The sequence below is a fragment of the Desulfomicrobium norvegicum genome (assembly GCF_900114595.1).
Lineage (GTDB): Bacteria > Desulfobacterota > Desulfovibrionia > Desulfovibrionales > Desulfomicrobiaceae > Desulfomicrobium > Desulfomicrobium macestii.
Genome location: NZ_FOTO01000008.1, coordinates 56120 through 112682, shown reverse-complemented (window position 1 = coordinate 112682; position 56563 = coordinate 56120). Strand labels below are relative to the sequence as shown.

The following is a 56563-nucleotide window of genomic DNA, read 5'->3' as shown; positions in this document are numbered from 1 at the left end:
CGTCCCGTGATGCAGTATCTGCTTCTTGCCAAGAAGCAGTTGGCAGCTCAGGACGAAGCAGTGTCTACATGCAGATTGCAGGACTGATGCTTCCCGCGTCGTTTCAATCAGTCATGAACAAGGAAGGATAAAAACACATGGCAAGCCAGGATATTTCAAAGAAAATGTATTCCGTTGCTTCGGCTCCGCTGTGGCATTCCGGAGCAACACTACAAAAAAACATGCTTCATACGCTGCTGGCAATTTTGCCGGTGGTGGCGATGGCTGTGTATCGTTACGGTTATGATGCGGTAGTGGTCATGGCGTGGGCCGGGTTCACCGCCGTGGTCACGGAAGCCGTCGTGCAGAAGCTCATGAAGCAGGCGCCGACCTCTGACGATTTCAGCGCACTGGTGGATGGTCTGCTCTTTGCCTTCTTGCTTCCGGCCACTGCCCCTGCGTGGATGGTCATTCTCGGGACCGCGTTCATGGTCATCCTCGGGCGCATGGTCTTCGGCGGATATGGCGGCAGTCCGGTCTGCGCTCCGGCTCTGGGTTGGGCCGTGCTGGCCATCTCCTGGCCGGATCTCGTTGACCTGAACGGGATGCTTCTCAAATGGGACCTCATCGAACCATTGAGCGAACTCAAGTACTTCGGCCTTGATGCCATCTCCTCGGTCACTCCCATGAGCCTTCTGTTGGGAGAGAATCTCGGGGCCCTGGGCGCGTCCCAGGCTCTGATGATCGTCATCGGAGGAGCCTACCTCATGTCCAGAGGGCTGGTGCGCTGGTTCATTCCGGTATCCTTTCTGGCCGGTGTTCTAGTGGCTGGGTTTGTCTACAATTTCATCGATCCCCAGCTTTACGCATCCCCGGTCTTTCACCTGCTTTCCGGTAGCACCCTGCTGGCGGCATTTTTCCTGATGCCTTATCCGTCTTCCTCCCCAACGTGGCGCTTGCCGATGTTGCTGTTCGGCTTTTTCGGCGGTGTGATGGTGATCATCATCCGCACGTATGGCATCTATCCCGATGGCGTGCCCTTTGCGATTCTGCTGGCAAATCTCTGCACGCCGCTTTTTGATCTTATTCAACCCAAGCCCTTCGGCGGGAGGTAGCACGGTATGATGGAAATTGTACGAATGGTGGTTGTGCTTTCCGCCATCACCGGTCTTGCGGGTTTCGTCCTCTCCGGGCTCAAGGTCTGGACTACTCCCATCATCGAGGAACAGGTCCTGACCAATGTCCAGGGCCCGGCTTTGAAGCAGATTTTTTTGCAGGGCGACAATGATCCCATTGCCGATCGCAAGAAATTGCCCATGCCCGGCAATGAAGACGAGACCATTATCGTCTTCCCCTCCCTGAAGGGTGGCAAATTGCAGGCCGTGGCCATGGAAGCGTCCGGAAAAGGTTATGGCGGCGACGTGAACGTGATCGTCGGGTTTGACGTTGCAGCGGATAATCTCGTCGGAATCAGCGTCACCACCCACAAGGAAACGCCCGGGCTTGGTTCGCGCATTCAGGAACCTGCCTTTACCAAACAGTTCAAGGCCAAGGATCCGGCGAAAGCCGCCCTTAAAAAGGATGGCGGCGACATCGACGCCATTTCAGGCGCGACATTCTCATCCATTGCCGCGGCTGATGCTGTGAAGCAGGCCGCCGGATGGTATGCGGCCCTCAAGGATACGATCAAAACCACGTGGTAGTCGGCTAGCGATCATCCCAAGGAGAATTTTTATGGCCAGTTTAATGAAAGAATTCACCAAAGGACTGTGGAATGAACTTCCTCCGTTCCGCTTGGTGCTGGGTTTGTGTCCTGTCTTGGCCGTCACCAATACCGCCAACAATGGTCTTGGCATGGGTGCCGCGGTCATCTTCGTTCTCGCTCTTTCCAACTTCATCATTTCCCTGGTGCGCAACATCATTCCCAAAAAGGTGCGCATCGTCTGTTTCATCGCGATTTCCGCCTCCCTGGTCGTTACCGTGGAACTTCTCATGCAGGCATTTGCATATCCGCTTTACCAGCAGCTGGGCATCTTTGTTCCCCTTATCGTCGTCAACTGCATCATCCTTGGCCGGGCTGAAGCGTTCGCCGCCAAGAATCCCCCCCATCTGGCCCTGGCCGACGGGTTGGGGATGGGCATCGGTTTCACCTTGTCCCTGACTTTCCTGGGGGGCATTCGCGAGACCTTCGGTGCCGGTTCCCTGTTCGGAGTTAATCTGTTCGGACCGGACTTTCAGCCTTTCACCTTCATGGTCCAGGCGCCCGGAGCGTTTGTCTGCCTCGGGCTCATTCTCGCAGGCATGAATTTTCTGACTGCCTGGCAGGCCAAACGCAAGGGTGTTGTCCTGGATCCCAATTTCGATGCTGGTTGTTCCGGGTGCGCTGCCTGCAAGGGCCTGGAAAAAATCGTCAACCAAAAAAAGCTGGAACGGCTTGAAGCAGCCAAGGGCTAACAACGGGAGTGACGGCTTATGGATACTTTTCTGCTTTTTATCTCGGCCATCTTTGTCAACAACATAGTTTTGGCCCAATACCTCGGCAACTGTCCCTATCTGGGCTGTTCCAAGGAAAAAAGCGTGTCGATCGGGATGGGCGGTGCCGTAATTTTCGTGACCATCATGGCCACGATGTTCACCTTTCTCATCCAGAAATTTGTCCTGATTCCTTTTCACCTTGCCTACCTGCAGACCATCGTCTTCATTCTGGTCATTGCGGCGTTGGTGCAGTTCGTGGAAATGTTTTTGAAGAAAATGGTTCCACCGTTGTACAAGGCACTGGGTATTTTTCTGCCCCTCATCACCACCAACTGCGCGGTGTTGGGTGTGGCCATTCTGGTACAGCGTAAAGAATACGATTTCGTGACCTCGCTGCTTTATGCCGTCGCGGCTGGAACCGGTTTCATGCTGGCTCTTGTCCTGCTCGCGGGAATTCGCGAGCGTTTCGAGATCACGCGGATTCCTCGGGCCATGCGCGGTGTTCCCATAGGCCTGGTCATGGCTGGACTCATGTCACTGGCATTCATGGCGTTCAAGGGTATGATAGCCTAAGGTGGAGATTTCTTTATGATTACTGTATCCGTATTGACACTTTTCAGCTTGGGGTTCGCGTCGGCTGGTATTTTGGCCATTGCGTCCAAAGTCTTGTATGTCGAAGAGGACCCGCGCATCGAGGTTGTCACTGAGGCTCTGCCCGGCGCCAACTGTGGCGGTTGTGGATTCGCAGGTTGCGAAGCATACGCTGCCGCGGTTATCAATGACCCCGGCATGCCACCCAACAAGTGTTGCGCCGGCGGCCCCGATGTCGCCACCAGAGTGGCGGAGCTTACCGGCAAGGCTGCCGGTGACTCCGAACCAGAGGTCGCTTTCCGGCGCTGTATCAAGGTCGAAGGCAATGTCGCCAAAAAGTTCGAGTACTTCGGCATCGAAAGTTGTGCCGCTGCGAAGCTGGTGCAGGATGGCCCTGACGCCTGCAAGTATTCCTGCCTCGGATTCGGGGATTGTGTTCGCGCATGTCCCTTTGACGCCATGTGGATCGAGAATGATCTGGTTCATATCGCTCCGGATAAATGCACCAGCTGCGGCACGTGCGTGCGGACCTGTCCAAACTCGATTCTCGAACTCATTCCCAGACGCTCACGTGTGATGGTTTTCTGTTCGTCCCAGGACAAGGGCAAGGCCGTCAAGGATGTCTGTGAAGTCGGATGCATCAGCTGTGGCGCCTGCATCAAGAAATGCCCGGCCCAGTGCATCTCCCTGGTCGATGAGCGCATCTTCATCGATCACAAGGCGTGTCTGGCCTATGGTCCCTCTTGCGAGGAAGTGTGTGTGGAGAAATGTCCTCGCAATATCCTGCGTTGCCTGAATCCCGAGTTGATGTCGGCAGCGCCCGACATGGATCCCGCGCGTTATCCTGAAGAATCACATGTCGCGGACCTGAACGCCTAACCCACGCCACAGAATCGGAGCATAACAATGAAGCATGGGACCCACACTCAAGACCGCCGTGACTTTCTGAAAAAACTGGCTGTGCTCGCTGGAGGGGCAGCCCTGGCTCCCGCATTGCGCGTGGTTCCGGCCATGGCTGCCGTCGGCCTGGTCACGACCACCGAAAAGCGCATGCTCATGGGCACCATTGTCGGCATGACCGTCATGACGCCGAGCACGAATCAGGGGCAGGAAGCCATCGGCCGCGCCTTTGATGAAATGAACCGTTTGATCGGCATTTTGAGCCGATTTGATTCAAATACCGCCCTGTCCGTCCTGAATGTTCACGGACGTCTTTCCGGATCTCCGCAGGAACTGCTCGATGTCATGGCCCACGGGCGCACGTTGCACCGTCAATCCGGCGGACGTTTCGACATGACTGTCGCACCTGTGGTCAATCTCATGGAGCGTTCCAAGGGGCGGCCGGACGCGCGGGAACTCAAAGAAGCCTTGGCTCTGGTTGATACCGGCCGCTTGCGGCAGACCGGATCCGATCTGAAGTTCGCCGCTTCCGGTATGGGTGCGACTCTTGATGGTATCGCCAAAGGATACATAGCCGACTGCGCGGCGGACACGCTCAAGTCGCTCGGTGTCGTCCATTACATGATCGACGCCGGCGGAGACATCCGAGTCCAGGGTTCACCCAAGGGTGACGGCCGTCCGTGGCGCATCGCCATCGAAGATCCGGACAAGCAGGGTGACTATCCTGCCGTGATCGAAATGCGTTCCGGTGCGGTAGCCACTTCCGGCGGCTATGAAGTCTATTTTGATTCTTCCCGCAAATCGACCCATCTGATCAATCCCGAGACGGGCACTTCCCCGCAGTATATCAAGAGCGTCAGTGTTCAGGCGCCCACGGTCATGCAGGCTGACGGTCTGGCCACGGCGCTGAGTCTCATGTCTCCGCGTGAAGCCTTGCGCCTGACGTCTTCCCTGCCTGGTCATTCCTGTCTGCTGGTGACCTCCACCGGTGCACGTCTTGCATCTCCAGAGTGGAGTTAACAGCCAAAGATTATTGATTTTATCGATCACAAGAGCCGGCGAAAGCCGGCTTTTTTTTAGCAAATCGATGCCCCGATTCCATCCTGTCCGGCGTTTCTACGGGTTTCCTCCCTTTATCCCGACGTGTTTTGTCTTTATGGTGTTTTTGTGCGAGCAGCTATCATCATGACCCGCGATGATGACAGCTTTTCGCTCCAACACTTTACCAGGGGAAAATGTGATGAATATTCGAACTTGGATCGTGCGCGGTCTTTTGGGCCTGATTCTGCTTTGCGGAATTCTTGCAGGGGTGCTGCTCATGACGGTCGACCCCAATGATTTCAAGCCGCAGATCATAAAAGCCGTGCGCGACAACACCGGGCGCGAGCTGACCATTTCCGGGGATCTGGGGCTTAAATTCTTTCCCTATCTGTCCGTTTCCATCGGTGACCTTGAGCTTGGGAACGGCGAAGGTTTCAGCGGACCCTTCATGACCCTGAACGGCGCGCATCTGAAGGCTCGTCTTCTGCCTCTTCTATCGTCACGGCTCGAAGTTGTGGCCATTGATATCGAAGGGCTTTCCCTGTTTCTGTCCCGCGATGCGAATGGGCGCGGAAATTGGATGGATCTTGCCACGCCCGATTCGGTTGAAGACAGTGCTCCAGACACTCCCGTTCTGGCCCGGGACAAGCGTGTTCCTTACCTGGCGGGCCTCATTGTGGACGGACTTGAAATCACGGATGCCCGTATTGTCTGGGATGACAAGCTTGGAGGGGAGAGTTTTGAGGTCGACGGAATTCGTCTTGACGTTTCTGATTTTGCTTTTGGCGAACCGTTTGTGGTGGACACGCATGCAATGGCCAAACGCAACGAAATCACTGGCGAGCTTGATTTTACCGCCAAGGCGATTCTGGATCTCGACCGGCTCAGTCTCGAGAATCTGGTCCTCAAAGCCGTCCTGTCAGGCGAAAGTCTGCCAAACAGTCCTGAAGTAATATCTTTTTCGGGAGATTATTTATCTACGGACGGCCGGATGGAGAACGCACGCATGGAGGGGCTGGGGCTTGATATCGTTTTTTCGGCGCAGCCTTCAAGCGACGCCGGCACCAACGGTTTTCTTGAAGTCGCACGATTCAATCCGAAGGAGGCCTTTGCGCGGCTAGCTATTCCTCTGCCGAATTTCACGGACCCTGCCGCTTTGGAAGAGGCCGCCTTTTCCTGCAAGTGGGCAGCCGGTGGGGGCCGTTTCGAGGCGACGGATCTGAGTCTCGTGCTCGACAGACAGGCGCTGAACGGCCGTGTATCCGTTCAAGGTCGCACGGATCCGCAAATCGAACTGGATATGCATATCGATACCTTGAATCTGGACCGCTACCGCATCCGGTCCGATGACGGCGCGAAGGAGGCTCTGCCTGGGGCTTCGGAAGAGCGCATCGACCTTCCTGTCTCGATGATGCGCAAGCTGAATCTGAATGCTACTTTGGCGGTGGATACCCTGAACGTAATCAATCTGCGTGTTTCCGATTCGCGCATCCGTCTGACGGCCAAGGATGGCCTGTTCGACATGCCCCGGATCGAATCAAGCCTGTATGGCGGAAGTTTGAAAGGCTCGGCCTCCCTTGATGTGCGCCGACAGATACCCGCGTATTCCTGGTCGCATTCCATAGGCGCCTTGCAGATTGGGTCATTGCTGCGCGATCTGCATGGCAGGGAGAGTCTTTCGGGCACCATGCAGAGCAGCGCCGCCCTTGATACTTCCGGGCAAAGCACGATGGATCTGCGGCGCAATCTGAAAGGGAAAGTGGATTTCAAGGTGTCCGACGGCGCCCTAAGCGACGTGAACGTCTCGCAGTTGCTGCGCGATGGAATCCGCAAGGTCAAAGGCCTTTCCCCAGGACCGCAGGAACCCCCGCGCACGGTTTTTTCCGTTCTTTCAGCCAGCGGGACCATAACCAGAGGGGTGGAGACGACGCCCGATCTTTTTCTTCTTGCGCCGCGATTTCGCGTCACGGGTAACGGACAGACGGATCTGGTGCGCGAGGTTTTGGATTTCAGGCTGCTCATCGAGCTTGCCGGAAGCGAGGGCAACTTCGACGAAGGTTCTTTGGGCTTGAGCAGTGTGCCGGTGCGGATCAGCGGGCCGGTGCGTCAGCCTACCATCAGTCCCGATATGGAAGCGGTCTTGCGAGGTTTGGGCTTGCGCGGCGGGCAGGCCGTGCAGGAAGTCATAAAAGGTGTGGGTTCGGGACTGAACAAGGGCGTGGAGGGCTTGAAGAACCTCTTCGAATGACAGGATTGTGCGTTGGTGATAAAAATCGAAAGGCCGCATTGCGCGGCCTTTCGTCGTTCATGTCCTTGGGGCAAGGGCGCGCCCTTGTCGGGGCGCGGGCTCTTCCTTATTTCTCGGCACATTCCACGTCCCACTGAACGCCCTGGGCCGTGTCCTGAATGGTCACTCCCAGCGCGAGAAGTTCGTCGCGGATAGCGTCGGAGCGGGCAAAATCCTTGGCCGAGCGGGCTTCCATGCGTTCCTGCAGTTTGGCCTGCACCAGTTCGGTGTCGATTTTCCTGCGCTGCACTCGGCTTTGCTTGAGCTGGGCCAGGAAATCGCTGCTGGGCATGAGGAAAAGGCCGAGCACTTCGCCCCAGCGTTCGAACAGCTTGAGGGCATGGCGGATCATGTCGCGGCCTTCTTCGGACTTTTTGAGGGCCTTGTCTTCCAGGATGCGGTTGACGATCTTCATCAGCACGAAGACGTGGCCAAGGGCCGCGGCCGTGTTCATGTCGTCGGCCATGGACTCGTCCCATTTGGCTTCCAGTGCGGTGGCTTCGACCACGATTTCGGCCGGAAGAGGCGTGGCGGTCCATTTGGTTCCGGCCACGTGCGCCTCGGCGGCGGCCTTGGTCAGGTAGATCCGCTTCAGGGCGCGTTCCGATTCTTCGAGTGCGTCGGCGGTGTAATCCAGGGGGCTGCGGTAATGCTTGGTGATGAGGAAGAAGCGCAGCACCTCGGGCAGGTAGTTGGCCAGGATGTCGCGGATGGTCACAAAATTATTGAGTGATTTCGACATCTTCTCGGAATTGATCTGTACGAATCCGTTGTGCACCCAGTAGCGCACGAACTGCTTGTCCGTGGCTGCCTCGGTCTGGGCGCGCTCGTTTTCGTGGTGCGGGAAGGCCAGATCCTGTCCGCCGCCGTGGATGTCGAAGGGCAGGGGCAGGTAGCGTTCGCTCATGGCCGAACATTCGATGTGCCAGCCCGGACGGCCCGGTCCCCAGGGACTGGGCCAGGACGGTTCGCCAGGCTTTGCGCCCTTCCACAGGGCGAAATCGAGAGGATCCTCTTTTTTCTCGCCCGGTTCGATGCGCGCCCCGGACATCAGCTCCTCGACGTTGCGTCCGGAGAGCTTGCCGTAATCGTCGTAGGAGCGAACACGGAAATAGACGTCGCCGCTGGGCGTCGAGTAGGCGTGGCCTTTGGCGATGAGATTTTCGCAGAGTTCGATCATCTCCTTGATGTGCTCGGTGGCCTTGGGTTCGATGTCGGCCCGCATGATGCCGAGGCGGTCCATGTCGGTGTAGAAGGCGTCGATGTATGTGCGGGCGATGGTCTCGAAATCCGTGCCCTCGCGGTTGGCGCGATTGATGATCTTGTCGTCCACGTCGGTGAAGTTGCGCACAAAGGTGACCTGCATGCCGATGTAGCGCAGATAGCGGACTAGGACGTCGAAGACCACGGCGGAGCGTGCGTGTCCGATGTGGCAGTAGTCGTAGGCCGTGATGCCGCAGACGTACATGGACACATGACCGGGTTTGAGCGGGACGAATTCCTCTTTTTTCCTGGTAAGGCTATTGTAGATCTGCATGCTCATTCCTTGTGGTTGCAATGGGAAAATATGTTCAGCACCGTTTGTACACGCTCCCTGATCAGGCCGGCCGGCAAAAGCGTAAGCAGCGTGGCAAGCTCAGGGCCGTTTTCGCTGCCGGTCAGGGCCAGCCGTATGGGGTGGTAGAGTTTTCGGCCCTTGGCTCCGGCTTCTTCACCCGTTTTGCGCAACACGGCGCCGGCGGCGTCCTTTTCCAGACGCGAGTCCGGACTGTGCGCGGACATGGCCTGGTCAAGGGCGGCAAGCACCGGCAGGCTCTCGGCCAGTTCGGTCAGCGCCCCCGAGGTGAAGCGGGCCTCTTTTTCCGTGAAGAGAGGCAGCAGGGCGCGCAGTTCATGCATGTTCGCCGCATTTTCGCGCAGGCTGGCCAGCAGATGCAGGCGGACTTGCGGATCGAATTCGTGCCAGGCGTTCTCGGCAGGCAAGGTTTCGTCTAGCTGCCGGATTTGATCCGCAGGATCCGCCGCCCGAAAAACGCGCGCGCTCAGGGCCGTCAGCTCGTCGAGGCTCATGACCGCGTTGCCCCGGCCCAGCGCGAAGGGGTTGAAGGCCCGGGCCATCTCGTCAAGAGAGGCGAAAAGATTCTTGGTGGGCAGGGCGCCGGACAAGGACGCCAGATACTGGACCACGGCCAGAGGTTCAAGACCCATTTCCATGCATTCGGGAATGCTCAGGGCGCCGCTGCGCTTCGAAAGCTTCTTGCCGTCCGTGTCCATGAGCAGGCCGTGGTGGGCGAAAGCCGGAGCCGTGAGCCCAAGGGCTTCGTAGAGCAGGATTTGACGGGCCGTGTTGGTCAGGTGGTCCTCGCCGCGCAGCACCAGATTGACGCCCATGTCCGCGTCGTCGACGACCACGGCCAGATTGTAGCTGGGCCAGCCGTTCGAGCGCAGCAGCACGAAGTCGCCGAAAGCGCCTGCCGGAAGGGTAATCTGCCCCTTGACGAGATCCTTGAAGCTGACCTCCGGCTTTTCAGGCAGGCGGAAACGGATGGCATGGGCGTCGCCCCGGTTCAGCCTCTCGGCGCGCTCGTCGCGTGCCATGCGGGCGCAGCGGCCGCTGTAGCGGGGAGGAAGATTCCTGGCCGCGGCTTCCTTGCGGTCCTGTTCCAGTTCGGCATCGGTGCAGAAGCAGGGGTAGGCGCGGTCTTGGGCCACCAGGCCGTCAACGGCGTGACGGTAGAGATGAAGGCGCAGGCTCTGGTGACGCACCGGTTCGTCGGGCACAAGCCCAAGCCAGGACATGGACCACAGGATGGCGGCTTCGGCGGCGAAGGTGGAGCGTTCCTGATCCGTGTCTTCAAGACGAAGCAGAAATTTTCCGCCGCTTTGTCTGGCCAGAAGATGATTGAGGATGGCCGTGCGCACGTTGCCCAGGTGCAGCCCTCCCGTGGGACTGGGGGCGAAGCGGGTGATGAAGGGGCCGCCGGTCTTGAAATTGCTCATGCCTGCTTCCTTGTGGCGGTGACCACGGCCACGGCCTTGATCCCTTCCTTGCGGCCGGTGAAACCCAGGTGCTCTTCCGTGGTCGCCTTGACGTTGACCTGCTGGTCGCAAAGCTCAAGCAGGCGCGCCACGTTGCCGCGGATGGCTTCCTTGTGCGGAGCCAGGCGGGGGATCTGGGCGATGACGGTCAGATCGACATGGGTGATGCAAAGCCCCAGGGCGCGAGCCTTGTCCATGACCTCCGAGAGCAGGATGCCGGAGGAGATGTTCTCGAAGCGATCGTCGCTGTCCGGGAAATGTTCGCCGATATCCCCAAGGCCGAGGCATCCGAGGATGGCGTCGCACAGGGCGTGCAGGAGCACGTCGCCATCGGAGTGGGCTTTGACGAAGGGGGCCCCGGCGATGGGCATGCCGCCCAGCACCATGGGCCGGTTGCCGCCATAGGCGTGCACGTCGTAGCCGAATCCGGTGCAGGGCACGGGCAGGGGGGCGGGAGTAGCAAGCACGCGCAGGTCCTCCGGGGTTGTGATCTTCAGATTGGCGGTTTCACCGGGCACGATCCGGACGCCGTATCCGGCGCGTTCGATCATGCTGGCGTCGTCCGTGACGGTCCAGTCATTGTTCAACGCCTGTTCATGAACCCGGCGCAGCAGGGCGGCCGGGAAGAGCTGCGGCGTCTGGACCGCGCGCATTGTTTCGCGCGGGAGCGTGGCCAGGACAAGGTCGTTTTCGACCTGCTTGATCGTGTCCGTGACGGGGATGGCGGGGATGACTCCACAGACGTCGTCCGTCAATCCGGCCAGCAGAGCCTGCACCAGGGCGGGCGAGAAAAAGGGGCGCGCGCTGTCGTGCACCAGTACACGGGTGCAATCCCGGGGCAGCGCTGCCAGGCCCAGGCGCACGGAGTCCTGGCGTCTGTCGCCTCCGCCGGTGGTCAGGATGCGGACACCGGGGTCCGAGATGTTTTTGAGGCTTTCCAGTTCGGCGGAGCGCTGCTCCAGTTCCCGGGGAGGAAAAACGAGGACCACGCCCGCAAGTTCAGGGACTGCGGACATGGTCAGAACGCTGCGCCAATAGAGGGGATGTCCCTCATGGTGCAGAAACTGTTTGCGTGTGCCGCCCGTGGAGGCGGCCAGACGCGAACCCTGGCCCGCGGCCAGGATTATGGTCCATAGTGAGTGTGTCATTATCAAAAATACGGAGCCGGACGATAAGCCGGATTCTGTGCCCGTTGCCGGGCGGCTGTCATTCCTCTAGGGCGGCGGTTACCCGCCGTCTCCAGCAACCTACCCGAAGGGTCGCGACCGGGCCGGTCACCTTCCTATTTGGTCTTGCACCGGATGGGGTTTACCTAGCTTGCCGCGTCACCGCGACAACTGGTGGGCTCTTACCCCACCTTTTCACCCTTACCCGGGCATGAAGCCCGGGCGGTTTGTTTCTGTGGCACTGTCCCGGGGTCGCCCCCGCTGGACGTTATCCAGCATCCTGCCCTGTGGTGTCCGGACTTTCCTCTCCCGGCCTTGCGGCCGGCAGCGACAGCCTGTCCGGCTCCGCAAAAATAAATCAATCATTGCCCGAGAAATGACGCTCCCAGAAAATGATACGCAGGCAGTTGGGACAGCTCAGGATCTGCTCGCCCTTCTGCAGGTCGATGAAAGCCTGGGGCGGGATGACGACATGGCAGCCCTGACACACGCCTTCGCTGACCGGAACGATGACGGGATTCGGGATGCGGTCGCGGATGAAATTGTAGCGGGTCAGGATGGGCGCGGGAACAGCCTCGGAGGCCTTCCGCTTTTCCTTCTCCAGGATTTCGATGCGGGCGCGCTTCTCGGCCAGTTCCTGATCCAGGGTGGACTGCTGGGCGGTGATGGTCTCTTCAAGGCTGTCGATGTCACCCTGCAGGGCTTCCTTGCGACCTTCGAGGTCGGAAAGGTCCGCAAGAAGATTGGCCCGCTCTTCCTCGCGGGAACGGTTCATCTTCTCCATGGTGTCCATCTCACGCATCATGGCGTGATATTCCTTGGTGTTCTCGACCATCATGAGCTTGTTCTTGCTCTTCTTGACCTTCTGGGTGTCGTTTTCGATCTCACCCTCAAGGCGGCTCTTCTGCTCCATCAGCACGTCGACCTTTTCCTGGATCACGTCCTGCTGCTGCTTGAGGTAGGCCTGTTTTTCCTGCAGGCTCCGCAGCTGCTTGGGCGCGTCTTCGAGGATGCGCTCCAGGGTGATCATCTCCGAATCCACTTTCTGCAGCACGACCAGCTGCTCGATCTGTTCCATATAAATACTCAAGGTAGCATCCTCCTCAAAAGCGTATCAATTTTCCGGGGTTCTTCCCGGGAAGATTCAGGCAAAGGGATCGCGGCCCTGCAGAAAGATGACCCGGACTCCCTCGGGGGACAGTTCGCGGTCCAGGCTCCGGCTCCAGGTGCGCATCATGGTTTCTTCAAGGCAAAAATGACCGACGTCGATGGTCAGGCCGATATCCTGCACGGCCTGGGCCTGATGGTATTTGACGTCGCCGGTCAGGTAGACGTCCGCGCCTTTAGCGAAGGCGGCCGGTCCAAGGTCGGCTCCAGATCCGGGACAATAGGCCACCCGGGTGACGGTTTCCGGCGCCTGTCCCACCATGCGCGACAGAGGCAGCCCGAGGGCGGTAAGCCGCGCTGAAAATTCATCCCAGCCCAGGGCCTTGGGCAGCGTTCCGATGCATCCGAAACCGTATTCACGGATCGGCGCGGCAAGGGCCAGCTCCTGCCAGGGCGTCCCGGCATCGAGGCTGGCCTTGAACGCGGCGCTTTCTTCCGGCCAGAGGAGGTATTCCTCCATTTGTCCATCGCGGCGGGTGACGGAGTCTGCAAAATCCCGGACTCTTTCCTGCATGGCCGAATCGGCCAGGCGCAGCAGGCTCGGCGTTTCGCGGCGGGTCACCTCGAGGATGCGCATGTCCTGCATCTTGAGGGCCTGCCCCAGCCAATTGACCGGACCATGCGGATTGGCGTCCAGAGAGGTGTGCGCGCTGTAGAGCCACATGGAATTCTTGAGGCTCAGGCTCAGCACCTCGTGGAAGTCATCGAGGCGGCTCGGGAGCCTGGGCGCGAGGCTCAGCGGGTGGTGACAGAGCAGAAAATCCGCCTCATGCTCCACCGCTCGGCGCACCGTCTCGACACTGGGGTCCAGGGCCACGCACACGGTCCTGATTTCGGAGGCGGCAGAGGCGATCTGCACGCCGCATTTGTCCCATGACGCCGCCAGCTGGAGCGGGGCCGTGGTTTCGATGCGCGAGATCAGGGTCGAGGGATGCATGGAACTCCGTAGGAAATCCGGGTCGTTGTGCCGTCCAGCCGACAGGCCCGATAGGCACGTCCGGTGGACAGGGAAAGTTGCAAACTTAGTAACCAGTCCCCGTGATGTCAATGCGGTGCACAACGAAAAAGGCTCAGGCCTTGCGTGGCCGGAGCCTTGAGTCGTCGGGAATTCTGTTTTCGGGGCGCACCCTTGAAAAACAGCCGGGCCTTGCGCATGTTCCGGCTTTCGTTAACGGCATGCCGCGTGGTCCGCCCAGGCAGGCGCGCCCGGGAGCGGAACCTTGAGCATAGGGCGGCGTGGAAGTCAACGGTTCTTGGGGAGAATGTCGCCGTTGCGGCAGGTGGACATGCACGTCCCGATCGAGCGGGTGTCCCCGGGGCCACCGAATGAGAAGGAGGAAATTGGACAATCGCCCCGTTTAAAGCCAATATTCGCCTGCGAGATGATCAAGGTATCGCTGTATCAGTAACCACTGGAGGGATAAAATGAAATTCATGTTGACGGGAATCCTGTTTGCCGTGTCGCTTTTTGCCGTGGGCTGCTCCGGCGAGCCGTCCGAGGCCGACATCCGGGCCGCCTTCGAGAAGGACTTGGCCAAGACCGCTCAAAGCCTCGACGAGGCCGGAAAACTGTTCGGCGGAGCGGGCAAGGCGTTTACCGATTCGCTGGGGAAGACGGAGCTTCATGCCGTGAAGAAGATCGGCTGCACGCAGGCCAAGGAGGCGCCCGGTTTTGTATGCGACGTCGAAGTCGACATGACCGTTCCGATTGCCGGGCGCTCCAAGGAGATGACGACGGTGCGTTTCGTGAAGGGGCCCGACGGCTGGGTGGTTATGCAGTAGGCGCGAGCGCCTTTTTGCGATCATTGGACGCGCATCCTTTTTTCATGTGTCTTCCTGGATGCGCGTCCGGTTTTTCAGTTCACATCCGTTTTTTGATCCTCGATGGTCTCCTTGCGGGCCGGAGTACCCGGAATCCACCAGCGCATGGATTTCTTCCTTTCGGATTCGGGCAGTTCCCTGGTGCGGTACATGGAGTAGAGCATGGAGCCGCCGATGAGACATGCGGTGGCCAGGAGCGCCATTTCGGTGGTGATGATCTTGGTCCCGTAATAGGTGTTCACGGTCATCTTGGCGCCCACCAGAACGAGCACGAAGGACAGCCCGTACTTGAGGTAGTGGAAGCGGTGAATCACTCCGGCCAGGGCGAAATACAGAGCCCGCAGCCCGAGAATGGCGAACACGTTGGATGAATAGACGATGAACGTGTCCTTGCTGATGGCCAGGATGGCCGGGATGGAATCGATGGCGAAGATGACGTCCGAGACCTCGACGATGATCAGGACCATGAACAGGGGCGTCATGTACAGAAGACCGTCGCGCCGGACCCAGAACCTGTCGCCCTCGAAGTCTTCGGTAACCCGGAAATGGCTGCGCATGAATCGCGCGATGCGGTTGCGCGAGAGGTCCGGTTCCTGGTTGATGGTGACCAGCATCTTGATTCCCGAGGCGATGAGCAGAACGCCGAAGACGTAGAGCAGCCAATGGAACGAGGCGATGGCGCTGGCTCCGGCGATGATGAGCGTGGCGCGCATGGCCAGCGCCCCCAGGATGCCCCAGAAGAGAATCCGGCGCTGGTTGGATTTGGTCACCGAGAAATGCAGAAAAATGAGCAGGAAGACAAAGATGTTGTCCACGCTCAGGCTCTTCTCGATGAAATATCCGGTCAGAAATTCAAGTCCGGCCTGAGGGCCTCTGAAGAAATAGACTCCCGCCCCGAAAAGAAGCGCCAGGACGACATAGCCCAGACTCACCCACAGGGCGGTACCGACGCTCATCTCCCTGTTCTTGCGCTGCACCACGCCAAGGTCGAAAAGCAGCAGCGCAATGATGAAAACATGAAATCCGATCCACAAAAGCAATGTGTCCATATATTTCTCCAGGTCCGTTACGCGGACAGGGGCATCCGATAGCCCCATGGGTTTTGACTGATGGATGAGCTGAAACGAATCCAGGAAAACGACGCAACATCTCGCCACAAGGAAAAGCCTCGGGCCTGACGGCAAAAAGAGGGTGGGCCGTGACTGGACATTGTCCGGCGTCCCGGGTTTGGAGAGAAGATCCCTGCGGTCATGAAACCTCCGAAGATTGGCCGGAGGTCCAAAAAAAAGACCTCCAGCACGGGTTGTCGTGCTGAAGGTCTTGCTCATCGGTGGGATCCGACGACAAGGCCAAGCGCTTTCGCGCCAGTGATGTTGACCTTGTCTTGAGGAGCTACTCCCCTTCAAAAAAATAAAGATATAGACAGCCCCCTGGAATCGTCAAGCCGGAATTTTCGGGCGAAACACAGCGGAAAATCGGGGCAGCGCAAGCTCGTTCACGCCGGCCAAAGGATGGGCAGCAGCCAGACCGACACGGCCATGACCACGAGAGTCAAGGGCGCGCCGACCTTGACGTAATCCATGAATTTGTAGCCTCCGGGCCCCATTACCAAGAGATGCGCCGGATGTGAAAGAGGGCTCGCGAAACTCGCCGAAGCGGCCATGGCTACGGTCATCATCAAGAGTTGCGGCGAAATGCCGAGCGCCGTGGCTGCGCCCAGGGCCACGGGCGCCATGAGCACCACGAGAGCCGCCGTGGGGATGACCTGCGTGCCGAGCACCGTCACTCCGAACAGCGCGGCCACCACCCAGCGCGGACCAAGGTCGCCCACCATGCCGATGAGCGCCTCCGCCCCCATCCGCGCCGCCCCGGTGTTTTCGATGGCCAAGCCAAGAGGGAGCATGCCAGCGATGAGAAAGATCACTTTCCATTCGATGGAGTGATAGGCCTCCTCCATGGTCAGGCATCCGACAACGACCATGGCCGCCATTCCGGCCAGGGCCGCGATGGCGATGGGCACGAAACCCAGGATGGCGCTCAGGAGCACGGTCGCCATGATCAGGGCGGCCAGGGGAGCCTTGTGCAGGCGCGGGGCCTGGGCCGCTTCCTGGTCCAGCACCAGGAAGTCGTGGTCGCGGGCCACGGCCTCCAGGTTCTGTCGCGGTCCGTACACCAGCAGCGCATCGCCGAACTGCAGGGGCATGTCCTGCAGGCCCGAGCGGCAGGCCCGGCCCTTGCGCAGCACGGCCAGGACGCTCAGCCCGTAATGGTCGCGGAAGAGCAGATCGTTCAGGGTTTTTCCGGCCAGGGTAGTGCGGGGCGAGAGCAGCACCTCGGTCATGCCGATCTGCTGGGATTCCAGTTCGGCTGCCAGTCGCGACGATTGCTCCGAAATTTCAAGCTCTTGCAGGCCCTCGAACACGTCGATGTCCCGCGCCAGACCCTGGACCACGAGCAGGTCGCCGGGCTGGACCGTTTCTTCCGGGGCGGGCAGGCAGGTCACATTCCCTTCCCGAACCAGGCCCACCACAGTCAGGCCGAAGGCATTGCCCAGGCGGCTTTCCACCAGGTTGCGTCCGGCCAGCACCGATCCTTCCGGCACCCTCACGGAACAGAGGCTGAGCAGTTCGCAAACCGACGCATCGGCCGGTCCTTCCGTCAGCGGTGCCACGAGTTCGACGAGGCTGGTGTCCGCCAGGGCTTCAAGGGTCTTGTGTTCGCCCTGGAGCACGAGGCCGTCCCCCTCCTCGAAACGATGGCGGCGGACTTCGCGCAGGCATTCGCCTGTGGGGGAACCCAGCGCCAGCACATGCATGCGGTGATCCCGGCGCAGCCCGCTCTCGGCCAGGGTACGGCCGATGAGCGGCGACCCCTTGCCGATGCGGACCGAGGCCGTGCCCAGGCGCCGGATGATTTCGTCGGTCTCGGGTCCGGGCTGCTCGACCCGCAGATGTCTGCTGCCGCGAAAATGGCTGACCTGATCCGACTGGCCGTGGACGATGACGATATCATTGGCGCGCAATGTCTCCTGCGCCCGGGGGGAGAGAATCAGTTCACCGGCTCGTTGCAGGCCGACCACGGTCAGGTACAGGGCTGAGCCCAGGCGGCTTTCGGTCAGGCTGCGGCCCACCAGTGGCGATGTCGAGGGAAGTTCGATGGTGAAGATGTGCGATCCGATCTCGTAGGCGGACTCGATGCCTTTTTTTTGATCTCCCGACGCAGCGCCTTTGGGCAGCAGGCGCTTGCCGAGCAGGACCACGAAGGCGATGCCGGCCACGACCAGAGCGCCGGTGATCGGCGTGAAATCGAAAATCTTGAAGGGCGTCAGTCCGGCGGCGCGCAGGGCGTTGGTGGCCAGGATGTTGGGAGGCGTTGAGATGCCCGTGAAGGGTCCGCCGAGCAGGCAACCGAGCGCCATGGGCATGAGCAGGCGCGCCGGTGGCAGGCCGCTGCGGCGGGCCAGGTCCATGGTCGCGGGCAGCAGGATGACGGCCACGGTGGTGGTGTTGATGAGGGCCGAAAGGAGCCCGGCCGCAGTCATGAGCACCACGATCAGCACGGCTTCGCCCTTGCGCGCGAAGTGTTGCAGGGGCTGGCCGATGCGGTAGGCCACGCCCGTGCGGGTCAGACCGGCCGAAAGGACGAACATGGCCAGCACGGTGATGACCGCGGGGCTGCTGAATCCGGCCACGGCCTCTTCCGGGGAGACCAGGCCGGTCAGGGCCAGGGCGGCGAGGACCATGATCCCGACCACGTCGGCAGGCAGCCAGCCGCCGATGAAGAGGGTCAGGGCGGCGAGGACTATGAACAGGAGAATGAAGAGGGACAGCATGATCTGTGCAAACTCCGTGAGGCTTTAGGGGGCGATGTTTTCGGCGGGGTCATGCCCCGGACGCGGGAAGACGGGCATGGCCGGACTTCCGAATGGAAGCGAATACATGGCGCGGCATCCCTGACGGGGTCAAGCGGGAAAATGCCGCAGGGGCGTTTGTACCGGATTTCCGATGGTGAGAGAGCGGCACAGGGTTCTGTAGGTCGCCACTCTCTCAGGGGCGAAGCACGCCCAGCATGGCCCTGCAGAACTCCTCCATTACATCCTCCCGCGCCAGGCTGACCCTGATCCAGCCCGGGAAGCGAAAGCCCGTCATGGTGCGGATCATGACGCCCTTGGCCATGAGCTTGCGGTAGAGCAGGGTGTCGGAGGTGGGAACGCGGATCATGACGAAGTTGCCCTCGCCGCACTGGCAGGTCAGGCCCAGTTCCCCGCACAATGTCAGGACTTTCTCCTTGCCGGCGGCCACCATGGCGCGGGTCGCGGCAATGAAGGGTCCGTCGTTTTTCATGGCTGCCGCGGCGGCCTGCTGCGCGAGGGAATTGACCGAATAGACCACGTGGGTGCGGCGGATGATATCGACCACCGCCGGGGAACTGCACAGGTAGCCGATGCGCAGGGCGGCCAGCGCGTACATCTTCGAGAAGGTGCGAAAGACCACCAGGTTGGGATACTGCTCCAGCAGTTTCATGCCATCCGGAAAGCCGATCTGGTCCACAAATTCGAAATACGCCTCGTCCAGGACGACGATCTGGCGGCCGTCCACCGTGTCCAGGAAGCGGCGCAGGGTGGCAGTGTCCCACCAGGTGCCCGTGGGGTTGTTGGGGTTGCAGACGAACAGGATCTTGGTGCGCTCGTCGCGGGCGGCGAGCATGGCGTCCGGGTCGAAACCGAAATCCTTGAGGGGGGTGAGCCTGGCCTCTATGCCCGAAAACTCGGCCACCCACTCATACACGGCAAAGGTCCTGTCCGCCGTGACGATGTTGTCGCCCTCGGCGCAAAAGGCCTTGATGACACTGGAGATCACCTCGCACGAGCCATTGCCGACCAGAAACTGGTCCGGCGACTTGGCGAAGCGCCCGGCCAGGATCTGGCGCAGGGCGTAGGCGTCGCCGCTGGGGTAGATGGGTGTCAGGCGGGGCGGGAAACCCTGGACGATCCGGGCCGCTTCGGGCGGGGGGCCCAGGGGATTCTCGTTGTTGTTGAGACGGTGCAGGTGGTCGACCCGGAAGAGGCGCATCAGCTCCTGATCGGGTTTGCTCGGCGTATAGACCTCGAAGCTCCGGACGTGGGCCGGCACCAGTCGTTCAAGATCCAGCATGCTGCAGCACCAAAACGTCCGCCTGTCCCGCATGGGGGAGCAGGACGCGGGGTTGAAAGCCGTTCTTCAGCAGGGCCGGGGCCAGAGCCGCCTGCCAGCCGTGGGCCAGGTCGAGGTGGACCAGGATGTTGCGGTACCCTTCGGACAGGAGCAATTGGACGTGTCCGTGCACGGTATCGGAGGTGTCGGCCCCGTCGAGCATGGGGATGAGCAGCGCCTGGCTGGCCTCGGGCTGGAAGGACGTGGCAAAGACGGAGCGCCCGGCCACCTGTTCGCCCTGGTGCGAGACGGCGTGGATGTCGCGCATGAGGAAAAGCTGCTCGTATGCCGTGCGCAGAAATCCCTCCAGCTCCGGGTGCGTCCAGACCGCCAGTCCGTTGTCCTCGCGCATGCCCCGGTACCAGATTGGCATGGGGCCGGGCGTGCCGTCGGCCGCGAGCAGGGGCAGGGTCCCCAGCAGCTCGACATCCTCCCGGGGCAGGTCTTCCGTGGGCAGCTGGCTCAGTATGGCCGAGACGGGAGTCCGGGCCACGGCGCCGACGAGATGCTCGGTCAGTCCGCGCGCGACGGCTGTCCTCTCGCTGGTGAAGACATACGGCCCGCAGAAGGACACGCTGGTGGCGGAACGCGGGCTCCAGGTCATGAAGCCGCACACATTTCCGCCCTGGTCCAGCGCCATGGCTCCGGAAAGCTCGCCTCCCAGAATCTGGTCGACCACCTTGCCGGGGGTTCTGAACGCCTGCGGCACCGCTGCTTCGGGATAGAGCGCCGTGGCCAGGGCGCAGGCCTCCTTGATCCTGCTCGGGTCGAGGGCGGGCTGGAACAGCACTTCCCCTCGGGGCGCGAAGCGTTCGCTCTGCCGCGTTTCAAGGTCTGGATAGGAGCGGTCCAGGCGCAGGCGCAGGATCACGTTCGCGCCGTCACGGCGCACGTCCAGGCCGTCGCTCATGCGTGCGGCCAGGAGCAGTCCCATGGCCTGGATGTTCTCTTCGGCGCAGTCGGCCCCGCAGGCGGTGATGTTCATGGCCCAGAGGTCGGCATCCCTGGCCGCGAAGGAGAAGGTCGTATCGACATGGCTGGCGCCGGGCGTCAAATTCAGTTCCAGGGGAGCCTGCGGCGTGAGGTCGGCCAGGTAGACCAGAATTTCTTCCACCGCCATGATCAGGCGCAGGGTCTTACCGTGATCCAGGCCGAAAACCGTGCCGCACTGTTCGGCCACGCCCTGGACCATGCGAATCCAGGCCGTGTCCGCGTGCAGGCGCAGGGTTATGGTCCGTTGATTGGTCATGTTTGCTCTTCCTTGGGCAGCGCGAAGCAGGCCCCGAATTCATTCATGTTGTCGCAGTGGCGGTAGGTACCTTTTTGGCCAACGCCAGCAGCAGTGCCGGAAGAAGCGCTTTCATGGCCTGTGCCCCTCCAGACGCAGGATCAGGTTGCCCGCCACCTGACGGCGGTAGTCCGCCGTGGCCCGCACGTCGTCGATGGGGCGTACGGTCGCGCGCACGAGGTCGGCCGCGTGGCTCAGGTTGCCGGAGGTCAGGGCACGGCCTGTCAGCCAGGACTCGGCCTCGGGGCAGCGCAGCACCGTGGGGGCTACGCTGCCGAAGGCCAGGCGGACGTCCCGGACGATGTCACCGTCCAGGTGCAGCAGGGCGGCCATGCTGGCCACGCTGATGGCCAGGGCCTGGCGCCTGCCGACCTTCTCGAAATGCTGTACTGCGTCCGGATCAGGCAACGGGATGATCACGCGCGCCAGGATCTCGCCGGATTCGAGAACGGTCCGGCCGGGGCCGGTGATGAACTCCGCCACGTCCAGGACCCGTTCTGCGTCACGAGACAGGAGCGCCACCCGCGCCCCAAGGGCGTACAGGGCGGGGAGGGTGTCCCCGGCAGGGGAAGCCGTGCAGAGGTTTCCGCCCAGGGTGGCCTGGTTGCGCACCAGGGGAGATCCCAGCTGGCGCACGGCCTGGTGAAGCATGGGCAATCGGGCGGTGACGATTCCGGATTCCAGCAGGTCGGTCAGGGTCGTGGCCGCGCCGATCTCCAGGACACCGCCCTGCGCTTCCAGACCACGCAGCGCGGGGATGCGTTCAAGACAGCAGATCTGTGCGCTGGATTTATCGGCCCTGCGCCGCACGAGGTAGTCCGTGCCTCCCGCCATGACGGCGGTGTCCGGTTCGTCGAGAAGGTTCCAGAGTTCGTTCAAGGTCCCGGGCAGGTAGACGCTCATGGTTTTTCCACCTTGTGCACCGCATCGAGGATGCGGGTGTAGCCCGTGCAGCGGCAGAGGTTTCCGGACAGGGCCTCGCGAATGGTCTCGCGTCCGGGATGCGGGTCGCGGGCCAGGAGGTCGGCGGCGGCTACGACCATGCCCGGCGTGCAGAACCCGCACTGCACGGCGCCGTGCTCGGCAAAGGACCGTTGCAGGGCGTGGGGCGTCTCCAGGCTGCCGAGGCCCTCGATGGTGGTCAGATTCTGGCCGTCGAGCTGGGCCGCCAGCGTCAGGCAGGACAGGCGGGCCCGTCCGTTTATCAGGATGGCGCAAGCGCCGCATTCGCCGGTTCCGCAGCCTTCCTTGGTGCCGGTCAGTCCGAGCCTTTCGCGCAGGAGGTCCACGGCGCGCTCGTCGCCGCGCACGTCCAGTTCCGTGTCCCGGCCGTTGATGCAAAAACGGATGATCATGAATGTGCTCCGCGTGAGGCCAGAAGTTCGAGGATCATGGCCGGCGTGACGGGGGCGCGGACTATGTGCGCGCCCAGGGCGTCGGACAGAGCCGAGGCCACCGTCGGCAGCGGCCCGTTCATGCCCACCTCGCCCACGCCCTTCATGCCGAAGGGACCGCTGTGCTCCAGCGTTTCCACGGCCACGGACTGCGTGTCCGGCAGGTCCAGGCTGGTGGGGATGAGGTAGGTCGAGAGGTCCGGGGTGGTGATGCGGGCGTTCTCGGTTCCAAAACCTTCCATCAGGGCGAAGCCGAGGCCCTGGGCCACGGCCCCCTCGATCTGCTGGTGGAAGTTCTGGGGGTTCAGGACGCGGCCGCCGTCAGTGGCCGCTAGATAGTCGCAGACCCGCACCAGCCCGGTCAGTTCGTCGACCTCGACGCGCACCAGATGCGCGGCGAAGGGGAAGATCAGGTGCGGGAAGCCGAGGGGAAAATCCCTGCCCGTGTCCGGCACCTCGCGGGAGACGGGCATGAGATATTCGGCCACGCAGACGCGGTCGTCGCGGGGCAGCATGGCGCCCATGACCGTCAGGGGCAACTCCTTGCCCGTGGGCAGGTGTCTGACCGCTCCGGGCACCAGGGTGAAGCCGCCGGGCTCGTCGATCATGAGGGCCAGCGCCGCGCGGCGGACGAGCTTGGTCGTCATCAGCTCGCAGGCCTTGATCAGCGCCTGGCCGAAAGTGTAGGTGGTCCGGCCGGCCGAGGCCGAGCCCGAGGGGTGGGAGCGTTCCGTGTCCGGCTGGATGACTTCGAGGCGTCCGGCGTCCTGGCAGAGCATTTCGCCCGCGATCTGGGCGAAGGTGGAGGCGTTGCCCTGGCCCATGTCCGGGACGCCGCTGTAGATGACGAAGCGTCCGTCCGGGGTCAGCTCGATCTTGGCGATGGCGTTGTCGGCCAGCCCCCGGCCGTAGCCCATGCCGTTGAAGACGGCGGCGATGCCGACGCCGCGTCGGGTGAACGCGGGGGCGTCCTTTTTCCAGGCGTGGCGCGTGGTCCAGAGTTCGTGGCCCTGGACGCGGCGCAGGCACTCGTCAAGGCCCACGGAGGAGGTCAGCGTGACGCCCGCGCAGTTGCGGTCTCCGCGACGCAGGGCGTTCTGGCGGCGCAGGTCCAGGCGATCCCGCCCGAGCCGGTCGGCCAGTCGGTCCATCATGCCCTCGAAGGCCAGGCTGGTCTGGGCCACGCCAAAGCCCCGGAAGGCCCCGGCCACGGGGTTGTTGGTGTAGACGCACATGCCTCGGCAATCCATGTGCTCCACCCGGTAGGGCCCGGCGGCGTGCTCCATGCCCAGTTCCATGATTTCGCCGCCCAGATGGGCGTAGGCCCCTGTGTCGTACCACAGGCGGCAGACCACGCTTTTGAGCGTGCCGTCGTTCATGGCGCCCAGCCGGTAGTGCATCCGGGCCGCGTGGCGCTTGTAACCGGCCAGGAAGCTTTCTTCCCTGTTCCACCACATCTTGATGGTCCGCCCCGGGAGGCGCAGGGCGGCAAGTCCCAGGAGGCACTGCACCGTGGCCCCGTCCTTGCCGCCGAATCCGCCGCCAAGAAAAGGGCTGTGGACGCGGATTTTCCAGGGCTCAACGCCCAGGGCGTGGCCGATCTCGAAGCGGTCGCGGAAAGGGGCCTGGGTGGAGACGGTCAGATGCAGGATGCCGTCCTCGTCCAGGCGGGCCAGGCCGTTTTCGGTCTCCAGAAAGGCGTGGGCCTGGGCCGGGGTGAAGTAGGTTTCCTCCAGGACCACATCGCACTGCGCCAGGGCTTCTTCGGCGTCCCCTTTGCGGATTTCGGCGGCCAGGAGGATGTTGGAGCCGTGGGTCTCGTGGATGAGCGGGGCGTCCGGCGCCAGGGCCGCGTCCATGTCGGCCAAGGTCTGCAGGGGATCGATGTCCACGTGGACGAGGGCCAGGGCCTCCCGCAGCACTTCGCGTGATTCCGCCACCACGAGGGCCACGGGGTCCCCGCAATGGCGGACCCTTGTTCCGCACAGCACGGGCATGTCCTTGTGCACGATGCCCTGCCGGTTCGATCCGGGCACGTCCTCGCGGGTCAGGACGGCGTGCACCCCGGGCAGGGCCCTGGCTTTGGCTGCATCGACGCCGCGCAGGATGCCGTGGGGCACGCCGCAGCGTCTGGCCCCGGCCCAGAGCAGGCCGGGCGGGTAGCTGTCGGCGCTGAAACGCTCCGTGCCGCACGCCTTGGCCAGGGCGTCCAGGCGGGGGCGTGCGGGACCGATATCGTAAGGTTCATGAGACATGGACACATCCTTGGGCTGAAAAAGTGCCAAACAGTGCGAAAGAAAAGGGCTTTGTGTCAACTCGCGGGGCCGCCGCCCGGTCTTTTCCTTTTACCGACCGGGCAGGGCGGCCCAGTCCGAGAGGATGCGCTCCATGAGTTCCCTGGCCTCGTCGGTCAGCAGCAGCGGAAGCGAGAAGTCGGGGTCCGAGGTGAGCTTTTGCAGCAGCAGCACGTCGGTGCCGGTCCACAGAGGCAGGAGCCCACCGAAGAAGTAGCCGTGCTCGCGGGCCGTTTCCGCAGCCGCGGACAGCCCCGGATGGGCCAGGGGCAGCTGCAGCTGGTAGACGTGCCGTCCGGGATGCCCGGTCTCGAAGGCGTCGATGGCCTCGCCGAGGTCCGCGCCCGGTTCGTCGACCAGGAGCTTGGCCAGGGATGCCCCATCCATGGTCGTCACGCCGGAGCGCGTCCGTCCGCTGGCTGGTCCGGCCGCGCCGAAGGATCTCTCCAGACCGTGTTTGGCGTACAGGTCCGCGAGAAAGCCGGCAAACCGTTCGGGCAGGTACACCGTGTGGGGCACATCCCGATAGATGCGCAGTTCGTCCAGCAGGGAAATTCTTCCCCCGATGCCGTCGGTGCTGCCTTCGGGTCTGGGGGGCATGGCTTCCATCTCCAGGGCGTAGGCAGGAGAGGAGAAATGGCGAGCCAGCTTCTGGCTGATCAGGTGGTCGCACACGCTTTGGCCAAAGACGGCGTTGAGGCCCAGCTCCTCCGGAAGGGTGGCCAGGGAGGCTTTGGTCATGCGCACTGTCAGGGTTCCTCCCCGATAGGCCGGCAGGATCATGAGTCCGCCGGACTCCATGATGTTCGGGTTCGGCGCCACCCGAAAGAGGGCCGTCAAGCCGACCACTTCTCCTGCCTGCGTGCGGGCCACGAACTGGTGGAGGTCCGGCCCTGCGTTGGCGCCCGCGATCTGTTCGGGGTCGTAGACGTAGTCCAGGGGGAAGTTCTCTCCGTAGATGGCGAAATAGAGCCTGGCCACGCCTTCGGCGTCTTCGGGCCGGAATGGGCCGACCTCGACGCTCTGGCCGGGTTCGACGGTTCCGGGGTTGGCGCGCAGGCGCTCCAGGTTTTCCTTTCGGGTGCGGGTCATGGGGTTCTCCCGTGGGAAGGGTTGATGGTGGCCGGGGACGGTTGTCCGGTCTGGCGGATCAGCAGTAAGGCGCCAAGGGCCAGCAGCGCCGAGAGCCGGAACAGGGCCGCGTGGGACAGGCCCATGCCGAGCATCATGCCGCCGAGGTACGGGCCCAGGACATATCCGGCATCCATGGTGGACAGCATGAGGTTGGCGGTCAGGCCGCGCTTGGACGGGTCGGCCAGGTGAAAGAGGGTCGATTGCAGAAGCGGCATGGCCACGCCCATGCAGGCGCCGAAAAGACCGGCCGCGAGCAGGAAGGGCAGGGGCGATGCGACCAGGGAGTAGGACGCGTAGCATCCCGCCAGGACGAGGAACGTAAGCATCAGGGTCCGGCGCTTGTCCATCCTGTCGAAGCGGGCGCTGACGAACAGGCGTACGGCAATGGTGGCTCCCGTGGACACGGTGAAGAAAAGACCCGCGTTGGCCAGGCCAAGGCTCGCTCCGAAGTCCTTCATGAAGAAGAAGAGCAGGGTGGAGCCGAGAAATGTCAGCAGGCCCGCGCCCAGGACGAGGGGCACCCCGGGGTTTTTCAAGGCTGACCCGATGTCGGCGAGCCCGGTCGAAGCCTGCCCGGATGAGATTTGCCTCTCTTTTTCCCGTGCCTGCCGTGCATGGGGACCGAGGGGCGCAAGGAGCGCCAGGGCAGGCAGGGTCATGAGGGAGACCCAGGCATAGGCGTGCCCGGCGTCGGGGACGATCCGGAGCAGGTATTCCATGAGCGGGGGCATGACGGCAAAGGGCAGCATGGTGGTCAGGGAAAAGAGGCCGAAGCCCTGGCCGCTTCTGGACGGCGGTATGAAATGCACGAGCAGGGCGGTGGTGGCAGAGACCAGACTCACGAAGGCCGCTCCGTGGAAGACGCGCAGGCAGATGAGCGCGGGAAGGCTTTGGGCCCAGGCGTATCCAAGCAGGGCGAGAGCGATCATGACCAGGCTTGCGCGCATGACAGGCAAAGCGTTGCCCGGTCCGAGCCAGGGGCTGATGAACGGGCGCAGCACGAAGGCCGCCAGGGGTTCGAGGGCGAGAATCCAACCAGCCCAGAAGGGCGAGATGCCCATGGATATGAGGTAGGGATAGAGGCCGTAGAAAACGGCGATGTTGCCGAACCCGAACAGGGCCACCAGACACAGGGACACGAAGGGGTACGAGAAGAGGGCGGCGTTCGGGGACATTGCATCTTCCTGATACGGTTGCGGATGTGCAGTCCTTAACGGGCTTGGCAGTCTTTTGCCAGCGAAGAATTATCCTTGCGGCGAATCGATCCTCCCATTGACGGAAATGATTGACGAAGGGCGGCGGGCAAGATGCCGTGGCACCTTGCCCACGGCGCAGGATGAACATGCGCTTTTTTGGATCGAACGAATATGCATTGCGTTAACACCCTGTCATGACATATGTTTCTTGGAGGAGACGAGCATGAAATCACTACTCAAGGAACTTGCGGACGACCTGTTGTCGCAAAAAGTCGTCCCTGCGCTGGCGCTCGGCTGTGTCATTGGCGTTCTCATTGTCGTCATCGAGGTTTCCCTGAGCGCCATGATTTTTTCAGGCTCGCTTGCACCGCTTGCGACGCGAGCATCGGGGCTGCTGCTTTTCGGCGCGGTTGTCATGGGTATCCTCCTCGCCCTGACCAGTTCCTTCCGATCCGTCATATGCTTGCCGCAGGACGCTCCGGTGGCTGTCCTCGCAGGCATGGGCCCTTCGGTAGTCGCAGCCATGGGAATGGCGTCGCCGGAAGCGACGTTCATGACCATGGTCGCCTCCATCGGTTCGGCTACTCTCGCCACCGGCCTGGCGCTGACGGCAATCGGCCATTTCAGACTGACCAACTTGTTCCGCTTCATGCCCTACCCTGTTGTAGGCGGCTTTCTGGCAGGCGGAGGATGGCTTCTCACCCTGGGCGGCCTTTCGGTCATGAGCGGTATGGACGTCAATTTCGACACGATGAAGAGCCTCTTGGATGCATCACCGCTTCTGAAGTGGGGGCCGGGCGCCCTGTATGCCATCCTTCTTTGGCTTGTCCTGAAACGCTGGCCGCATTTTCTCATCCTTCCTGCATCGCTGCTGGTCGTGACTGCGGTCTATTATGTTGCATTCCAGATCGCCGGGATGTCACTGGCCGAAGCTAGGTCAACAGGCTTTCTTCTTTCCGGTGTGCCGGCCACTGGCCTCTGGCCCGCCTTTAGCCCGGCCGAACTCGGCCTGGTGCGCTGGGATGTCGTACTGGAGCAGTTGCCCGTCATGGGCGCCGTTTTTCTGGTCACCCTCATTGGGCTCCTGCTGAACGTGAGTGGCATCGACCTTGGGGGAGGCGTTGACGTTGATTTCAACAAGGAATTTCGTAACGTCGGTCTGGCAAACATTGCCGGCGCACTGGGCGGCAGTTCCCCCGGAGCCCACGCGCTCTCGCTTTCCCTCCTCTGCCGGATGACGGGTGCCTACACCCGTCTGGCAGGACTTGTGGCCGCGACCGTTGTCGCCGCGGTTCTCTTTGTCGGTGGCGCGGCGCTGGAGTTCTTCCCCCTGCCTGTTCTCGGCGGCCTGCTTGTCTTCCTTGGCATCGATATCATGGATAACTGGCTCTACAGCACATACCGCAAGCTTCCCCTTCAGGACTATCTTGTGCTGGGGAGCATTTTTCTGTCCATCTGCCTTCTGGGATTCCTCAAGGGAGTGGGAATCGGCCTGCTGATCACCACGGTACTTTTCATCATTCGTTTCAGCAGGATCGATGTCATCAGGGAAAGGTTCAATGGCGCCATGCGACACAGTCGCAAAAACCGCTCAATTCCCAATCGCACCATCCTGCAGACGAACGGGAACAGACTTCAGGGATACCAGCTGAGCGGCTATCTGTTCTTTGGTTCCGCCGCTCGCCTGAGCGAAGAGCTCAAGGCCGGATTGAACGCTTCTCCCCGCCCATGGTGCATGCTCTTGGATTTTTCAGGCGTTTCGGGATTTGACGTATCTTCCGTCAATGCTCTCCAGCGCGTCATTCAGGCTGCGCACACGGCAATGATTCCGATCGTGATTGCCAGTCCGACCAATCGTTTCATTGATACGCTGTCACGAGCGCTTGCCCCGGCGGTCTTGGAGGGGATTCGCTTCACGGTTGACCTCGATCAGGGACTTGAGCTTTGCGAAGACACCATCCTGGAAAAATTCGAGCAGATCCTGGAAACTCAGGCGTCGGCAAAAGATAACCTTTTCGAGCAGACTGTGGACGACATGATGGCCCACCTGGACAGGCTGAGCATTTTTGAAGCGCTGGTGGAACAGCTTGCCCCGTGGCTCACGGAACGATCTTACGAAGAAGGCGATGTCATTGTCGCGCAGGGGGCTGCGTACGAAGGCATGCATCTGATCATGTGGGGTTCTGCAACTTCCAGAACCACGGACAAAAATTCCCGTCTTGCGCATTACGATGCCGGGGCCGTTGTCGCTCCCAAGGCGGCTTTCGGTTCCTGCATCGCCAAGGAACATATGGAAGCGGACGGGATATGTCGCATAGCCGTGCTCACGGCGGAAGCCCGTAATCAGCTCGAACAGCAAGCCCCCGCTCTCGCCCTGCAGCTGGACCGTTACATAATGGACTGTCCCGCATAACCTGCGGGGGAAGACTCATTCAAAAAGCAAAGGGACCGGACAAGTTGTCCGATCCCTTGAGTAATCATCAGCGAAGATGAAGGGTGCTACTTCTTTCCTCCGCCATTACCGCCGCCGTTTCCTCCACCATTACCGCCTCCGTTGCCTCCGCCATTTCCTCCGCCCTTGCCGCCGGCATTCCCTCCGCCCTTGCCTCCGGAATTGCCCTGGCCGTTGCCGCCGGCGTTGTTGCTTTTGCCGGAAGCGGAGAGCGACTCCTTGGAGGACTTGCCCGTGGCCGTGTTGCGGGCGGTCACGCCGTATTCCTTGCCCTGCTGGTTCATGTTGCGATTGCGGTTCTGGTTCGCGACGCTCTGGCCGATGGTGCTGGGGTGGACGCCGAGTTCATGGGCGATTTCTCCCCAACCAAGGCCTTCGGCGCGCATGGCTCCGACTTCAGCGGCGGTCACTCCGGCTGCGTCCGCCAGAGCTTCGTTGTATGCTCCTGTAGCTGCCGTCAGGGCTGCCTCAGCCTGTTCCATGGCGACCGGATCAGCGGCAGCGACCGCTGAATCGTAGGCGGCCTGGGCTTCGCCGAGATCTGCCGTCGCCGTGTCGAGCGCTTCGGCGGCCTTTTCCGTGGCGGCGGCAGCCAAACCTTCCGCCTTGGCCGCCTGGGCCGGGTTGCTCAGGGATGACACGGCGTCGGGATCGTCGGTCGGTTCATCCGCCGCCTGGGCCAGGACCGGAAAGGCCGAAAGGGCCATGAGGATGAGGCCGGACAGAAGAAGACGAAGGATGCTGTTCATGGTAAAACCTCCTGGGATCATTGAACCTTGGTGAAGATGTTGACGGATTGGGTCAGGCTGTGGGTCCTGCCGTCCGTTTTGATGCTTTCGGGCTTGTCGAACCAGCTCGGCGCGAGGCGCTCCGGGGCGATTTTCGGGTATTCGCGGCTGACGAAATTTCTGACGGCCAGGGCGCGCAGCCTGGCCAGGGTCTTGTCGCCTTTGACGTAGGCGACGACGTGGACGCTCAGGTCCGTCTTTTTGGACAGGATTTCGCCGATGCTCTTCAGGGATGCTTCGGCGCTTTCGGTCAGTGTCGCGCTATCGGGCAGGAAATCCACGGCCCGCAGGGAGATGGTGCGCAGGCCGATGACGTGGTTGCGCCACGTGAAGTCGCTGGCCGTGTTCAGCATCCGGACTCCCTGCCGCGCAAGGGGGGCGTCCGGGTAGATCTCCAGGTAGCGGTGCACGGCCAGCTTCATCTCCCTGTCACGTTTCATGCGCTCCAGGGTTACAGCCCTGTTGAACATGGCCTGGGGCTCCTCCGGGTTCAGGGAGAGCGTCTTGTCGTAGAGCCGGAGGGCTTCGGCGTTTTTGCCCCGGTCGAGCATGTTGTGCGCGAGGTAGAGGTTCGCCGAGAGGTGGTCCGGGTCGATGGCCAGGGCCTTTTCATAGGCGGCCCGCTCCCTGTCCGGCTTCATGAGGGCCCAGTAGGTCACGCCTTCCCAGAACCGGTAGTCGGCGTTGGCCGGGGACAGCTTTACGGCTTTCTGGATGAAGGGAAGCGCGGCTTCGGGCTTGTCCGTTCCCAGTTCGAAGCGCGCCATGAAGTAGTTGAGCTCCGGATCTTCGGGAAACTGGGCCACCCTGGGGGCGAAGGCGGCGCGTCCGGCAGCGAAATCGCCTCTGTTCAGGTAATATTGTCCCTGAACCTGGTGGTATTCCCCCTGGATTTTCCGGACGGCCGTATCCATGGTCGCGCAGCCTTGGATGGACGCTGCCAGCAGCACGAGAGCGAGGAGTCGGATGATTTTTTTCATGTCAAACCAATATACGTTTGGGCGACCATGAGGTCACAGATTATTTTGATGCGCCCGGTTCGTGTCGGGTGTCGCGGCCCGTCAGACCCAGTTCCTGCAGCAGTTCCGCGGGACTGCCGCCGTCGGCCAGGACCCGGGCGGCGGCATCGGCCACTGCAACGTCGGGAATTCCGGCTTCGCGGGTGCGCTGCACCACCCGGAAGAGCTGTTCCCAGCCGGGCGTCAGTGATCCGAGGGTAAGCCCCTGGCGCATGATCTCGCCGGACAGGGGGGTGGGGAAGCCAATGGCGTTCAGGGCTGCCCTGGTCCTGGCCGCAGTGGCCAGCATGGGCGGCGGAGGGTTCAAATCGGCCATCGCGGTCAATTCCAGCCGGGTGAGACCGAGCCTCAGGCTGTCCCCGGTCAGGGCGATGTCGTCCGGCGTCGGTTCGGCACCGCTTCGCCTGAGCGTGTCGCGGGCGAAGTCGTAATCACCGCGAATGACGTCCAGCGCGTGGATGATGGCCTGGGCACGAACTCGTTTGGCCAGGCCTTCCTCGACCTTGGCCGCGAAGGGCGCCTGGGGCAGTCCCTGTTCCCGGGTCTGATCGATGCGGGCCTGAATGCCTTCCGCCTCTTCGGGCGTCAGCCTGCCGTCTTCCTGGGCCTGGCGAAGGGAGCTTTCAAGGCGATACGCCTCGGCCACGAACGGTGCCAAGAGCCAGATAGCCAGCAGGAAGGACACGAGAAGGGCGCTAGAGAATCGAGCCATGGCCGCTCTTCACCAGCAGGACAGAGTTGCGGCCGCCGAAGCCGTCATCGACGTTGAGCGCGGCCGTGACATCGGCCACGGGCGTGGTCCCGTCGATGAGAAAGACATACTCGTGGCTGCCGGGCGGCAGGGCCGAGGAAAGGGTCCACAGGCCCCGGGACGGGTCGCGGGTCATGGTCCATCCGGCGGCGTTCCAGCCGTTGAAGCTGCCGATGACGGCCACTTCCCTGGCCGATGGCGCGGCCAGAACGAAGGTCACCGGGGCAAGACCTTCCGGGGCCCTGCTCCCGACGCCGAAGTCGAGCCTGAGGAGCAGGCCCATGGACAGCAGCAGACAGGCCGCAGCAGCCAGACCGGCCAGGGGTGAGACTCGCAGGGTGCGTGGTCTGACGAACCAGTCGAGGACGCGCTCCGACCGGCGCTTCGGAAGCGGGAGGGGAAGCGCGGAGCCGATGCGCTCCATGACGCGGGATGCGAAGTCCGCTCCCGGATCCATGCCGCCCAGTCCGCGCAGGCCAGACGCGAGCCTGTCCTGCGTCGTGTTGTTTTGTTGCTCGTTGTTCATGATTTTTCTTCCTCCCCGAAATGTTCCCGCATCATACGTAGCCCCCTGTGCACGCGCATCTTGGCGCCGCTTATGGACAGTCCCAGGGTCTCGGCCACCTCTTCCAGGGGCATGTCCTCGATGTACCGCAACGCCAGGGTTTCGGCGTATTTGGGCGGCAGGCCACGCAGGACATCCAGAAGTCTGGCGGCTTCGAGACTGGCCAGCGGGTCGCGTTCCTTATCGGCCAGTGTCGTGTCCAGGTCCTGGCGGCACTGGGGAGCGCGTTTGAGCCGTCGCGCATGGTCCCGAGCCAGGTTCAGGGCCAGAGTGTAGAGCCAGGTGAAGAAGCGTCGGCGCGAATCGTATGCGGCCAGACGTTCATAGACCCTGACAAAGGCGTCCTGGGCCATTTCCGCGGCTTCGCTTTCATCCTGCGAAAAGCGCAACATGAGGCGATAGACGGGCCCCTGATACCGCCTGACGAGTACGGCGAAGGCCTCGCGGTCGCCGTTCAGGGTCTGTTCCACGGCCCAGGCGTCGTCTCTGTCGTTGTCCAGTTGATCCATGTATGGGCATATACGCGCGCAAGGGCGGATTTGTCACATTTTCCGGCGGACTGAATGAATCTTTGTTTCGGGGCCGGTGGTGTTTGTTATTCAGGTCCTTCGCTGCCGAAGGTCAAGCCTTCGGTGTCAAAGGCCCGGAAGATGGTCGCATATGGACCTGTTTCTAAGGGAAGAGCGATGAGCCCTGGGCGGATGCTTTTCAAGAAAACAATATGGAATGTCTCGTCATTGGAAAGGCTCCGGTTTCAGGATTTTTCGCCTTGAAATATCGAAAGATGGCATTGCGATGGCGCAAGAGGCTCTTAGTCACCTCTTTTGTTCGGATTTGGGATTTACGAACGGCATTGCCAGCATCTGAAGGAGGGATCGGCACCTGGTATCGCGAAAAATGTTCAGGCCCAGCGGCATGTTTTCGTGACCCTTGGCGGGCTGGTCCTGATAGCTTGAGAAGATCCGGTCCCACCAGGGAAAGCTGAAGCCGAAGTTTCTGTTCATTTCCCTGCCGTCGGTGGAGTGGTGGATGCGGTGCATGTCCGGCGTGACCAACGCGAGGCGCAGGATACGGTCCAGGGGGAGAGGCAGGAAAAAATTGGCGTGGTTGAACATCGCGGCGCTGTTGAGGATGATCTCGAAGGCCAGAACGGCCAGGGGCGGCGGTGCGAGCAGGGTCACCAGGGCGAGTTTGAAGGCCATGGAGATGAGGATTTCCAGGGGATGGAAGCGAACCCCGGTGGAGAAATCGAAAAAGGTGTCCGCGTGGTGCATGCGGTGCAATCTCCACAGGGGCCGCCAGGCATGGAAGAGGCGGTGCTGGCCGTACATGGCCAGGTCCAGGATGAGGATGCCAAGAACGATTTCCGCGGCCAGGGGCAGATCGAGTGCTGGAAAGATTCCCAGGCCCAGGCCCCGGAGCGAGGCGGCCAGAGCCATGGGCACAACGGGGAAAACGAGGCGTGCGAGTGCCGTGGACACGGCCACTACGCCCAAATTCCCCACCCAGCGGCCCATGCGGTCCGGATCGGGCCGTCTGCGCGGCCGGGCGATTTCAAGGGCAGCCATGAGCACGGCCGTCAGCATGAAGGCCCCGAGTCTGAGCATGTTTTCTGTGTCCATGGTGTTTTCAGGTGTTACGCCTGTTTTTCCTGCTTGTCAGGACTTCATGCGCCTAGCAGGCGGCTCAAGTAATCCTGGGGACGGTGCTCGCACAGAGTTTGGGTGGCCCATTGGCGGAAGTAGGTTGTTTGCTCCGGTTTTACAGGATAAGTATTTGAAATTAATTCGTTTAGATGGAAGTCTTGTTAGAAGTTGAGTATCTTGTCGGCACTTTGCAGCTGTTCGTACAGAAACTTCATGTTCGAAAGCTTGACATGTTCGCTCGCATCCACGCCGTGGATGCCCATGCGCTTGCCTCAGGCGACGAGTACGCCCTCGCTCAGGGCGAAGAGCTTGGCCTGTTCGGCGATGGGGAAGGTGGGGCTGTCTCCGGCGAAGAGATCCACGGCCGGGCCGTTCAGGAACATGGTCACGTCCTCGCCCTCGGTCAGCAGGAAATTGCCGAACCTGACGGCGTTCCACTTGATTTCGGGGTCGTGGCTGGACAGGATCAAAAGGATTTGCATTATCGCTCTATTCTGGTGGTTCGCATTGAGCTTTTAGATGGATATGCGCGCATCCGAATCGTCGTCAAGCCGCAACAAGACCGTGATACGATGCCGGCTGAAATGGCGTTTGAGAGCGGGGCGCCCGATCACGGACGGCCAGGCGCCGGTCGAGACGGCCGGTGCCGAAAATTCTGTTTTCCGAATCTGAAACAAGGAAGCATTATGGAGTATGTCGTCATCTGTCTGGCCAGTCTGGCCGTGTCCGGGCTGACCCTGTTTTCGGGATTCGGGCTGGGCACGGTGCTCACGCCCGTCATGGCCCTGTTCTTCCCCCTCGAGACTGCCGTGGCCGTCACGGCGGTGGTGCACTTCGCCAACAACCTTTTCAAACTGACACTGTTCGGGCGGCAGGCCGACCTGGGCGTCACCCTGCGCTTCGGGTTGCCGGCCCTGGTGGCGAGCTTCGCCGGGGCCTGGGTCCTGGTTGGGGTTGCCGGCCTGGACCCGCTGTTTTCATACTCCCTGGGCGGGGGGCAGTTCTTCGTCACGCCCGTGAAACTGCTGGTGGGGGTTCTCATCGTCTTCTTCGCCGTCCTTGAACTGCGCGGCGGGAAGAGGCAGGCCATCCCGGCCGCCTGGCTGCCCCTCGGCGGCGTGGTCAGCGGCTTCTTCGGAGGTCTGTCGGGCAACCAGGGCGCCTTCCGCAGCGCCTTCCTGCTCGGCGCGGGCCTTGGCAAGGACGCCTTCATCGCCACGGGCGTGGTCCTGGCCTGCGTGGTCGATGTGACCCGCCTTGGCGTCTATGCGGGCATGCCCGGTTCGCACATGATCACCGACAACGCGGGACTTGTCGTCGCCGCCACCCTGTCAGCCTCCCTGGGGGTGCATTACAGCCGCAAGGTACTGAAGAAAATGACGATTCAGACCGTGCGGCTACTGGTCGGCGCTATGCTTCTGGCGCTGGGCATGGGGCTGGCCTCGGGCCTGATCTAGTCTCCATCGATCCGGCGCATTGCCCCCGGCGGGTCTCCCCGGTCAAACGGTCTCACCCGAAACAAAGGGCCGCCCGAACGGACGACCCTTTGTTCTCGGCGCAAAGGCCGATCTTCTTTATATGATTACGCAAAAGAGGCCCGTTTTTTTCTGGCGTTCTTTTTGCCTGTTCCTTCAGGGCGCAGGCCACCACGTGACCAGCGGCGCATAGCGTACCGCCTGCACGATCAGCCAGACGCCTACAACCACGGCGCTCAGCCCCAGGGCGTAGGATGCGATCCGCGCCGTGGCGGGGGCGTCCTGCATGGTCAGGGCTGACAGACGCCCCTCGTTCCGCAGCCTTTCCACCCATGCGGGCCTTTCCTCGGTCTGTTCCTCAAGGTTGGCTCCCCCCGCAAACATGGCTCGATCCATGGGGAAGTTGTGCCGTCTGAGATGGGCCACGAAGAAGTGGATGATGAAGACGTGCCCCATGGCCAGCGCCGCCTCGATACGGTGCACCCAGAAGGCCACGTTGAGGGACCAGCCGGGCAGCCAGAGGCTCGTGACCAGCGGCGAGATAAGCATGGCACCTGTTCCGCCGATGATGACCATGCCCCAGAAGACGGCCCAGTAGTCGAACTTCTCCCAGTATCCCCAGCGCTCGAAACGCGGGGCCTTGGCCAGACCGAACATCCAGCCCAGATGCCGGAAGAAGTCGGTGAGGTCCCGTTTTCTCGGCAGCAGCGAATCCGGCCCGGTCATTGCGCGTCTCGAGGTAAGCGCCACTACGGCCAGATAGGCCAGATGCACGGCAAACATGGCCAGCATGGCGATCCCGCCCCAGATGTGCAGAACCAGGGCTCTCTCCTGTCCGCCGAGCAGAGCGGCCAGCGTTTGGCCGAAGGAAGTCTCGTGGTACATCCGGGCCAGTCCGGTGAGTGACTGCCAGAGGAAGGTGACGAGCAACAGCGCGTGAAAGGCCCGCTGCGTGGGCGTGAAGCGTCGTATTCTCATGGCGAACTCTCCTTGTCCGACGCTTTGGCGGCCAGTTCCCGCAGACCCCAGAGGGCGGTGTGCGGCAGGAACAGCGCGAAGGTCATTGCCGCGATGCCGATCATGATCCAGAATGCCCACGCCAGTTCCGGAAAAGTGACCAGTGTCGCCGCGTTCATGGGCGCCGGTTCATGGATGACGTACGTTGCGAATGAAGCCCCTGCACCCTGGTGGCATTTGGCGCATACGTAGGCGTGCCTGCGAACGGGGTTCAGGGGGCTTTTGGCCGAATTGACCGCCGCAATGGGCTCGCCTCCATGGCACTGCCTGCACTGCACATCGCCGCGCAGCACGTGTTTGTTGTTGACGGTGTGATCGGCGTGACAGCGTGCGCAGGGCAGTTTTGGAGTATAGTTGCGGATGCCCGCGTGGGCATCCAGGGCGTAGGCGGCCTGCCAGTTGCGTGCTCCCGCGGCCGGGTTGTAGCGAAGTTCGGGCCTGCCCGGACCGCGTTGCGTGTCCGCAGATCCCGCCCTGCCTCCTATGACCTCGTGATCTCCGTAGCGTCCGTTGCTGGCCTCCAGTTCGCCGTAGCGTCCGGTTGTCAGCCGTGAGAGCTCCTCCTGGGCTCCGGCCGTGCTCCACACGGTCAGTCCGAGGAGAAACCCGAGTCCGAGTTGGACGATGAGTCGCATCATGATCCACCTCCCCCGGAGCTACTGTGCTCCTCGGACATCATTGATAAAGCCGATGGTCTGGCCCATGGGTTTCGGCATCCTCGCGAGGGCGTCATACTGCTTCTGCAGCTCGGCCAGATCCGTGTCCTTGTGCTTGTGGCAGGTCTGGCAGGAGTTCGGGATGGCCGAATTGGCCAGTGTTTCCTTGGGCAGGAGAGGCTTGAAGACGTGGCTGTGCAGGTCTCCGGATTCGGCGCTCTTGACCACCCTTGGCATGTGGCAGCCCACGCAGTTTGCGTGTGAATGGATGGAGTGAGCCAGGTTCTGGTTGAGCTGGGTGTGGCAGGAAAGGCACTGCTGCGATCCGGCTTCCCTGGTCTGCAGCCTCGTGTCGGAGACACCGAGCTGGTGTACGTAATGACAGGAGGTGCAGGAGACACCTTCCATATAGTGCTTTGAGAGCTTCCAGTCGATGTACTGCTGGTGATGGGCCTTGGAGAACTCGTTGCCATACAGGTGCTGCTTGTCTCCGGCGGCGTACGAGGTCGACTTGAAGTATGTCTCGAGGGCCTTGCCGGGCATGTAGCCGACGGGCCACTCGGCCTTGTCGTGCTTGGTGGCCTTGCCTCGGTTGTGGCACGAACCGCAGATCTGGACCGCGACTCCGGGCGTCAGCTTGGCGGGGTTGACCACCGTCTCGCGTTTCTCGAAGAGGGCGCTCTTGGGCAGGGCCACGTGCCAGGAGCCTGGACCGTGGCAGGCCTCGCAACCCACCGCCGGTTCGAAGGTTCCTTTTTCCAGGTCGACACCGGTGGCGTGGCAGCCTCCGCATTTCACAATCCAGGAGTTCTTGTCCCACTTGTCTTCGTTATAGTTAACCCAGCGTCCGGTGTCGGTGTTGAACTGGACGGGAGCCATGACCAGCATGCCATTCTTCTCGACGAGGTAGCGCTGTTTCCACTGGCTTCCGATGGTGTAGAGAACTTCCTCAGGTTTGGGGATGAAAAACTGGTCGGGTGGGAGCTTGAGCGAGTCCTTGATTTTTTCAAGGTCGGCCCTGATGGCAGCGGGGTCGAGTTCCGTGATGATAGCATCCTGGTTTGCCTTGGCATCAACCATCATCCGGCTGTGCAGAGTCATCTTCCAGGAGTCGTAGTGCTCAAGGTGGCACGTTTTGCACTCTTCCGAGCCCACGTACGCCTTGGGTTTCGAGGTGAGCTGGGCGACATTCACCTCGGGTTCGGTTGCCATGCATCCCGTTTGGGCGAGCCAGACCGTCAACACCAGAAGGATCAGATTCCTTTTGTTCCGCGCCATGTCGCACTCCTCGACTGTTGATGTGAGAGGTTGGTCGGGTAAACTGAACACCGCCCGACTTCGAAGGCAGGCGGTACGACTAGCTATATGTAGACATGCAGAACCTGCATTTGATGCCGAGTGGAGGAAGAAAAGGAGGTTGAAATATATGTAAAATCAGATTAAAAACATCATTGTGGTGGATTTTTTTGATCTTATAGCATTTTCTTGTGGTGTTGAGTCAATAAAAAAATAGGGTTCCGTGAAAGAAATTTGATCATGTAGGTCCGAAAATTCATTATTTGTCAGCTTTACGTTGTTTTTAAAGCGGATTACATGTCTTTTTTGATATATATGGCTTCGTCTTGTTATCAATAAATATCGGATACTAGTGGGAAGGCCGGCGAGGATAGGAAGGCGTGAGGTGGACGGGGGAACGGGTTTCTTTGATTCTCAAAAAAGAAAATGCTAGCCGACCGGCATGCGAATCCTTCACATCATCAGCCAGAAACCGGACTTCACCGGCAGCGGAAAATACGTCCAGGAAATGATCCGGCAGGGCCGAAGCAGGGGGCATGAGCCTTTTCTCGTTGCGGGCGTGTGCGCTGACTTCGCGGTGCCGGAAGAGCTGATGCAGCCGGGCAGGTTCCGGGTCATCCGTTTCGACGGTCATGACCTTGGGTTTCCCGTCATGGGCATGAGCGATGTCATGCCCTACCCAAGCACGGTCTGTTCTTCCCTGACCAAGTTGCAGATCATCGAGTACAGGACGGCCTTCGCCAGGGTCATCGGTTCCGCCATTGCCGATTTCGCGCCCGACGTCATCCACTCCAACCATCTGTGGATGGCAACGGCGGTGGCTCGCGAGGTCGCCCCCCATCTCCCCCTGGTAACCACCTGTCACGGCTCGTGTCTGCGCCAGCATCGCCTGTGTCCGGAACTGGGAGATTCGCTCAAGGGGGCTTTGCGCGGCATCGACCGGATCATCGCCCTCTTCGGGCAGCAGAAGACGGACATCGTCGAATTGCTGGGCATCGATTCCGACAGGGTGGATGTCGTAAGCGGTGGATTCAACGAGTTGTGCTTTTATGCCGAGGAAGATGCGTCGGATTCGGACGCCGTTCAGCTTCTCTACGCGGGCAAGCTCGACTCATCCAAGGGCGTGCCCTGGCTGCTGAGAAGCCTGAAGAAGGTTGAGGCTCCCTGGCACCTCCATCTTGTGGGCGCGGGCAGCGGGCCGGAGAAGGACTTGTGTCTGGAACTGGCCGCCAGCCATGGTCAACGGGTCACGGTTCATGGCGTCCTCTCCCATGAGGAGCTGGGCGGCCTGATGCGTCGCTGCGCCGTCTTTGTGCTCCCGTCATTTTTCGAAGGACTTCCTCTGGTTCTGCTGGAGGCCATGGCGTGCGGCTGCCGCATTGTCACCACGGATCTGCCGGGGGCCAGAGAGCTTTTCGCGGAGCCCCACCCGAGCATGGTGCGCATGGTGGAGCTGCCGGATCTTGAAACCGTGGACCGGCCGTACAGGGCCGATGAGCCGCTGCTGGAACAACGACTGGCCGAGGCGTTGCAGGCGAGCATCGCCGATGTGAGGAACAGGGTGGAGCCGGATCAGGACTATGTCCGTAAAATTACGGGGCCATTCACCTGGGAGGGCATCTTCGACAGGATCGAGAGCGTGTACAGGCAGGCTATCGGGGACAGGTGATTGCTGGAAATGTATCGCGATGTCGTCGTGCTTCTTGAAGCGCAGAGAGAGTTTGGTTTCGGAACCCGCCTCTTCCTGAACGGCTACATGAGGTCGCGGGTTGCTTTGGGGCTGGCCTTACGGAAACGTATCTGCCTGTCTCAGCATTGCCTGGAAATGCGAACATGCTTTCAGGCTGTATTGTTTTGACAAAGAGAGGGTGTAGACTTTTCATTTTCACGCTTAATGAGAAATATATTTCGAACATAGATAATCAAGCCTGTCGATTGACCAAAAATAAAGACTATATCTTTGCGCATAATTGCGTAAGCGAGCAAGAAAAAACTTCCAAATAGGCTGAAATGCCAAAAAATTGCTGGGATAACGCTTTTATGTTCTTTTTCAGAGACAATCCACTGCCAAAAAAAGCGCATAAAGAAGAAAGATTGTCCGATAAAACCAATGCTCAGCAATATAAAATGATATGAATTTTCCATAAAAATCCAAAGACAAATAAATGTCTGTATTGTACTATTGAGAATTTGCTTGTAATAATAAAGGTATGTAATAATAAATTAATCAGTATTTTTGATTAATTTTAAACTAAACACTAGCGATATTATTAAAAGTATGTTTAATGTCACTAAAAATTTATAATGAAGAATTAAAAATGGTCCTATGTATACAATGGAGTTCATGTCTATCCATTCTTTAAAATCAAAGCGTGCCGATACCGGCAGTATTCGTTCCGAAACCATATCCGTCCCGACAGTCAATGCTATGGCATGATGAAATTGGCTCCCTTGAGATTCGTGCAAGCGTCCACCGCCACCGCCAGTGATGATATATTCCACTTCGCGCAGTCGCGTTCGGTTATAGCCATGAAAGTCTGCGGCAACTGCGTAGTCAATTTTCAAATCTTCAAATATTTGCATAAGATCCTTTTCATCCGCAATATGCCGCTCCTTGATGTCCGGCGAAACCCATGGAGGGATATGCATGAATACAAAACGATTTTGATATGTATCTAATGTGCTTTTGTCCAAAGATTGTAAATATTTTAAAGATTCTTTATTAGAAAAACGACTATCTAGATGGCTTATAAAAATAAAAATATTATTATTATAAACAAAGGAAAAATTACTTGGTCCGTATTCTTTCTCAAACAAAGACATGGGATATTTTTCAGGATCAACATCATGGTTTCCAGGTGTTAAAAAAACCGGAAAGGAAAAATTGTAATCAGACAATTTCCACTTGAAATACGTATGATGATTCATAGATCCACCATTAACCCAGTCGCCAAGAATGACGATAAAATCAGGATCTGCATCTTTGATATCTTCGGATAGTCCTTTGAAAGTACCCGTACTGCGTGTGTCCCCCACTATTACGAAGGTGAATGTTTTTTTCGCATCGGAAGCGGGTAAGGCCGCACGTACGCTCTCGAAATTTCCTAAATTTGGGGGGCGTTGGGTCTGCCGGGCGGTATATGTCACAACGCCGGCATAAATCTGCATTCCGGCGACAATGACATAGAGTCCAGCAAGCGCCCATAAAATATATCGTTTGTAGCTGGTTTTCATATTTTTTTTCGATGTCAGGTTGGAGGGCAAGTCTGAATTATTGGGTTAAGCGACGATCAAGAGCGATGAAATATAACTTCTTGCCGGAAAAATCGTGAACATCCATGCGGGCTTGAGGCGCATATTCGCGCAGCGATTCCGGCAAGACTGGATTTTCCCTGCGCGCGACAAAATATATTTTATCAGGAAGTTCTATGTTTGCGTAATCGTTCTGTGCCAATGGCTTGCTGCCGATGATCCAGGAGTCCTGAAATTTGAGGGAACTGTCGCACAGCACAGGGCCTTTGGAGGTGAAGGTGCGGATTTCAGCGAGGGGAACAGACATGTCTCCGACGGAGGGCTGAACGATGGCTGGCAAGAACAAACAGCAAAGTCCGAGAATCGAGAATTTGGCCACGAAAAGCTCCGACAGGTGCTGTGAACGGCAGAGCAGAAACAAAAGCATCACAGCGAACCCCGCCGTTACTGCGACGCCAGTCAGTTCAATACCGTCCAGAGCAGGGAAACGTGCCCACAGCCAGAACAAGGCGATTGAAACAGAAATGCACACAATCCCGAAAATCACAGAGTTCGCGAGAATAAGCGCACGCCCAAGGCGGCCGCCTTTTTCCGGATCGCGCAGCAAGCCCGTCAGGTACACGCCCATGAGCTGGCACAATGGGATGAGCGCGGGCAGCAGGTATCGATCCTTTTTTTCCGGGACAAGCATGAGCAGCAGCACGCTGCCAAGACACCACAAGACAGGGCGCCAGTACGGCAACAACGGCTCGACCCGGCTGCGCGCGTGCCTTGGCCAGAGTGCCGCACAGGCAACCAGTGACCAGATTCCCGTCATGAGTGGAAATTGCAGGTAGAACCAGAAGGGCTTGGTGTGCTCCGTGAACCAGGCGCCCTGTTCAGTGGCGAGCATGCGTGAAAAATCGTGGGGCATCGCCACCCATGCAACCATGGACCAGACCGAAGACAGTGCCACGCCGATTCCCATCGCCACCGCCAGATCCCGGGCGTGGAGGCGGAAACCCATCCTTCCGCCGGTGGCCAGCAGTGCGATGGCGAAAGGCAGCAGCAGCGCGTAATAGCTGACAGGTCCCTTGCTCAGGCCCGACAAACCGAGAAGCAGCCCTGTCACCACAGCCAGCTTTCTTCTGGGCGCGGGGGATTCTGCAATCACCGCGACACCCCATATCGCGGCCAGCATGAATGCATGGCAATAAATGTCCCAGCTGTTGCGACGAGCCATGAGCACGAACATGTAACTGGTGGTCAAAAAGGCTGTGGCCCACGCGGCTGCAGCCGTGCTTTTGGTCCAGAAGCGGGTCAGTCCGAAAAACGAAATTGCAAGGAGCAAACCGGCCAAAGCCGATGGGATGCGATTTATAGTCAAATCCGTATCCAGTCCGGCGTTGCCGACCAACATGGCCCCGGCCGTGAGCCATGTCGGCAGAGGTGGTTTGGCCAGACGCGGTTCTCCGTGCAGTGTGGGCAGAAGCCAGTGGCCAGTTTGGATCATTTCCTCTGCCGTGATGAGATTGCGGGCCTCCATTATGTCTACACCCAGTATATCCCGATGGGCGAATATCCCGGCGTAGAGCAGAATTGACAGGCCGAGTAGTCCGCCCAGCAAAGCCATTGAACGAAGACAAGGTGCAGACATCGACTCTCCGGATGTGTTCGGGATGAAATTGGAATGCAGTGAGACGGATTTGAATTTTATTCGCTCATCTTTTTCAGATCCACGTTTGTCCAGCGCAGAAGGCCAGTCTTAAATGCGTGGCTGGCCCCTTGGTAATAAGCAATATTACGCTGCATCAACGGATCGGAGGTGTTGTCGCTGGATTCGTCGCTAAGTCCCAGCGCGTCTTCATGGCGGCGCATGCCCTGACGGGGACTTAAAATCGCAAGGGTTTGCCCATCGAACAAGCCAAGATGCTGGTAATTCCCGATCAGCGCCCGTCCTGACGCAACATCGTCGCGCAACACGTTGCGTCCAAAAAAGGTCGAAGTGTAATCCAGGTTCAAGAGACCAAGCAGGGTAGGGGCCAGGTCGATCTGGCTGGCGAGCATCGAAATCTCACGCGGTTTGAGTATGCGGGGCGCGAAGAGGAACAAGGGAATTCGATACTTGGCAACCGGCAGATCTTCCTTGCCCGCACTCCCCGCAGTATGGTCGGCCACAAAGACGAAGAGCGTCTTGTCAAACCAGGGTCTTTTTCGTGCCTGTTTCAGAAATTCCCCAATGGCATAGTCCGAATATTTGACGGCGCCTTCCCGGCCATATCCCGAAGGGATGTCGATGCGGTTTTCGGGATAGGTATAGGGACGGTGATTCGATGTGGTCATGAGCTGGAAGAAAAACGGCTTGCCAACGGCGTGGTCGATGTCGGCCTGTCGCAAGGCCTGGGTATACAGATCCTCGTCGCACATGCCCCAGGCGTTCTTGAAAGTGATTTCCTCCTCGGGCACGCTGGTTTGGTCGATGATGCGGTATCCGTTGCCGCCGAAGAACGCGTTCATGTTGTCGAAATAGCCGCGGCCTCCATACAGAAAGGCGCTGTCGTAGCCTCGGGCCTCCAGTTGTCTGCCCAGGCTTGCGTATCCTGTTTCCCGGCCGAGACGTTTGACAATGGATCGGCCGGGAGTCGGAGGCATGGACAGGGTGATGGCCTCCAGACCTCGGTCTGTACGGGTGCCGGTTGCATAGAAATTGCTGAAAAACAGGCTCTCCGGCTTCAATCGGTCCAGATTCGGGGTCAAGTTGCGCGAATCGCCGAAACATCCGAGGTATTTCGCGCTCAGGCTCTCGACCGTGACCAGAATGACGTTGAGCCGCTTGAACGTCCCCGGGTTGTCGATATCGCGGCGTATATCAAGAGGATCAGCGCTGGTGAAACGGGAATTGGGTTCGGCCAGTTCCTGCCGAAGAAGCCTCCCAAGATCCTTGTCGGGCAGTGTGGCATAAAGCTGATGGTAGTCGAGTTCGTTATTGCGAAAGGCCGCGAAAAACTGAAACGGACCATTGCCGGCAAGCTCACGGCGTACGGTGTTCCCGCCATCGGCGTTGAAATCCTGCCCTACGGCGGCGGCCACGAGCAGGCACGTCCCGAGGACCGCCGCGAACAGCAGCCCGCGTCCGCGCAATGACAAGAGAGGCGCCCTGAAAGCCTGGTCGAGGATTTTACCCGACAGGACAGTCCCGGCCACCGAGAGCACGACCAGTATCGCCATGACAGGATAGACGGGGTACGATTCAAGTATGTTGTTGATGACCTCGTTGGAATAAACGAGATAATCGACGGCAATGAAATTGAAGCGTACCCCGAATTCATCCCAGAATATCCATTCCGAGACGGCCGTGAAGAGCATGACGAAGAGACTGAACCCGATCAGTCCGCGCAACAGCCCTTGGTGCCATGGGCGTCGCCAGACCGTTGCGGGACAGAGGGCAAGATACAAAGTCATGGGCAACGCCGCATAGCCAAGGAAACTCAGGTCATGGACAAGTCCGCGTCCGAAGATACCCAGGACACCGATCAGTCCCGTATTGACATCGCCAAAGTGAGTTGCCAGCAAGGCGCAACGGGTCAGGAAAAAAATAATCAGCCAGGCACCCAGAACGATCGTCAAACAGCGTACCTGAGCGTATTTCGAAAGGGACATGTGCATTCCTCCATTTTGTCTAAGCCCTCTCTATTCTCCCGGACGTGAGCCGATTGTCGTGTCAACGTGAAAAATTTGTGAAACAACCTACCCAAGGCTCGTCGCATGCGCATACTGATCATTGAGGACAACCCGGACATTCTCGCCAACGTGCTCGATTATCTCCAGCTCAAGGGCTACACTGTCGATTGCGCGCAGGACGGGCTCACAGGCCTTCATCTGGCAGTCACCCAAACCTACGACCTGATCGTGCTGGACATCATGCTGCCCGGTATCGACGGCTATCAGATCTGCAGGCGCCTGCGTGAAGACGCCAGACTCGACATTCCGGTCATCATGCTCACCGCCCGCGACACGCTGGACGATCGCATTCAGGGATTCAACACCGGCGCCGACGACTATCTCGTAAAACCGTTCGCCCTGTCCGAACTCCACGCACGCATCCAGGCCGTACTGCGCCGCACCAAGGGGAGCCGGGTCCACGAACTGCGGGTCGGCGATCTCGCCTTTGACCTGGAAACTCTGCAGGTGCGCCGCGCCGGACGAACGATCAGGCCGCATCCTTTCGGGCTGAGGCTCCTTGAGATTCTGATGCGAAAAAGCCCTGCCGTAGTTCGCCGCGAGGAGTTGGAGCGGGAGCTCTGGGGGGATGACTGTCCGGACAGCGACAGCCTGCGCAGCCATATTCACCAGTTGCGCCAGATCGTGGACAAGTCCTTCGAATCGCCGCTGCTGCACACGGTGCACGGGATCGGATACCGTCTGGTGGAGAAGACTGATGACCTCTAGGCTTCCCCTCTCACAGCGCATCGTCACCGCCTTCGTGCTCATGACGGTTGTCGTCAGCGGCTCCTTTTCCCTCGGGATTGTAGGTGTCGTCCATTTTGTCGAAGAGCAGCTCATCACAAAGGAGCTGCACGGCAAGCTGAGCATGGTGCTCCATGAGGACATCAAGGCCGGCAGGGAGCCACGACTCGACGCCCGAACCCGTTTTTTCGCCTCGAACTCAGCCGAGTACCCGATCCCGGAACGCTTCGCGGACTTTCCCGAGGGACTCACGGAGATCGAGGATGAACACGAGGCGGCGTACGTCTATCTCACCGAGATAAACGGGGCTCGCTACATGCTCCAGCAGGAGCAGCAGGAATTCGAGGACCGGGAGGAGATCCTTTTTTCAGTGGTTGTGGCGGGTTTTCTGTTGTCCATCGTTTGCGCCTGGGGACTCGGGGTAATCATGGCCAGGCAGGTCATGGAGCCCGTCGCCCGGCTTGCCGGACAGGTCCGACACCGCGACCAGCTTGCCACGCGCACGGATCCTCTGTCCCCGGGCTATCCGGATGACGAGATCGGGGATCTTGCCGCCGCTTTCGACAATACGCTCGGGCAGCTCCGACGCTCCATCGAGCGTGAGCGTCTCTTCACCAGCGACGTCAGCCATGAACTGCGCACGCCGCTGATGGTCATCTCGACATCGTGCGAGTTGCTGCTCGAGAATCCGCTTCATGACGGCCAGCGCGAGCAGATTGAACGCATCGCACGGGCCGCGCGGGACATGAACGACCTGGTCAGGACATTTCTGTTGCTCGCTCGGTCGGGTCCGGTCGAAGACGCCGAGCCGGACTCGGCCAGCCTGGCCGAAGTCGCGCAGGAGCAGGCGTTGCTGTGGGAGCCGGCGCTCCGCGCCAAGGGGCTCGCTTTCGAGCTGATCGACGAGGGGGCGGACACGGAGGGACACAATCCGACCTTCTTGCGTACGGTCATGGCCAATTTGTTGCGGAACGCGCTGCACTACACGGCTCGGGGCTCGGTACGCCTCATCCTCGAACATGGCGGTTTCCGCATTGAGGACACGGGCATGGGAATTCCCGTCCATGAGCAGGAACGTGTTTTTCAGCCTTTCGTGCGCGGGTCGGCCGCGAGGGGGGAGGGCTTGGGGCTCGGGTTGTCGCTGGTGAAGCGCATTTGCGAGCACAATGGCTGGAATATTTCCTCAACGAGCGATGGAGAGACCGGAACATGCTTCAAGGTTTCATTTCAGCCCTCCCGCGCGACGGATCAATCCTGACTGCCTGATCGTGCATGCTTCCGGCATCGCCGATGTGAGGAACAGGGTGGAAACGGATCAGGAATATGTCCGTAAAATTACGGGGCCATTCACCTGGGAGGGCATCTTTGCCAGGATCGAAAGCGTGTACAGGCAGGCTGCCGGGGGCAGGTGAATGCTAGAAATGTATCGCGATGGCGGCGATGTCGTCGTGTTTCTTGAAGCGCGGATAGCGCTCGATGTCGGGATCGGCCGCCTCCTGCCTTCGCACGTGATCGCGAAGGCCTTCCAGGCCCAATTCGGAGGCCATGCTCACAAGGCATGAAAAATCCTTGTACTTTTTTGGCGCGGGGCACGGAACATCAAGCCCGTCGGTGAACAGCAGCACTGTTTTAATGTTGCAGGTCGGTTCCGTGCCAGTGCGGAAGAATCTTTCCGCCTCCCTCTCCCCGTTGAGCACACCGTAATCACGGTTCATGCCCTGGCGTATCGTCTCGACCAGCCTCTGCACCTCGGGATGGGAGCGGCCCCGCTCCCTGATCATGCTCAAGGTCGGATAATCGTGGTCTTCGCGCCTGGCCGCGACCTTGTATCCGCCATCCCTGTCGACGAAAACCACCTGTGAATCCCCGGTCTGAAACCATTCGATTTCGCCGTCCCCAAGCCTGACCACCGCGGCGCTGGTGCTCCACAATCCGCAGCGCCGGGACAGGTCGATCTGAGAGCGTTCCATCCGGGCCCGGATCGAGTCATTGGCTTCGGCTCCCAATCTGACGAGAGGGTGGTGGTTGCGCAGGAAAACCTGCCCCGCAATGGAGGACGCCATGCAGCCCCCGCTTTTGCCCTCTTCGAAGCAGGCACCGGTAAGGCTGGTAGCGCCGTCGAAGACCCCAAAGATGTTGTTATCCATGATCAGATAATCTTCGTTCTGGGCTCCGGAACCCTGCTCAAGAATGTGCTCTACTTTCATACCCATCAGGAAGCTTTGATCGTTTTCAAATCCGCCTGTCAAAATGAAAAAATCTATGTCTCTCGCAATCTGGAATCGAAATTTCCGATCGGTGATTGGATTTTCTCCATACGCGCCTGTGAATTTTTCAATGACCTCTCGAACGGGCCATGAGGCCCCGGCTCGAAGTGACGCCGTTTTTTATTCATATATTTGCGAAATCAATACATCTTCCGGACATATATTCTCAGATCAAATTGGACGGATCGCCAATTAGCGGCTAGAGCCGTTATTTGAATTTTCTTTGCATGTGCTTGTAACCAATAGCATTTTTTAGTCAGTACTACAGGAGATAGCGTGACACGAAAACTGAAAGCCTCCGGCTCGGTCGTATCGGCATTGCAGTTCTTCGAAAAATTCAGCGAACACTGTCTGGCAGCCCTTGAAACGGCGCGGGAAGAGGGCAGGCCCATTGCCGGGGTCTACTGCATCTATGCGCCCCTTGAGATCATTCGGGCCGCCGGGTGCGTGCCCATCGGGCTTTGCGGCAAGCGCCAGGCTCCCATCCAGGCGGCCGAGGCGGTGCTTCCGGCCAGTCTCTGCCCACTCATCAAGTCCAGCTACGGCTACGCCAAGACCGACACCTGTCCGTTCTTCTCCGCAGCCGATTTCATCATCGCGGAAACCACCTGCGACGGGAAAAAGAAGATGTACGAGTTCCTGGGCAGGATAAAACCCATGCACCTCATGCATCTGCCCTATGACCAGTCCCTGGGGAGCGCGTTTCGATTCTGGAACGCCGAAGCAGAGCGCCTGGGAGAATATCTGACGGCCCACGGCGGCGTGCCCATCACCGCCGGACGTTTGCGGGAAGAGGTCGAGATCGGGAACGCCGTCCGCGCCCTGATGTGGGAGATCGTGCGCATCAATGCGGACGGTTCGCCTCTGCTGACCGGCATGCAGCTTCTGCCGGTGCTGGAAAGCAAAAGCTTCATGGTCGAGGCCGCGCCGTATCTTGCCGCCCTGCGCGAGCTGCGGGACGAACTTCTGGAGCTGCGAAAAAGCGCCACCGGGACGACTACCGACCGACGATTCAGAATTCTCCTGACCGGAACCCCGGTCGGCAAGGGGTCCCACAAGGTCCTGCAACTGGTCGAGGAAAGCGGGGCCGTGGTTGTCTGCCTGGACAATTGCAGCGGGATCAAGGGGCTGGACAGTCCGGTGCAAACCGAAGGGGATCTTTTTGGGAACGTGGCCAGGCGATACATTGAGATTCCCTGCGCGTGCATGAGCCCCAATCCCGGCCGGTTGCAGACAGTCGAAGCCTTGTGCCGCGATTTCGACATCCACGGCATCATCGATCTGACCTGGCAGGGGTGTCACGGATTCAATGTCGAATCCCAGGTCGTTAGAGAAAGGGCCGAAGGGCTGGACGTGCCGTTTCTGCAAATCGAAACAGGCTATTCCGAATCCGACGCCGAGCAGATCCGGACCCGCATCGAAGCGTTTCTGGAAGGAATTCAATAACCAACAGTAATGAGAGGAGAGGTTCATGACACGCATGTCTTTGTCGGTATCGCGGTTCAAACGCATTTTCGGCCTGTTCCTGGTCCTGGCGGCAATCCTGTCCGCAGGGCCGTCCATGGCCGAAGAAAAGCTTCCCGTTCTGAACGTGGGCTACATCTTCACCACGCACCATAGCCCCTTCATCGTGGCCATGGCGCAAAACGAGGAATTCAAGGAGTTCGGAGTCCACCTGCGTCCCGTGGTGGACAAGCTGAAGTATGAACTCATGGACGGCGACAAGCCCCTGGCTCTTTTCAACATCATCGTGAACAAGAGCGGCTCCGAGACGACAACCATGTTCGCCCAGGGGAACATGGACATCGCCCTTGCCTCGGGTACGGCCATCATGGCCGGGATAGACCAGGGCACGCCCATGAAGATGCTCTGCCCCACGCATGTCGACGGGATGGGGCTCGTGTTTCCGCCCCAGAGCACGCTCAAGGGCTGGGACCAGGTCGCTGAATACATCCGTGCTTCCGAGCAGCCCGTGAAGATCGGCTACCATTCTCCCACCAGCGCTCCGCGCATCATCATCGAAGGCGCCTTGCAGAAGGCCGGTCTCAAGGTCACCCAGGACGCCACCGCGCAGGACGCCGATGTCCTGCTGGTCGATTTGAAATCCACCTCCAATTTCATTCCCGCGCTGACCAGCGGTCAGGTCGATGCCTGGGTCGGACCCGCGCCGCACCCCGAGGTCTCGGAGCTCAAGAAGGTCGGCCACATCGCTCTTGATCTGCGCGACCTTCCTCCGGCCGGAGCCTGGCACAATTTCCCCTGCTGCGTCATGGCGGCCCGGGATGCGGTCATCGCCGAACATCCCGAGGTTCTGCGCAAGACGGTCGAGCTTTTGACCAAATCCGGTGAGTGGTGCAACGAGCACAAGGCCGAGGAAGGTGGGATTCTCGCCGGCTGGACGGGTTCCCCGGCTGAAGCGGTGCAGAAATCCACCATTGTCTACACGACCGACCCTTCGGAAAACTGGATGCTCGGCCAGGGCACCTATCTTGATATCCTGAACTCGATGAACAAGTTCCGAGGCGAATTAAAGGGCAAGAGCCTCGCTGAAGTCAAAGACAAGCTCTTTGATTTCAGCTTCCTGAGCAAAAACTAACATCGGCTGCCGACTCCCGTCGCACGGGAGTCGGCGGCTGCCCCGGATTTTGACAATGCACAGCTCCTTTCACCGCGTTCTTTCGCTTGCGACCGTTCTCGCCTTTCTCGCCCTCTGGTCGTGGGCTGCACTCATGATCGGCAACAAGGTCATTCTGCCCACGGTGGGAGAAGTCGCCGAGCTGCTTTTTCATCCGAACGAAGACCTGCTCAGCATGGGCTCCCTGATCACCAACATCGTGGTCAGCCTGTTCCGGGTGCTGCTCGGCTATATCGTGGCCGTTCTGGTCGCGATTCCGCTCGGCATCGCCATGGGATACTACGTCTCGGTGCACACCATGTTTGGAGATTTTCTGAATCTTTTTCGTCCCATTCCGCCTCTGGCCTGGGTGCCCCTGGTCATGGCCTGGTTCGGAATCGCGAGCTTCGCCGACCTCTTCGGGGTGGATCGGGGGCCGTGGTTTGTTTATCTCAACAATTTCAAGTATTCGATGATATTCATCATCTTCATCGGAGCCTTCTACCCGGTGCTTACCAGCAGCATCCACGGCGTGCGCAACGTCAATCGCGTCTTCATCGATACCGCCCGCGTGCTCGGTGCCGGCGAGTTCGATATTTTCCGCAAGATTCTGCTCCCGGCGGCTCTGCCGTCCATGGTCAACGGCATGCGTATCGGTCTTGGCGTGGCGTGGATGTGTCTGGTTTCGGCCGAGATGCTCCCGGGGAGCATCTCGGGAGTCGGGTATCTGATCACCCATGCCTACACCATGGCATCGACGGATATCGTCGTCGCCGGGATGTTCAGCATAGGCCTGACCGGGGCGCTCATGGACTGGCTGTTCCGTCGGATCGAACGCCGGTGCTTTTCGTGGCAGCGGCTCGCGAGGTAATTGATGAACCATATCGTGCAGATCAGCGAAGTGAGCAAATCCTTCGTCACTGAACGCGGGCAGGCTGTTTCCGCGCTGGACAAGGCCAGCCTCGGGATTGGCCGTGGCGAGTTCGTGTGCATCGTCGGGCCTTCGGGATGCGGCAAATCCACATTGCTGCGGATCATTTCCGGGTTGGAGCGGGCCGACGGCGGACAGACCACCTACAACGATCGTCCCCTTGATCGCCCGCACCGGGACGTGGGCATGGTTTTTCAGGAATATTCGGTTTTGCCCTGGCGCACCGTGCGCGACAATGTCTGCCTGGGACTTGAATTTTTACAGGAAAAAAAGGCGGCGCGGATCGAGCTTGCCATGCATTATCTCGGTCTGGTGGGCATGACCCGATTTGCCGAGGCCTTTCCGTACGAACTGTCCGGGGGCATGCGGCAGAGGGTGGCCATTGCGCGGGCCCTGGCCACGGACCCGCAGGTCCTGCTCATGGACGAGCCCTTTGGCGCCCTTGATGCCCATACGCGCATCCTCATGCAGAAAGAGCTGCTCCGCATCTGGCGGGAGACGAGAAAGACCGTGATTCTGGTCACTCACAGCGTGGATGAGGCCGTGTATCTGGCCGACCGCATCGTGGTCATGACTTCCCGGCCGGGCAGGATTCGCGAAGTGATCGATGTCGGGCTTGGGCATCCACGGGACCGGAGCAATCCCGAATACGCCCGACTGACGGCACGAATACTTGACATGCTGGAAGAGGAAGTGGTCGCGGCGGGAGAATTCTGAAGCGCAAGACAGTCGGGGTCGTTATCCGGCCCCCACTGATCATGCATTCGTGGTTTGTGTTTCTTTTCTCAGCTTGCCTCAAGGCTTTCGCCCCACAGCGCAGCGCCCAGGGCTCCCGTCATGTCGGGTTCATCCGGGATGAACAGGGTTTCGCCGATGACGGCGCCCGTCTGCTCGGAGAGCAACTGGCGCATGCACGGGTTGTGGGCCACGCCGCCGACAAAGATCAGCGGCAGGACGAGGCCCACGCGGCTGAGCATGTTCGCCGTGCGCCGGGCGATGGAGAGGTGCAGGCCGAGCGCGATGTTCTCGGGGCGCACGCCCTGGGCCATGAGAGATGTGGCCTCGGTCTCGGCGAAGACCGTGCACATGGAGTTGATGATGGGCGGTTTGTCGCCGCCAAGGGCGTATGCCCCGAAATCCCGGACCGGGATCTGGAAGATCTGGGCCGTGTATTCCAGGAATTTCCCCGTGCCCGCCGCGCAACGATCGTTCATTTCGAACTTGCCGACCCGGCCGCTGGGCAAAAGGGACAGGGCCTTGGTGTCCTGTCCGCCGATGTCGAGCACGGTCCGGCCCGCCGGGAAAAGATGGTGCGCGCCAAGACCGTGGGCCTTTATTTCGGTGATGGTCTCCACGGGGAAGCCAAGATCCAGGTCCTGCACCAGTTTGCGTCCGTACCCCGTGGCCACCGCCAGCCCGGCATCCAGGCCATCAAGGAGCGCCAGTAGCTGCGCCACCGGGTTGAAGGTGGTGGGAGCCTGCCGCTTTTCCACCACCTTGCCCTGATCCATGGCCACCACTTCAATGGAGCGGGAGCCGATGTCGATGCCCAGAACCGTCATTTGACGGTTTCCAGAAAGGCTTCGACGCGGGTCTTGAGCTGCTCGATGTCTTCCATGGAGTAGTCTGTCTCCAGAGACATGCTCGGGACGCCGCCAGCCGTGAGCCGCTTTTCCACCTTGATGCCTTCGTGGGCGTAAGGCTGGCAGAACATGAGGGCGTACTGGATGACGCCGTCGACCTTGAGGTCCTTGGCCATGGTCTCGACGTTGTCCAGGCGTTCGGCGTTGGGCGTGAAGCAGGCGCAGTCGATCTTCATGTAACGCTCACACAGCGCGTCGATCATTTCTTCGAGGGTCTGGCCGGACTCGTCCGTCAGATCGCGGGTGTTGCGGGTGCCGATGCACGACTCCTCCCCGACGATGACGGCCCCGGAACTCTCGATGACGTAGGGCAGCTTCCAGTTGGGCACGGCCATGGGACAGCCCGAGAGCATGACCCGGGGGGCGTCTTTGGGCGCCACGCCATCTCCGGCCTTGATGCGTTCTTCGAGCTGGTCGCACAGCGTGTTTATGGACGCGGTGAAGCGGATCGGATCATCGTAGAAGCTGACCTGGTTGATGAGCAGCACATCCCGGCCGGAGATGGGCGCGGGCACGGCGGCGCGCAGCCTGTTCAGACGCTGCAGGGCGCGGCGGCGGGCGTTGACTGTTTTGATGGCCTCGGCGAGTTTTTCGGCGGTGACTTTTCTGCCGGTCAGTTCCTCGAGTCTGGCCATGTAGCGCAGGACTTCGGCCTTCCACAGGGCGCGGGCCGACTCCGTCTTGGTCTGGGGCACTTCCATGACGTACATGGGCGCGTGTTCGGCGAAGGCCTCATAGGCCTTTTTCTTGCCGTCACAGGTGGTTTCCCCGACGATCAGGTCGCACGATTCGGTGTAGGGGCACAGCCGGGCCAGCTTGAACCCGATGAAGGATTTGATCAGCGCGCAGGTGTTGCGCGGCACCAGGGTTTCAGCCGCTTCCTTGCCCGCGTCGGCTCCGGCGCAAAGGCCGACCTGCACGGCATCCACGGCCAGGGCCAGCTCCTCGGGGACGAAGACGCAGAATGTGCCGATGATCTTGCGTCCCTGGGCCTTGGCGTCCTGCAATTCCTTGATGCGCAGGCCGTGCACTTCCGAAAGCACGAAGTCGAGATACTCCATTCCCTGGAGACGACCCTTCTGGCTCATGTAGATGTCGCCGTAAAATTTTCCGAGCACGCCCAGAAGTCCGTCATGGGCCGCTATATCCAGATTCAGATTTTCCCACATTTCCCGATAAGCTTCCTGCGTCATCATTACCTCCGGAGAATAATTTTTCCTTATGTGCTGGAAAGGCGAGGTGGATGCAAATCGGGATAGTGGATGGATTCTTTGGTTATTGATCGAAAATATTGATGTGAGATGTTTTTTTGCGGTACTATATTTGACCGGAACGCAGAATTGTTTGCAGCCAGTCGCCCTTGATACCCTCTTTTGGATTTCGCTGGTCCGGTATCCATCTTTCTGATTCAAGATGTATTGGAGGATTTTCAAAATCAATTTGTTTGTTTTGATAATGAGAATGTATAGCTCTAATAGTTGTTTTCATATAAATCCGTTGAGACAGTTGTGTCAGTCCTTGCAGACAAGACCGTCGTCTTGAGGACGCGTTGCTTTCAACAGACGGTACAAAAAGGAGACATGTCGATGGAAGAATCAAAAGTAGGCATGCCGTTGCTGGGCGATCCGTTTCCTGAATTGAGGGTTCAAACAACGCATGGCCCAATGAAGTTGCCGGAGGACCTGAAAGGCAAATGGTTTGTGTTTTTCAGTCATCCCGCCGATTTCACGCCTGTTTGCACGACCGAGTTTGTTGCCTTTCAGAAGAGATTCGAAGAATTTGAAGCTCTTGACTGCAAGCTTGTCGGGATGTCGGTCGATCAGGTCTTTTCCCACATCAAATGGGTCCAGTGGATTAAATCCGAATTGAACGTGGAGATAAAATTTCCAACTGTAGCGGCCAATGACGCCGTGGCCATGAAGCTCGGCATGCTGCATCCCGGCAAGGGTAGCAATACTGTACGGGCCGTATTTATTGTTGACCCGGAAGGAAAGGTGCGTTTGATTATGTACTATCCGCAAGAAATAGGGCGGAACATGGATGAGATTGTCCGCGTCGTGAAGGCTTTGCAAATATCAGACAAGCAGGGCGCGATAGCAGCAGGATGGCCACATAATGAACTTATTGGCGATCGCGTTATCATACCTCCTGCAACAAATGAAAAAGACGCAGCTAAACGACTCAAGGAAAATGAATGCTATGACTGGTGGTTTTGCCACAAGCCATTGGAAAAATAGTTGCAATTTTTCCGATAAAAACTTTGCATGCAAAAAGAATGACGCTTGTCGAATGATTGATAGGCGTCATTTTTTTGTGGAATCAGTACATGGCTTCCAGTTCCGTCAGAATCGCAGCGCTTTCCCCCTTGAGTTCCCGGGGCAGGAGATGGCGGTGAGTCCGGCCCTCGCGCAGCACGATGATGTCGTCGGCAAGTCGCAGCGCGAAATCCAGGCTGTGCGAGACCACTACCAGCGTGTATCGACCCTTCAAGGTTTCAAGCAATTCCTCGATGCCCTTGGCGGCCTTGTGGTCCAGGGATGAAGTCGGCTCGTCCAGAAGCAGGACGCTGGGTTTCATGGCCAGGGTGCGGGCCAGGCACAGCCGTTGCTGCTGTCCGCCGGAGAGGGTGCGGGCATCGGCGTCCAGACGGTCGCGCACTTCGTCCCAGAGCTGCGCCTCCTTGAGCGCTTGCCTGGCCGCGTCCATGGCGTCCGCGCGCTTGACTCCGTGTACGGTGGCCAGCGGCATGACGATATTGTTCCCGATGCTCATGGGCAGGAC

General features: G+C 59.9%; 51 protein-coding genes and 1 other RNA gene (2 of these 52 cut by a window edge). 19 read left to right on the top strand and 33 right to left on the bottom strand.

All coding sequences use genetic code 11. The features are described from left to right. The 8 genes from BMZ24_RS12685 to BMZ24_RS12650 form a co-directional block, all read left to right on the top strand. Positions 1–87, top strand: partial view of a 4Fe-4S dicluster domain-containing protein gene (locus BMZ24_RS12685; RefSeq protein WP_092192857.1) — the end only. The gene continues 1110 nt to the left of window position 1, outside the view; 87 of the gene's 1197 nt are visible here — the last part of the coding sequence; its start codon lies beyond the left edge, outside the window; the stop codon is at positions 85–87. Positions 88–137: 50 nt separating this feature from the next. Continuing rightward, complete coding sequence (locus BMZ24_RS12680) at positions 138–1094, top strand: RnfABCDGE type electron transport complex subunit D (RefSeq protein ID WP_092192854.1); 957 nt, start codon at positions 138–140, stop codon at positions 1092–1094. A gap of 6 nt (positions 1095–1100) precedes the next feature. After that, positions 1101–1682 carry an RnfABCDGE type electron transport complex subunit G gene (gene rnfG, locus BMZ24_RS12675; RefSeq protein WP_092192852.1) on the top strand — a complete coding sequence of 194 codons (582 nt, stop codon included), beginning with the start codon at positions 1101–1103 and terminating at the stop codon, positions 1680–1682. A 31-nt stretch (positions 1683–1713) separates the two neighbouring features. Then, the gene (gene rsxE, locus BMZ24_RS12670) at positions 1714–2433 is read left to right on the top strand and encodes an electron transport complex subunit RsxE (RefSeq protein WP_092192850.1); all 720 of its coding nucleotides are present in this window, start codon (positions 1714–1716) and stop codon (positions 2431–2433) included. An 18-nt stretch (positions 2434–2451) separates the two neighbouring features. Next, positions 2452–3027: an electron transport complex protein RnfA gene (locus BMZ24_RS12665; RefSeq protein ID WP_092192848.1), complete on the top strand. Its 576-nt coding sequence runs from the start codon at positions 2452–2454 to the stop codon at positions 3025–3027. A gap of 15 nt (positions 3028–3042) precedes the next feature. Then, positions 3043–3924, top strand: coding sequence for an RnfABCDGE type electron transport complex subunit B (gene rnfB / locus BMZ24_RS12660; RefSeq protein WP_092192846.1), 882 nt, complete (start codon positions 3043–3045; stop codon positions 3922–3924). A 27-nt stretch (positions 3925–3951) separates the two neighbouring features. Continuing rightward, entirely contained in the window at positions 3952–4965 is a 1014-nt protein-coding gene (locus BMZ24_RS12655; protein ID WP_092192844.1) for an FAD:protein FMN transferase, read from the top strand. A 220-nt stretch (positions 4966–5185) separates the two neighbouring features. Then, positions 5186–7234 carry an AsmA family protein gene (locus tag BMZ24_RS12650; RefSeq protein WP_161949151.1) on the top strand — a complete coding sequence of 683 codons (2049 nt, stop codon included), beginning with the start codon at positions 5186–5188 and terminating at the stop codon, positions 7232–7234. 106 nt (positions 7235–7340) lie between these two features. Here BMZ24_RS12650 and cysS read toward each other — a convergent pair whose 3' ends face one another. From cysS to BMZ24_RS12620, 6 genes are all read right to left on the bottom strand, one after another. Next, on the bottom strand, positions 7341–8810 hold the full coding sequence (gene cysS, locus BMZ24_RS12645; protein ID WP_092192840.1) for a cysteine--tRNA ligase: 1470 nt from the start codon (positions 8808–8810) through the stop codon (positions 7341–7343). Between the two features lie 2 nt (positions 8811–8812). Next, positions 8813–10273: a glutamate--tRNA ligase gene (gltX, locus tag BMZ24_RS12640; RefSeq protein WP_092192838.1), complete on the bottom strand. Its 1461-nt coding sequence runs from the start codon at positions 10271–10273 to the stop codon at positions 8813–8815. Further along, complete coding sequence (ispD, locus tag BMZ24_RS12635; protein WP_092192836.1) at positions 10270–11460, bottom strand: 2-C-methyl-D-erythritol 4-phosphate cytidylyltransferase; 1191 nt, start codon at positions 11458–11460, stop codon at positions 10270–10272. Before ispD ends, gltX begins: the two co-directional genes overlap by 4 nt. An 8-nt stretch (positions 11461–11468) precedes the next feature. After that, an RNA gene (gene rnpB / locus BMZ24_RS12630) (RNase P RNA component class A) lies at positions 11469–11825 on the bottom strand. Between the two features lie 11 nt (positions 11826–11836). Continuing rightward, the gene (locus BMZ24_RS12625; RefSeq protein WP_092192834.1) at positions 11837–12568 is read right to left on the bottom strand and encodes a zinc ribbon domain-containing protein; all 732 of its coding nucleotides are present in this window, start codon (positions 12566–12568) and stop codon (positions 11837–11839) included. 54 nt (positions 12569–12622) lie between these two features. Next, positions 12623–13582, bottom strand: a complete 960-nt coding sequence (locus BMZ24_RS12620; protein ID WP_092192832.1) for a Nif3-like dinuclear metal center hexameric protein — start codon at positions 13580–13582, stop codon at positions 12623–12625. A 488-nt stretch (positions 13583–14070) separates the two neighbouring features. Between BMZ24_RS12620 and BMZ24_RS12615 the strand changes: the two genes are divergently transcribed. Beyond that, the gene (locus BMZ24_RS12615) at positions 14071–14427 is read left to right on the top strand and encodes a hypothetical protein (protein WP_092192830.1); all 357 of its coding nucleotides are present in this window, start codon (positions 14071–14073) and stop codon (positions 14425–14427) included. A gap of 74 nt (positions 14428–14501) precedes the next feature. Here the strand turns inward: BMZ24_RS12615 and BMZ24_RS12610 are convergent, their stop codons facing one another. From BMZ24_RS12610 to BMZ24_RS12570, 9 genes are all read right to left on the bottom strand, one after another. Beyond that, positions 14502–15515: a TerC family protein gene (locus BMZ24_RS12610; protein ID WP_092192828.1), complete on the bottom strand. Its 1014-nt coding sequence runs from the start codon at positions 15513–15515 to the stop codon at positions 14502–14504. Between the two features lie 446 nt (positions 15516–15961). Further along, complete coding sequence (locus tag BMZ24_RS12605; protein ID WP_092192826.1) at positions 15962–18298, bottom strand: SLC13 family permease; 2337 nt, start codon at positions 18296–18298, stop codon at positions 15962–15964. A gap of 214 nt (positions 18299–18512) precedes the next feature. Continuing rightward, positions 18513–19619, bottom strand: a complete 1107-nt coding sequence (locus BMZ24_RS12600; RefSeq protein WP_092192824.1) for a pyridoxal phosphate-dependent aminotransferase — start codon at positions 19617–19619, stop codon at positions 18513–18515. Continuing rightward, the gene (locus BMZ24_RS12595) at positions 19606–20907 is read right to left on the bottom strand and encodes a hypothetical protein (RefSeq protein WP_092192822.1); all 1302 of its coding nucleotides are present in this window, start codon (positions 20905–20907) and stop codon (positions 19606–19608) included. The genes BMZ24_RS12600 and BMZ24_RS12595 overlap by 14 nt, the downstream gene beginning before the upstream one ends. 111 nt (positions 20908–21018) lie before the next feature. Next, positions 21019–21849 carry an FAD binding domain-containing protein gene (locus BMZ24_RS12590; RefSeq protein WP_092192820.1) on the bottom strand — a complete coding sequence of 277 codons (831 nt, stop codon included), beginning with the start codon at positions 21847–21849 and terminating at the stop codon, positions 21019–21021. After that, on the bottom strand, positions 21846–22301 hold the full coding sequence (locus BMZ24_RS12585) for a (2Fe-2S)-binding protein (protein WP_092192818.1): 456 nt from the start codon (positions 22299–22301) through the stop codon (positions 21846–21848). Before BMZ24_RS12585 ends, BMZ24_RS12590 begins: the two co-directional genes overlap by 4 nt. Then, positions 22298–24595 (bottom strand): xanthine dehydrogenase family protein molybdopterin-binding subunit, encoded by a 2298-nt coding sequence (locus BMZ24_RS12580; protein WP_092192816.1) that lies wholly within the window; start codon positions 24593–24595, stop codon positions 22298–22300. The genes BMZ24_RS12585 and BMZ24_RS12580 overlap by 4 nt, the downstream gene beginning before the upstream one ends. 90 nt (positions 24596–24685) lie before the next feature. Further along, complete coding sequence (locus tag BMZ24_RS12575; protein WP_092192814.1) at positions 24686–25726, bottom strand: GNAT family N-acetyltransferase; 1041 nt, start codon at positions 25724–25726, stop codon at positions 24686–24688. Then, a complete protein-coding gene (locus tag BMZ24_RS12570) occupies positions 25723–26943 on the bottom strand; it encodes an MFS transporter (protein WP_092192812.1) in 1221 nt (406 codons plus the stop codon). Before BMZ24_RS12570 ends, BMZ24_RS12575 begins: the two co-directional genes overlap by 4 nt. A 244-nt stretch (positions 26944–27187) precedes the next feature. Between BMZ24_RS12570 and BMZ24_RS12565 the strand changes: the two genes are divergently transcribed. Next, the gene (locus BMZ24_RS12565) at positions 27188–29377 is read left to right on the top strand and encodes a SulP family inorganic anion transporter (RefSeq protein ID WP_092192810.1); all 2190 of its coding nucleotides are present in this window, start codon (positions 27188–27190) and stop codon (positions 29375–29377) included. Between the two features lie 86 nt (positions 29378–29463). On the opposite strand, the gene BMZ24_RS19905 is transcribed toward BMZ24_RS12565, so the two are convergent. From BMZ24_RS19905 to BMZ24_RS12525, 7 genes are all read right to left on the bottom strand, one after another. Then, positions 29464–30165: a helix-turn-helix domain-containing protein gene (locus BMZ24_RS19905; protein WP_092192808.1), complete on the bottom strand. Its 702-nt coding sequence runs from the start codon at positions 30163–30165 to the stop codon at positions 29464–29466. A 17-nt stretch (positions 30166–30182) separates the two neighbouring features. Further along, a complete protein-coding gene (locus tag BMZ24_RS12555; protein ID WP_092192806.1) occupies positions 30183–31184 on the bottom strand; it encodes a tetratricopeptide repeat protein in 1002 nt (333 codons plus the stop codon). 40 nt (positions 31185–31224) lie between these two features. Next, a complete protein-coding gene (locus BMZ24_RS12550; protein WP_143077903.1) occupies positions 31225–31935 on the bottom strand; it encodes a hypothetical protein in 711 nt (236 codons plus the stop codon). After that, positions 31919–32500, bottom strand: a complete 582-nt coding sequence (locus BMZ24_RS12545; RefSeq protein ID WP_092192802.1) for a glycogen-binding domain-containing protein — start codon at positions 32498–32500, stop codon at positions 31919–31921. Before BMZ24_RS12545 ends, BMZ24_RS12550 begins: the two co-directional genes overlap by 17 nt. After that, the gene (locus tag BMZ24_RS12540) at positions 32497–33048 is read right to left on the bottom strand and encodes an RNA polymerase sigma factor (RefSeq protein WP_092192800.1); all 552 of its coding nucleotides are present in this window, start codon (positions 33046–33048) and stop codon (positions 32497–32499) included. The genes BMZ24_RS12545 and BMZ24_RS12540 overlap by 4 nt, the downstream gene beginning before the upstream one ends. Before the next feature lie 306 nt (positions 33049–33354). Then, positions 33355–34161 carry a sterol desaturase family protein gene (locus BMZ24_RS12535; RefSeq protein ID WP_092192798.1) on the bottom strand — a complete coding sequence of 269 codons (807 nt, stop codon included), beginning with the start codon at positions 34159–34161 and terminating at the stop codon, positions 33355–33357. 185 nt (positions 34162–34346) lie between these two features. Then, positions 34347–34667: a DsrE family protein gene (locus BMZ24_RS12525; protein WP_225940271.1), complete on the bottom strand. Its 321-nt coding sequence runs from the start codon at positions 34665–34667 to the stop codon at positions 34347–34349. A gap of 204 nt (positions 34668–34871) precedes the next feature. Between BMZ24_RS12525 and BMZ24_RS12520 the strand changes: the two genes are divergently transcribed. Then, a complete protein-coding gene (locus BMZ24_RS12520; RefSeq protein ID WP_092192792.1) occupies positions 34872–35642 on the top strand; it encodes a TSUP family transporter in 771 nt (256 codons plus the stop codon). Positions 35643–35816: 174 nt separating this feature from the next. Here the strand turns inward: BMZ24_RS12520 and BMZ24_RS12515 are convergent, their stop codons facing one another. Genes BMZ24_RS12515 through BMZ24_RS12505 form a run of 3 tightly spaced genes read right to left on the bottom strand, consistent with a single transcriptional unit; the run spans position 35817 to position 38611 of the window. Then, positions 35817–36638 carry a formate dehydrogenase subunit gamma gene (locus tag BMZ24_RS12515; RefSeq protein WP_092192790.1) on the bottom strand — a complete coding sequence of 274 codons (822 nt, stop codon included), beginning with the start codon at positions 36636–36638 and terminating at the stop codon, positions 35817–35819. Further along, the gene (locus BMZ24_RS12510; protein ID WP_092192788.1) at positions 36635–37315 is read right to left on the bottom strand and encodes a cytochrome c3 family protein; all 681 of its coding nucleotides are present in this window, start codon (positions 37313–37315) and stop codon (positions 36635–36637) included. The genes BMZ24_RS12515 and BMZ24_RS12510 overlap by 4 nt, the downstream gene beginning before the upstream one ends. Positions 37316–37333: 18 nt before the next feature. Beyond that, entirely contained in the window at positions 37334–38611 is a 1278-nt protein-coding gene (locus tag BMZ24_RS12505; RefSeq protein ID WP_092192786.1) for an ammonia-forming cytochrome c nitrite reductase subunit c552, read from the bottom strand. 460 nt (positions 38612–39071) lie between these two features. On the opposite strand from BMZ24_RS12505, the gene BMZ24_RS12500 reads away from it, so the two are divergent. Further along, positions 39072–40298 carry a glycosyltransferase family 4 protein gene (locus BMZ24_RS12500; protein WP_092192784.1) on the top strand — a complete coding sequence of 409 codons (1227 nt, stop codon included), beginning with the start codon at positions 39072–39074 and terminating at the stop codon, positions 40296–40298. A gap of 170 nt (positions 40299–40468) precedes the next feature. Here BMZ24_RS12500 and BMZ24_RS12495 read toward each other — a convergent pair whose 3' ends face one another. The 4 genes from BMZ24_RS12495 to BMZ24_RS12480 form a co-directional block, all read right to left on the bottom strand. After that, the gene (locus tag BMZ24_RS12495; protein ID WP_092192782.1) at positions 40469–40774 is read right to left on the bottom strand and encodes a lipid-A-disaccharide synthase N-terminal domain-containing protein; all 306 of its coding nucleotides are present in this window, start codon (positions 40772–40774) and stop codon (positions 40469–40471) included. A 78-nt stretch (positions 40775–40852) separates the two neighbouring features. Beyond that, positions 40853–41863, bottom strand: coding sequence for a metallophosphoesterase family protein (locus tag BMZ24_RS12490; protein WP_092192780.1), 1011 nt, complete (start codon positions 41861–41863; stop codon positions 40853–40855). A 37-nt stretch (positions 41864–41900) separates the two neighbouring features. Then, positions 41901–43517 (bottom strand): phospholipid carrier-dependent glycosyltransferase, encoded by a 1617-nt coding sequence (locus BMZ24_RS12485; protein WP_143077902.1) that lies wholly within the window; start codon positions 43515–43517, stop codon positions 41901–41903. A gap of 56 nt (positions 43518–43573) precedes the next feature. Next, complete coding sequence (locus BMZ24_RS12480) at positions 43574–45520, bottom strand: LTA synthase family protein (protein WP_092192776.1); 1947 nt, start codon at positions 45518–45520, stop codon at positions 43574–43576. A 105-nt stretch (positions 45521–45625) separates the two neighbouring features. Here BMZ24_RS12480 and BMZ24_RS12475 point away from each other — a divergent pair, with 105 nt between their 5' ends. Together BMZ24_RS12475 and BMZ24_RS12470 are read left to right on the top strand one after the other, a co-directional pair. Beyond that, a complete protein-coding gene (locus BMZ24_RS12475; RefSeq protein ID WP_092192774.1) occupies positions 45626–46309 on the top strand; it encodes a response regulator transcription factor in 684 nt (227 codons plus the stop codon). Further along, positions 46299–47585: a sensor histidine kinase gene (locus BMZ24_RS12470; RefSeq protein WP_092192772.1), complete on the top strand. Its 1287-nt coding sequence runs from the start codon at positions 46299–46301 to the stop codon at positions 47583–47585. The genes BMZ24_RS12475 and BMZ24_RS12470 overlap by 11 nt, the downstream gene beginning before the upstream one ends. Before the next feature lie 157 nt (positions 47586–47742). On the opposite strand, the gene BMZ24_RS12465 is transcribed toward BMZ24_RS12470, so the two are convergent. Next, a complete protein-coding gene (locus BMZ24_RS12465; protein WP_208599851.1) occupies positions 47743–48540 on the bottom strand; it encodes a protein phosphatase 2C domain-containing protein in 798 nt (265 codons plus the stop codon). A 330-nt stretch (positions 48541–48870) separates the two neighbouring features. Between BMZ24_RS12465 and BMZ24_RS12460 the strand changes: the two genes are divergently transcribed. From BMZ24_RS12460 to BMZ24_RS12445, 4 genes are read left to right on the top strand one after another with little or no spacing between them, the layout of a single operon-like run. Then, positions 48871–50040 carry a double-cubane-cluster-containing anaerobic reductase gene (locus tag BMZ24_RS12460; RefSeq protein ID WP_092192768.1) on the top strand — a complete coding sequence of 390 codons (1170 nt, stop codon included), beginning with the start codon at positions 48871–48873 and terminating at the stop codon, positions 50038–50040. A 25-nt stretch (positions 50041–50065) separates the two neighbouring features. Beyond that, the gene (locus tag BMZ24_RS12455; RefSeq protein ID WP_244150355.1) at positions 50066–51190 is read left to right on the top strand and encodes an ABC transporter substrate-binding protein; all 1125 of its coding nucleotides are present in this window, start codon (positions 50066–50068) and stop codon (positions 51188–51190) included. A gap of 55 nt (positions 51191–51245) precedes the next feature. After that, complete coding sequence (locus tag BMZ24_RS12450; RefSeq protein ID WP_092192767.1) at positions 51246–52079, top strand: ABC transporter permease; 834 nt, start codon at positions 51246–51248, stop codon at positions 52077–52079. 3 nt (positions 52080–52082) lie between these two features. Next, positions 52083–52856 carry an ABC transporter ATP-binding protein gene (locus tag BMZ24_RS12445; RefSeq protein ID WP_092192765.1) on the top strand — a complete coding sequence of 258 codons (774 nt, stop codon included), beginning with the start codon at positions 52083–52085 and terminating at the stop codon, positions 52854–52856. Positions 52857–52924: 68 nt separating this feature from the next. Here the strand turns inward: BMZ24_RS12445 and BMZ24_RS12440 are convergent, their stop codons facing one another. Continuing rightward, positions 52925–53701: an acyl-CoA dehydratase activase gene (locus BMZ24_RS12440; RefSeq protein ID WP_092192763.1), complete on the bottom strand. Its 777-nt coding sequence runs from the start codon at positions 53699–53701 to the stop codon at positions 52925–52927. After that, on the bottom strand, positions 53698–54975 hold the full coding sequence (locus BMZ24_RS12435; RefSeq protein WP_092192761.1) for a double-cubane-cluster-containing anaerobic reductase: 1278 nt from the start codon (positions 54973–54975) through the stop codon (positions 53698–53700). The genes BMZ24_RS12440 and BMZ24_RS12435 overlap by 4 nt, the downstream gene beginning before the upstream one ends. Positions 54976–55368: 393 nt before the next feature. Between BMZ24_RS12435 and BMZ24_RS12430 the strand changes: the two genes are divergently transcribed. Next, a complete protein-coding gene (locus BMZ24_RS12430) occupies positions 55369–56019 on the top strand; it encodes a peroxiredoxin (RefSeq protein ID WP_092192759.1) in 651 nt (216 codons plus the stop codon). Positions 56020–56101: 82 nt separating this feature from the next. Here BMZ24_RS12430 and BMZ24_RS12425 read toward each other — a convergent pair whose 3' ends face one another. Beyond that, positions 56102–56563: the 3' portion of a phosphate ABC transporter ATP-binding protein gene (locus tag BMZ24_RS12425; RefSeq protein WP_225940268.1), read on the bottom strand. Its footprint extends 306 nt past the window's final position; only the last 462 of its 768 coding nucleotides appear in the window; its start codon lies beyond the right edge, outside the window; it ends in the stop codon at positions 56102–56104.

What these genes read in the sequence shown, in the direction of transcription:
- BMZ24_RS12440 (WP_092192763.1), bottom strand. Translation starts at nt 53,701, where the DNA reads ATGACGGTTCTGGGCATCGACATCGGCTCCCGCTCCATTGAAGTGGTG.
- BMZ24_RS12500 (WP_092192784.1), top strand. Translation starts at nt 39,072, where the DNA reads ATGCGAATCCTTCACATCATCAGCCAGAAACCGGACTTCACCGGCAGC.
- BMZ24_RS12540 (WP_092192800.1), bottom strand. Translation starts at nt 33,048, where the DNA reads ATGGATCAACTGGACAACGACAGAGACGACGCCTGGGCCGTGGAACAG.
- BMZ24_RS12435 (WP_092192761.1), bottom strand. Translation starts at nt 54,975, where the DNA reads ATGACGCAGGAAGCTTATCGGGAAATGTGGGAAAATCTGAATCTGGAT.
- BMZ24_RS12580 (WP_092192816.1), bottom strand. Translation starts at nt 24,595, where the DNA reads ATGTCTCATGAACCTTACGATATCGGTCCCGCACGCCCCCGCCTGGAC.
- BMZ24_RS12620 (WP_092192832.1), bottom strand. Translation starts at nt 13,582, where the DNA reads ATGCATCCCTCGACCCTGATCTCGCGCATCGAAACCACGGCCCCGCTC.
- BMZ24_RS12545 (WP_092192802.1), bottom strand. Translation starts at nt 32,500, where the DNA reads ATGAACAACGAGCAACAAAACAACACGACGCAGGACAGGCTCGCGTCT.
- BMZ24_RS12455 (WP_244150355.1), top strand. Translation starts at nt 50,066, where the DNA reads ATGACACGCATGTCTTTGTCGGTATCGCGGTTCAAACGCATTTTCGGC.
- BMZ24_RS12465 (WP_208599851.1), bottom strand. Translation starts at nt 48,540, where the DNA reads ATGGGTATGAAAGTAGAGCACATTCTTGAGCAGGGTTCCGGAGCCCAG.
- BMZ24_RS12515 (WP_092192790.1), bottom strand. Translation starts at nt 36,638, where the DNA reads ATGAGAATACGACGCTTCACGCCCACGCAGCGGGCCTTTCACGCGCTG.
- BMZ24_RS12535 (WP_092192798.1), bottom strand. Translation starts at nt 34,161, where the DNA reads ATGGACACAGAAAACATGCTCAGACTCGGGGCCTTCATGCTGACGGCC.
- BMZ24_RS12430 (WP_092192759.1), top strand. Translation starts at nt 55,369, where the DNA reads ATGGAAGAATCAAAAGTAGGCATGCCGTTGCTGGGCGATCCGTTTCCT.
- BMZ24_RS12475 (WP_092192774.1), top strand. Translation starts at nt 45,626, where the DNA reads ATGCGCATACTGATCATTGAGGACAACCCGGACATTCTCGCCAACGTG.
- BMZ24_RS12680 (WP_092192854.1), top strand. Translation starts at nt 138, where the DNA reads ATGGCAAGCCAGGATATTTCAAAGAAAATGTATTCCGTTGCTTCGGCT.
- rnfG (WP_092192852.1), top strand. Translation starts at nt 1,101, where the DNA reads ATGATGGAAATTGTACGAATGGTGGTTGTGCTTTCCGCCATCACCGGT.
- BMZ24_RS12445 (WP_092192765.1), top strand. Translation starts at nt 52,083, where the DNA reads ATGAACCATATCGTGCAGATCAGCGAAGTGAGCAAATCCTTCGTCACT.
- BMZ24_RS12555 (WP_092192806.1), bottom strand. Translation starts at nt 31,184, where the DNA reads ATGAAAAAAATCATCCGACTCCTCGCTCTCGTGCTGCTGGCAGCGTCC.
- BMZ24_RS12615 (WP_092192830.1), top strand. Translation starts at nt 14,071, where the DNA reads ATGAAATTCATGTTGACGGGAATCCTGTTTGCCGTGTCGCTTTTTGCC.
- BMZ24_RS12610 (WP_092192828.1), bottom strand. Translation starts at nt 15,515, where the DNA reads ATGGACACATTGCTTTTGTGGATCGGATTTCATGTTTTCATCATTGCG.
- BMZ24_RS12575 (WP_092192814.1), bottom strand. Translation starts at nt 25,726, where the DNA reads ATGACCCGCACCCGAAAGGAAAACCTGGAGCGCCTGCGCGCCAACCCC.
- BMZ24_RS12600 (WP_092192824.1), bottom strand. Translation starts at nt 19,619, where the DNA reads ATGCTGGATCTTGAACGACTGGTGCCGGCCCACGTCCGGAGCTTCGAG.
- BMZ24_RS12495 (WP_092192782.1), bottom strand. Translation starts at nt 40,774, where the DNA reads ATGGAAAATTCATATCATTTTATATTGCTGAGCATTGGTTTTATCGGA.
- BMZ24_RS12650 (WP_161949151.1), top strand. Translation starts at nt 5,186, where the DNA reads ATGAATATTCGAACTTGGATCGTGCGCGGTCTTTTGGGCCTGATTCTG.
- cysS (WP_092192840.1), bottom strand. Translation starts at nt 8,810, where the DNA reads ATGCAGATCTACAATAGCCTTACCAGGAAAAAAGAGGAATTCGTCCCG.
- BMZ24_RS12510 (WP_092192788.1), bottom strand. Translation starts at nt 37,315, where the DNA reads ATGATGCGACTCATCGTCCAACTCGGACTCGGGTTTCTCCTCGGACTG.
- BMZ24_RS12505 (WP_092192786.1), bottom strand. Translation starts at nt 38,611, where the DNA reads ATGGCGCGGAACAAAAGGAATCTGATCCTTCTGGTGTTGACGGTCTGG.
- BMZ24_RS12655 (WP_092192844.1), top strand. Translation starts at nt 3,952, where the DNA reads ATGAAGCATGGGACCCACACTCAAGACCGCCGTGACTTTCTGAAAAAA.
- BMZ24_RS12485 (WP_143077902.1), bottom strand. Translation starts at nt 43,517, where the DNA reads ATGTCTGCACCTTGTCTTCGTTCAATGGCTTTGCTGGGCGGACTACTC.
- BMZ24_RS12480 (WP_092192776.1), bottom strand. Translation starts at nt 45,520, where the DNA reads ATGTCCCTTTCGAAATACGCTCAGGTACGCTGTTTGACGATCGTTCTG.
- BMZ24_RS12665 (WP_092192848.1), top strand. Translation starts at nt 2,452, where the DNA reads ATGGATACTTTTCTGCTTTTTATCTCGGCCATCTTTGTCAACAACATA.
- BMZ24_RS12470 (WP_092192772.1), top strand. Translation starts at nt 46,299, where the DNA reads ATGACCTCTAGGCTTCCCCTCTCACAGCGCATCGTCACCGCCTTCGTG.
- BMZ24_RS19905 (WP_092192808.1), bottom strand. Translation starts at nt 30,165, where the DNA reads ATGAACAGCATCCTTCGTCTTCTTCTGTCCGGCCTCATCCTCATGGCC.
- BMZ24_RS12550 (WP_143077903.1), bottom strand. Translation starts at nt 31,935, where the DNA reads ATGGCTCGATTCTCTAGCGCCCTTCTCGTGTCCTTCCTGCTGGCTATC.
- BMZ24_RS12490 (WP_092192780.1), bottom strand. Translation starts at nt 41,863, where the DNA reads ATGAAAACCAGCTACAAACGATATATTTTATGGGCGCTTGCTGGACTC.
- rsxE (WP_092192850.1), top strand. Translation starts at nt 1,714, where the DNA reads ATGGCCAGTTTAATGAAAGAATTCACCAAAGGACTGTGGAATGAACTT.
- BMZ24_RS12605 (WP_092192826.1), bottom strand. Translation starts at nt 18,298, where the DNA reads ATGCTGTCCCTCTTCATTCTCCTGTTCATAGTCCTCGCCGCCCTGACC.
- rnfB (WP_092192846.1), top strand. Translation starts at nt 3,043, where the DNA reads ATGATTACTGTATCCGTATTGACACTTTTCAGCTTGGGGTTCGCGTCG.
- BMZ24_RS12570 (WP_092192812.1), bottom strand. Translation starts at nt 26,943, where the DNA reads ATGTCCCCGAACGCCGCCCTCTTCTCGTACCCCTTCGTGTCCCTGTGT.
- BMZ24_RS12585 (WP_092192818.1), bottom strand. Translation starts at nt 22,301, where the DNA reads ATGATCATCCGTTTTTGCATCAACGGCCGGGACACGGAACTGGACGTG.
- BMZ24_RS12520 (WP_092192792.1), top strand. Translation starts at nt 34,872, where the DNA reads ATGGAGTATGTCGTCATCTGTCTGGCCAGTCTGGCCGTGTCCGGGCTG.
- gltX (WP_092192838.1), bottom strand. Translation starts at nt 10,273, where the DNA reads ATGAGCAATTTCAAGACCGGCGGCCCCTTCATCACCCGCTTCGCCCCC.
- BMZ24_RS12595 (WP_092192822.1), bottom strand. Translation starts at nt 20,907, where the DNA reads ATGACCAATCAACGGACCATAACCCTGCGCCTGCACGCGGACACGGCC.
- BMZ24_RS12590 (WP_092192820.1), bottom strand. Translation starts at nt 21,849, where the DNA reads ATGAGCGTCTACCTGCCCGGGACCTTGAACGAACTCTGGAACCTTCTC.
- BMZ24_RS12450 (WP_092192767.1), top strand. Translation starts at nt 51,246, where the DNA reads ATGCACAGCTCCTTTCACCGCGTTCTTTCGCTTGCGACCGTTCTCGCC.
- ispD (WP_092192836.1), bottom strand. Translation starts at nt 11,460, where the DNA reads ATGACACACTCACTATGGACCATAATCCTGGCCGCGGGCCAGGGTTCG.
- BMZ24_RS12565 (WP_092192810.1), top strand. Translation starts at nt 27,188, where the DNA reads ATGAAATCACTACTCAAGGAACTTGCGGACGACCTGTTGTCGCAAAAA.